The sequence below is a fragment of the Actinomadura barringtoniae genome (genome assembly GCF_017573505.1).
Taxonomy (GTDB): domain Bacteria; phylum Actinomycetota; class Actinomycetes; order Streptosporangiales; family Streptosporangiaceae; genus Spirillospora; species Spirillospora barringtoniae.
Map to the genome: position 1 here is coordinate 1 of NZ_JAGEOJ010000005.1, position 57023 is coordinate 57023.

Here is a 57023-nt window from a genome sequence, read left to right on the forward strand (position 1 = left end):
GCCTTGGGAACCCCCACGGGGTAGGCGTACGTTATACGCGTACGCCATACACCTAAGGAGGGTCCATGGGCCTCACCACCGAACGCGACCTCACCGACTTCCTGACCGCGTATCCGCACGACGTGATCCACGCCGAAGAAGGACCGGGCGCGGTGCTGGACCGCTACTTCGTGCCCGACTTCGCATGGCACGCCGACGGCATCGCGCTCGACCGGCAGCGCGTCATCGACCACACCCGCGCCGCACGGAAGAAGGGCACGGCAGCCGAGGTCGAGGTCCACACCGCCCTGGTCTCGGGCGACCGGGTGGCCGCCCACTACACGCTGGTCGCGACGGACAAGAAGACCGTGACCGTCGAGATCTTCATGGTCGGCCACCTGGCCCCCGACGGCCGGCTCGCCCGCGTTCACCAGCTGGGCAAGTTCTCCTAGGCGTCGTCCTCGTCGTTCAGCATCCTGGCGTAGTTGGCCAGGGAGCGGTTGTAGCGGGGCAGGTGACGGGAGAGCGCGCCCAAGGCGAGCGAAAGCCCCTCCCGTTCCCTGCCCGCATCCGCCAACGCGAGCGCCAGGAACGCATCGACCGCATCGTCCAGCTCGTCCGACCCCGCCTCACGCTCCGCGCTGAGCAGCGCGATGCTCTCCTCGATCTGCCCGAGGTTGCGAACCGTGCTCGCCAACTGGATCGTGGCCCGCCGCCGCTTAGCCGCAGGCAGCCCACCGGCGAGGGCCACCCGATAAAGCGGCTCGGCCTGCCCCTCGGTTCCGATGGAGTCGTTCGCCGACGCCAGCTCGAACGCCGCCAGCGGGTCACCCTCCGGCCGCTCCGAGACCAGCGCCTCCATCTTCTTCAGGAAGTCCGCGGGCTCATGCCGGTCGAACACGTCCCAAAGGTCGTCGACCCGGCGCTGCCAGTTCTCATCACTCATGGCGCTCAAGATCCCATCACTCCCGGCCGGAGCGACGATGCCCACCTTCCAGCACCACTTCCCGCTGCTCCTCCTGGAAGCCCGCCCCGACCTGCTCTGCGAGCTGTTAGCCCTGGCCGGAGTCCCCGTACCGGCCCACACGCGTCAACGCGAGGCGTCCCCCGACTTCACGATCGTCTTCTCCAAGTCCGGTCCGACGACCTCAGAGAAGCTGTCGCTCCTGGAACGCCGAGCGGACGGCCACGTCCTGCTGATCGACGGTGACCGCGCGGTGATGTCGGCCGTGGTCGAGGTCCAGCGCACCGACGACGCCGGCAAGCCCGGTGCGATCCCCGTCTACCTCACGGTCGCCCGCGAACGCCACCACTGCCCCACGCTGGTCCTGGTGATCTGCCTCGACCGAGCCGCGGCCCGTCGACTCAAGGAGCCCATCCCCGTCGGCCCATTCAACAGCGTGCAGGCCATCGTTCTCGGGCCCGACGAACTGGACCTGCCCCAGTACCCGTACCACCGGGCCTCGCCAGAGCGAGTGCTGCTCGCCGTGGCCTGCAGCCCCGACCGCATTCACCAACCGGAGGTCCGCGAAACCGTGCACAAGGCGCTCGAGCCCTTGGATACGCAGCGTATCCGTCTATACACTGACTGGCTGGCCGCCCTGGCCTTTGAGGTGGGCGGCCATCCCCTGGAGGAGATCATGGGTCAAGAAGCCCAGGAGTGCTACAGCTCCTACTTCCGCCGCATCTACGGCCAGTACGAGGACAAGGGACACAAGGCGGGCCATGCTGAGGGCCGCACCGAGGGCGTCGCGGTCGGCCTTGCCGAGGCGGTCCTCCAGATCCTGCACCACCGCGATCTGGCCGTCACCAACGCCGACCGGGTTCGCATCCTCGACAGCGACGACCAGCAGGAGCTCAAGACCTGGCTGGACCGCGCACTGACGGTCGAACAGGTCGAGGATCTGTTCGCCTGACGCAGTCGGGCGGTGGGAATGCGGGGAGCCGACCCACGGCACAAGCAAAGCCTCGACCGCCGCCGCAGCGCACGTGACATCGCGACCGAGCAGTTCATTGGTGCTCGAACGGAACTGTCGCCCGACCACGTCGATGCTCTCGCCGACCATCGGCATCCGCTCGGAGTAGACCCTGAGCAGTGGCCCATGCCGTTCCGCGACCCAGCCTTTACTGGACTACTGGAGGGACTTCGATGAGACGCGCTCATTGGCGCAAGAGCAGCTACAGCGGAGGCGGAGGCGGCGACTGCGTAGAGATCGCGTCGTGGCGGAAGAGCAGCCACAGCGGCTCGGACGGCGGAGAGTGCATCGAGGTAGCGCCGCTCTCCCCGCACATCGCGGTGCGTGACTCCAAGGACCCGGACGGTCCGAAGCTGGTCTTCGACGCCGCCGACTGGCGTACGTTCACCCGCCGCATCAAGGCCGGCGCTCAGCCGCTCCCCACGGTCTGACGACCTCAGGCGAACAGCTCGTCGAGCGTCTCGGCGGTCATGGCCCGGTCAAGCCAGGCTTCCAGGACCGCAAGGTCGGTACATTCCATGATCCGATCCCGCGCCGCCTCGGGTACCTGAATATGACGCCGACCGAGTGCCCGCAGCACAGCACGGGCCAACACGGTCTGGGCCTCCGCGCGACCCTCAGCGCGACCTTCTGCGCGGCCCTCGGCGCGGATGGATGAGACGAACGGGCGAGCCTTGGCAGTCAACAGAGCCCTCCATTTCTGACGAGCACGGGTCCTACCGAGCGATCTCTCGGTGAACTCGGCGAGGTGACCGGCGGTCTCGACGTCGATGGTCCCCAACGCGGCGAACAGCGCTTCCAGTATCGCATCCGAGCTGCGAGACCTGCCGTGGATGAGGGCCGCCAGCACCGTGAACACGACGTTCTCGCACGCGGTGGCCAGGTCAGTGATCACTGGCGTGTTGTCCGGGCCGAGCACGAACGCACGAAAGGTGAGACAGGAGTGATCCGGTACACCGATCTCGATCGGCTCGCGAGCCCAGCGCGCCGTGCCCGCCCGCCTTGAGACAACGAGAAGGCTGACCTGGCACCCGTACTTGGTGTGCATGTAGGTCACATAGTGCGGCCAACTGCGACGCTTGTCCTCATCCCGCTTGTCCTGCGATTCGATGATCAAGATGTGTGAGCCCGGCTCACATTCGAGCACGAGCGCGGTGTCGACGCGTCTCTCGATCGGCTGATGGTCGGTCACGTCACTGTTGATGACCGAGACCTTCTCGACGGCCGGGAGTTCCACGCCGAGGACCCGCTGGATGGCGTACGCCGCCAGAGCACCATCTTTCTGGAAGATCTGGTGAAGTCCTTCATGCTGGGAGGTTGGCACGGACGGTGACATTACCCTATGTGACGACCTTGTCACCCCATTACCGAACGTGGGTCTGGACGCACATCGCCAGTCTTGGCCCAGCCTCAGTCAGCCGCACTGACCAACAGACTGCCCTCGCCGAGGCCGAGGACCCGGCTGGTATGGCCGTTCCCCACAGCGCGACGACCTCAGCCGAACAGAAGACCCTCGATCCGTTCAGGCAAAGACCCCGGCGCTGAGAGGTCAACCCGTTACGCTCCGCAGGGATCGGAGGACCACATGTTCATACCGGTCGTCGCCGCGCTCCCTCATGTCCGTGATCTGGAGCGGGTGATGGAACGGCATCTATACAGGACGAGGTCGGGGCGCAGGAACCCGAACGGCAAGACCGACGGCTGGTACGTGGGCGCCGACTTCTGCCGCTATTTCAAGCCGGTCGATCCCAACGCACCTGACCTGATCCAGCCAGGCGAACTCTGCAAGGGCCTGGCCTCAAAGCGCATGCCCGTGCATCCGCGATTGGGTCGATGGCGGCCCCAAGCGGCGTCTCGACCTGACCGGCCAGCGTGAGGTCATGGCCCAACGCATGCAGCAGTGGATCTGCGGCGCTCCAGCGAGTGTGCGCGAGGCAAGCCAGGAGGCGCTCGTCGGACTCGTCACCCTCGAAGGTGAGTTCTGGGGGGTGGACGATGAACCGTTCCTGCGCCATAGGAAGGCCTACCTCGATCAAGCGAACGCCTATCTGGACGCTCTGGATGACGACGCCTGGCTCGTCATCCTCTCGGTTCACTGGTAGCAGGCCGCGGAAGTCAATCGTCATCGCTCCGGCTGTCCGGGCCTCATCGTCAGTTTCGGGTTGGAGTTGTACGGGCCTTGCAGACTGACGGCATCACCGCCGTTGACCAGGCCCGGATCACAGTCCGCGTCGGCCGTGTTCACTACCAGGTCGCCCCCACCCAGGGTGAGGATCCCGGTGATGTTGCTGTACGACAGGTCGATCGTCCCCGCGCCACCGCCGGGCCCGCTGATGGTCGCATCGCATTCGTCGCTTCCATGCAGGGTTGCCTTGACGCCGGTGAACTCGCCTCTGACGCTGTCGCTCGTGGAGTCGTAGCTCGACATCCAGAACCCCCAGGGAACGCTGACGCTGATCGTGAAAGTGATGCCGGCCGGACCTTCGCAGCCGTTGAAGTCAGCACCGTTGATCACGAGGTCATTGCCGGCCTGGCCTCTCAGTACGGATGAGCAGCCGATATCCGAGCCGGTCAGCGCGTCCACCAACGACACTCGCGCGGCGCTGAACGTCACCGGCCCGACCGGCGTGATCTGGAGGTCTTGAGCGGCACTGGCGTTCAGCACGGGCAGGCAAGCGACCAGAGCCGGAACCGCGAGCAGCCCCTTCATCGTGGTCCGCATCGTTTCTCCCTTCGTGGACGGGCGATACGTCAGGGACTGGTGATCGTCTGGCGCGGGGTGATGGGCAGGCTTGTGGAGAAGGAGAACTTGTCGCCGGTGGCGATGGTGTCGGCGGAGCAGGCGAAGTTGGTGAACGTGGCCTGGAGGGTGTCGCCGTTGACGGAGAGGGAGCCGTCGGAGTTGGCGTGGCGGGCGGCGGCGGTGCCAGGGCCTCCGTCGGGAGCGGTGATGTCGGTCTTGCAGCCGTTGCTCGCCTCGGCGGTGAGCTGGACGTAGGTGAGCGCGCCGTTGGTGGTGCCCGCGTCGTAGCCCTCGGCATTGAAGACCCACTGGAAGTCGCTGGCGGGGGTGACCGTGTAGGTGCCGCCCGGGCCGGTGCAGCCTGTGAACGTCACCGTGGGGAAGGTGAGGAGCCACTGGCCCTGCTGGTTCGCACCAGACTCGGCGGAGCCGGTGACGTCCATGGACTGGCACGAGATGGTCCAGCCGCGGGTGACGTTCTTGATGTCGACCGAGGCGGCGGCGGTGAAGGAGCCTCCAGGGGAAACCGTCCAGGTCGGGTCCTGGGCGGTGGGTGACAGGGCTGTTATGGCGGCGGTCATCAAAGAGAGGGTCTTGAGCATCGGGAGCCCCTTCTCAGAGGGGCCGTGTCCTGGGACACGGCCCCCGTCGCGCTGGTTACGGCATCTTGGAGTAGGCCACGCTGCCGATGAACTCCTTGAAGATCATGGTGTTCTTGCCCGCGGCCGAGGGGGTGCCGGCCTGGGAGTTGATGATGGTGTCGAGCAGGCCGCCGTTGATCAGGCCACAGCCGTTCGCGCCCGGGGCCCTGAACGAGTTCTCGACGTGCGTGCCCTGGCGGACCGTCACCGGGCCCTGGGTGCCGACCACGCGGACCTTCTCACCGGTGATCGGGGTGTTGGGCGCGGGCGGGGCGGTGGTGCCGGTGATCAGGTTGAGGTTGATCGCGTCGGAGTTGCTGCCGATGTGGCAGTCCACCGGAAGCACCCTGCCCTGGAGGCGGACCTTCAGGGCGGTGTTGATGGAGAAGTTGGTGCCGGGCGGGGTCTCCCACTTGCCCGCGTATTCGGGCGTGGCATAGACGGCGGTGAGGAGCGGGTCTCCGAAGACGCCCTCGATCAGCATTGGCTCGGCGCGGAGCTTGCCGAACACTGTCTCGGGCCGCTGCGTGGTGTTGTTCCAGAGCGAGGCATAGGTGATCTTGATCGGCTTCTCGATCGCCTTGTCGACCTTGCCGAGCTGGAACTTTCCACCCACGACGACCACGTTGAAGCACTGGGATTGGTTGGGGTCGTAGTTCGCCGAGAGCGTCGGGCAGTCGGAGAAGTCGAACGTGGGGGTGTCGGGCGGCAGTTCCGCCGGCGCCGCCTGCGCGGCGGTCAGCGGCGCCAGCGCCAGCAGGGCGGCAACGCCGGGAATCGCCAGTCTGGTGACCTTCACATGCGATCCTTTCGTGGGGTGGATATCAGGGGATGGATATTTCCTGGTTGGGCGGGAAAGCGAATCCCTTGTCGAACGCGACCGCGTAGCGCCCGATGGGGAAGCCGGGAACCTTTTGACAGCCGGCCGTGGTACCGAACGTCACATACAGCGCCGCATTGGGGAGGACGTTGAGCATGCGCTGCTCAGTGTTGTAGGCCGTGCTCATCAAACCCGGAACTTCAATTGTCCCCGCCGGGGTCGTGTTGTTGTTCTGGCCGAATCGGAGGCGGCATTTGAGACCGTCGAAGTCACCGTCGACACTGAACAGAATGCCTTGGATCGATGAGGTGAGAGTTCCATCCGCTGCCTTTGACGTAAAGCTCAGACTCCAGCCAGAGTCGGTATCGGCAGTGACCGCCACCGGCGACTCGAACGTGCCGTGCCGGTAGCGACAACCGGAGGCTGCGACCTTGGAGATGTCCGCGAACGGATAGCGGCCGAGCCAGTGCCCTGTTGGCAGTTTCATGTTCAGGCTCATCGAGTCGCATCGGATCTCAGCCCCCGCGCCCTTGATCAAAATGCCTTGGGCGGTCACCTGCACCGGGCCGCCGGGCTTCACGGTGACGGTGATCGGCTCGCGCGGTATGTCGCAGCTTCCCGGCCGCACCGTTGAGAACTGGCACCACGGCGCCGCCTCGAGCTGGACCGCATTATCGCTACCCGAGATACTCGCGGTCAGAAGCGGGCTTAGATCCTCTCCAATCCCACAACCGGAGAAGGCCGGCAGGCCGACGTTGGCTGTGACCGTGCTGCCCTGGGTCAGGTCGACGCGCTGTCCCAGCTTTCCGGTGAGCGTATAGATGTTGAGTTGCGTCGGGGAGGTGCCGCAATGCGAACCGAGTTGGACGGGGGTTCCGTTCACCGAAGTCTCTCCGGCTCGGACCGAAACAAATGCCGATCCCCAGGTTTCCTCGGGCCGTCCCTCAGGAAGCGGGGCACCGCCAATGCCTGACGCAATATCACTCCGCAGGTTACCGGTCAGGAGGGAGCCTTTATAAGGCGCTGGAGGCCTCACTTGCTCCATCGTCGCCGTCGCCATTGTCGGCATGAAGCCAAACCCCAGGAGCGTTGCCTTGGAAGGCGTCGTATCCGTGATGAAATAGCCCTGTTGCTGCTGGTAGTTCTCTTTGCGGTTCTGGGGGCTGATATTGACGACTCCCCGCCGCAGGAGAGTCTCCGCACCGATCGGATTGGCGCCGCCAAGTTTTTTTACGTTCGCAAATCCACTGGCCCGAATACAGAACGGGATTCCCCCTCTGACGTTGGCCTGCGGGTCGTTCATTGGGATATTGGGCGGCGGATGCTTCTTTTGGTCGAAGATCTCGTGCAGACGAGCGTCGTCATTGAAGTCGTACCGGGGATCCGTGCTCGTTGCGGGGATCTCCTTGCACTCCCAGCTGCGCTCGGGAGCGGCCGCTCCGGGCTTCGAGGTATCGCCCGGGACCAAGGGCGCCACTGCCTTCTTGGTGCCGCTGCCGCGCACGCCGACCGAACCGACGATCGTCTCGCCCGCAGCCACGCAACGCACCTGGTCGGCTGACACGCCACCGGCTCGCTGCAGGGTGAGCTGCTCTCCGACCAGAGTGAGGGGGCCTGGGGAAGACGGGGTGATGGCCGGTAGCCGGCCCGAGCCCGCGAGGGGCACCTTCTGGCGTGCGCCGTCCGAAGCGTTCGCCCCATTCAGTGCGAACGAGGGCCACGCAATGGCCATGGCCTGGCCGTCCTGGAGCGCGGTGATACCCAGCCGTGCCGTCATGGTCAGGTCGGGTGAAGGGGCGCCGGGCCCCGATGACCCATCTGCACCCGGCGCGGAGGACGATCGGCCGCCCCCCGCCGCTGAGCCTGCGAGGTCTGCTGCCATCTCCGCGGGAAGGACCACGCTCATGCGCAGCCGGCCCAACGAGATGGCCCTGCCGACCGTGCCACGGGTGGGCATGGAGGCCGACAGCCGAAGGCGTATTTCGTGCGTCGCCGAGGATGTGGTGCAGACGTACGGCAGATCCGCCTTGATGTCCGCGATCGCGGGCGGAACGGCGACGACCAGGCCGGTGCCGATGGCTAGTCCGGCCAGGGCCGCAGTCCAGGCGACGTTCCGCCATGTCCACATCGTTCGGGTCTCCTTTGGCGTCGGGTACGGCCGTGTCCCCTCGGGCATCCGTGAGGACACGGCCGGCTGGTCAGACGGCCCAGGTCACGGGCTGGTGATGGTCAGCTTGGGGGTGATCTCGAACTTGCCATCGAGCTCGATCGTGTCGCCCTGGTTGATCAGGTTCGGGTCGCAGAACTCGTTGACGTCCGCGATCGTCAGGTTGCTGGTGGTGACGCCGAGCAGCGCCGGGTCTCCCGCGGTCGCGGGGTTGGTGTAGGTCCCCTCGATCTGCCCGAAGCCGCCGCCGGGCCCGGTGATGTGCGCGACGCAGTCGTCGCTGCCCGTGAGGGTGGCCTTGACATTGGAGAGGTTGCCGCTGGTGACGCCGGTGGCCGAGTTGTACGAGACGGCGTTGAACGCCCAGGGCAGGCCCTGAAGGTCGAGCTTCAGGGTGATGCCCGACGGGCCGAGGCAGGCACCGTCAGGCGTGCTCGAGTCCGTCAGCGACACGCTGGTGAGGGAGCCGAGACCGGCACCGGACAGGCCGGAGCCGTTCTTGACCGTGCCCGTGGCGCTACCGGTGTCACAGCTGGCGGCGGCGCCGGTCTGGACGTCGCGCGCGACGACGGGGAGCTGGTAGTTGGTGCCGCTGATGCTGGTCCCGCCGCTGACGGTGAACGTCACGTCGTCGGCGCGGGCGGAGGTGGTCGTCAGGCTGACGGCGGCGGCCATGACGGCGGCGGCGGCGAGGGTGTTCCTGGTGAGCTTTCGCATGTCAGTTCTTGTTCCCTTTCATGGGGGTGGCATTTTTCTCAATAAGGGATGGCTGACCGTACATGGAATGCGACAGAGAGGTGATTTCCCTTCCCCTCGGAGATACTGTCCAGTAGGAACGTAATTCGCCGATCTGCCCAGCTCAAGGGGGTCAGGGTGGAAATCAAGAAGTTATCTGATAAATGTTTTGAAAATGTGTCGAGAGTTAGTTTTTGATCTTGCCTAATACTCACTCCGAGCGGAAAGTATCGATGTCCTCGATCTTCCACTTGCCGGCGACGTGGATGGCGGTCACGGCGAATACGGCGGCCGAGTAGCTCGTCTGGTTCTTGTCGGTGCGGGTGTTGCGCTGATCGGCGAAGACCAGGAGGCGGGCGCGCGAGGAGGTGAGGCTCTTGACGGCCGAATCGGTGACCGTGGTCGTGAGGATCTGCTTCTGCTGCGGCGCCTGCTGCCGTACGAGCGCGAACATCTGGGCGTACTGCTGCACGGCCTTGCCCGTGAGGACGTCGGCCGCCGCCTTCTCGGTCTTTGCGGTGTCGGCGTAGTTGTAGGAGAAGACCGTGTTCACCGCGCTGGTGACCTGGCCCTTCACCTCGCTCGTCGCGCCGTTGTCGCTGAGGGCCGCGTTCCGGGCCGAGGAGCTTGAGGTGAGGGTGTCGGCGTGGGCAGCCGACCAGGCTGCCGTACCGCCGAGGGCGACGGTCGCGGCGGCCAGGGCGCCTAGGAGCTGGGTGCGTCGGTTCATGAGCCGGAGGTTCCCGTCGGTGCCTGCCCCAGGGCGGACAGCTTCCAGCCCGAGGACGTCTTGGTGAGCTGGCCGGCCAGGCGGCTGATGCGGTTGGTCGACTTGCCGTCCGCGCCTGTGACCGTGATGCGTACAGCGGCCATGACGGCGGCCTTGCCCGCGCGCGTGTCCAGCTCGGTCAGGCCGGATTCGAGGATGCGGGCCGTGGTCGTGGTCTTGTTCTTGGCGACCTCGCGCTCCAGGTCGGCACGGCCCTTCACGATCTGGTCGTAGAGCTCGGACGTGGTGGAGTCCTGCCACAGCCCGAGCCCCGCGGTCACGTTGCGGTAGTCGAGCGTGTTGAGGTTCGCGATCGCCTGGTCGGCGGTACGCAGGACGTCGTCGCGCGTCCGGCCGTACGCGATGGAGTCATCGTGCGAGGTGGAGTAGGCCGACCAGCCGAACCAGCCTGCGACCAGTGCGGCGACCACCGCGAGAGCGATGGCCGCGATCAGCACGTGGTCCCGGCCCTTGGCCGGCGCGGGAGCGGGATCGGGCGGGGTCTTGGGCTTCTCCTCGGCCTCGGCCGGTTCCTTCTTCTCGGCCACCGCGTCCGTCTTGGTCACCTCGTACACCCCTTCATGCCACGGTCAGTTCGCTGATCCGCCAGGCGCGGTCGTGGCGCGCGGTCACGACGAGCTGGGCGGTGGCGGTCTTGCCGGACGGATCTCCCGAACGCGTTGCCTTCTGGTCCAGGAAGACCAGGACCACGGCGGTGTCGCCGGTTCGCTTGACCGTTCCGGCGCGGACGACGCTGGTGGTCAGCGTGAGCTTCTGCTGAGGAGCGAGCCGTACGACCTCGCCGAACAGGCCTCGGTAGTCGCTCGCGGCCCGGCCCGTCAGGACGGCGTCGGCGGCTCGCTGGGTGGCGGCCGGGTCGGCGTAGGAGTACGACAGGACCTTGGTCAGCGCGGACGACACCGCGCTGATCGCCGGATCGGACGGCTGCTTGGCGGGCGCTCCGGCCGGGACCGCGATCAGCGAGGTGACCCGCCAGTCGCCGGCCGGTGTACGGACCATCCCGGCCTGATACCGCTTGCGCTGCTCGCTGCCGTCCAACGCCGCCGCGCTGGTCACGCGAACGCGGACCGCGACCAGCACCGTGGCCTTGCCCGCGTGCAGATCCATGTCGGTGACGGCTAGGCCTGTGACCTGCCCGGACGCCGTCGTTCCCGCCTTGACGAACTTCGCGCGGGCGAACGGGCGGTCGCGCTGGAGCTGGTCGTGCAGCGTTCCGGTGGACGCCTCCAGCCAGCGCGACAGCGAGACGTCCACCTGGCCCGAGTCCATCGAGTTGAGCGCCGCGACCTGGCGGGCGGCCGTGCGGGCGACGAGGTCTCGTTCGGACGCGGCGTCGTTCTTGTGGTCTGAGGGCCACAGGAACCACACCGCCGTCGCCAGGATCGCGGCGGCGAGAGTGATGATCAAGGCCCGGAGCCTCATGAGACGACTCCGCTGAGGCCGAGCATCTTCAGTACGTGGATCAGCTCGTTCCGACCGGCATCACCGGGCTGAACGGCGTCGGGCACGCCACGATGCGGGGCGTTGGCCGAGCCGCGCACGTTCATGCCGCTGCCCGGGCGTTCGGCACAGTGCGCGTTGGTGTTGAGCGGCGGTGCGGGGGTGAGGTTCTCGCCCTTGCGGTACTGCGTGCCGCCGTAGCCGCGCGTGCAGGGCTGCGGGTTGAAGAACGTGTTGACCAGCCCGAGCCGCAGAGATCCGTCCGCGACGATCGACGAACCCATCGCGGCGACCCTGGGCAGGTTGGACAGCAGGTCCTCGATCCCGTCCAGCCGCATGTTGGTCAGCCGGGACGTGGTCAGCAGGTTGGCGAGCAACTGCCCGAAGCCCGGGTCGAGGTTGCGGACCAGGCGGTCCACCTCGCGTGCGGCCGACGGTGTGACGTCGATCAGGCGGCGGAAGTCCGCGTCAGAGTCGCGCAGCCCACGGGCGAACAGCCGGGAGTTGCTCGCGAACGCCTTGAGCGAGGCGGCCTCCTCGTTCTGCGTCCGCAGCACGTCGGTGCCGGTGTAGAGCAGGGCCCGGGTCGTCGGGAAGTTCTGGTCGGAGGTCTGGACGAAGCGTCCACCCGTGTCCAGGAGCTTCTGCAGGTGCGGGCCCTGCCCGGCGAACGCAAGGCCCAGCTCGTTGATGACCGTCTGCAGGTCGGTCAGCGGAACGGACGCGGTCAGGTCGTTGATGCTCTTGAGCGTCTCGGCTACCGGCGTGGGAGTCGTCGTGACGGTGCTCGGGAGCGAGACGCCGTTCGCCAGGAACGGGCCTGTCGCCGAGTCCGGCCGCAGGTCCACGTACTGCTCGCCGACCGCCGAACGATTGGCGACGATCGCCTTCAGGTCCCGGGGGATCTTCGGCGCCGACTTCTTGATGCGCAGGTCGGCGACCACACCGTCATGGGTGAGGGTCAGCTTGCCGACCTTGCCGACGACGATGCCCCGGTACGAGACGGCCGAGCCCTCGAAGAGGCCGCCGGTCGTGCTCAGCCCCAGCTTGACCGTGTAGTAGTCCCGCAGCCCGACATAGCGCCCGAGGTCGGCGTAGCCGGTCCCGATGTAGCCGATCACCAGGACGGAGATGACCAGGAACGCGAGGATCTTGATCCGGGTGGCGACGGTCAGCATGTCAGCTGCCCCCTTCGATCGGCGGGAGCGGCAGGGCGGGCTGGGTCTGCCGGTCGGACGGCGCCTTCCGCGGGCCCTTCTCCGGCGCGTTCGCGGGCGACGGCGACGGCGTCGACTGCGAAGGTGAGGGCGTCGGCGAGGGCGTTCCGTCGTCCGTCGGGCAAGGCTGCGGATTCGGTCCCTGCGGTGGGGACGGCGACGCGGCGAGCGCCCGCATCTGCGCCTGCTTCTTCTGGTCCTTCACTTCGACCGGCGGGATCACGCAGTCGTACCCGGGTGCGGCGATCACGGTCAGGTAGCCGTTCAGGTAGTCGCCCTTGATGCCCTTGCTCACCTCGTCGGTGAACGGGTAGGTGATGAGCACCTGCAGCGACTTCGGCAGATCCCGGCCGGCGTCGGACAGCTTGCGCAGGATCACCGACAGGTCGCGCAGGTCGGCGGCCGTGTTGTCCTTGCTCTGCGCGATGACCTTGGTCGCGACCTTCGACAGCTCGTCCAGGCTCGTCAGCATCTTCACCAGCCGGCCGCGCTGCTCCTCCAGCACCTTCAGACCGGGCGAGAGGTCGTCCAGGACGGTCGCGACCTGGCCTTTGCGGGACGCCACGGTCGACGACAGCCGGTTCAGGCCGTCCAGCGCGTCCACGATGGTCTGCCGGTTGGTGTTGAGCGTGCTGGTCAACGTGTTGAGCCGCTCCAACGCCGACCGGACCTCGGTCTCCCGGCCGCCGAGCGCCTTCTCCAGCTCCCGGTTGATGGTGCGGATCTGCTGGAGACCGCCGCCCGACAGCAGCATCGACAGCGCCCCGAACACCTCCTCGGTGTCGGCGTTCCGCGTCGCACGCGACATCGGGATCACCGCGCCGTTCGCCAAGGGCTGCGGCGAAGGCGAGGAAGTAGGAGCGGCCAGGCGGATGTACTTCTCCCCGAGCAGGCTCGACTGCTCCAGGTTGGCCGTGGCGTTCGCCGGGAGCCGCACCTTGCCGTTCACCACCAGCGTGACCTCGGCGTACCAGGCGTTCTTGGGCAGCGAGACCTTCTTCACCCGCCCGACCGGCACGTCGTTCACCCGCACCGACGCCTGCGGCACGAGGTTGATGGCGTCCGGGAACTGCACCTTCACCGTGTACGGGTGGTCGCCCACGTCCGCCCCGCCCGGCAGCGGGATGTCCTCCACCGACATCGAGCAACCCGCCGAGAGCACCACCACCGACAACGCCGCCGACCACCCGGCGGCCATCCGGGACCAGCGCATCAACGTCCTCCCTCCCCCGCGTACACCGATCCGGCGGGCGGCAGCGGCAGCGCCGGAACCGTCCCGGCCTTGGCGGGCGGAACGGCGGCGAGCCGGTCGTAGTTGAGCTGGTCGCACTGGGTCTTCAGCACGCCGGTGGCCGCCGCGCACACCGGGCTCGGGTCGGCGCCAGAGGCGTCCACGCCAGGCTGGGACGTGCTGCCGAACGCCTTGGTGATCTCCAGGAGGTTGCCGCGGCTCATCAGCGTGCGGGTCTTCGGGTCGTAGGCGTTCAGCGCGTTCTGCAGGAGCAGCGGCGCGTTGTCGAGCGTCTCGGCGAGCGCCGCCCGCTGGTCGACGAGGATCTTGGTGATGTCGGCGAGCTTGTCGATGTTGCCGGTCAGCCGGTCGCGGTTCTCGCGGATGAAGTCGCGGACCTTGACCAGCGCCGTGCCGAGCAGCCGCAGCGCCGCGTCCAGGTCGTCGCGGTCGTCGGCGAGGAAGCCGCTGACGTCGGCGAGCTGCCGTTCGGCCTGCCGGATCTGCCCCTCGTTCGACTTCAGCATCGTGCTGAAGCGGTTGAGGTTGGCGAACGTGGCGTACAGGTCGTCGCTGGAGTCGGCGAGCGTCTGCGACGCCTTGCCGAGGTCCGCGATCGTGGTGTTGATCGCGCGCCCGTTGCCGTTCAGGTTGGCGGCGCCGGTATGGATCACGTCCGACAGGGCGCCGCGCGCGTTCGCGCCGTTCGGCCCGAGGTCGTTCGCGAACCGCCGGACGCTGTCGTAGAGCTGGTCGAGCTCCATCGGCGTCGCGGTCCGGGTGAGGTCGATGTCGGCGCCGTCGGTCATCTTCGCGCCGCCGGTGTAGGCCGGGGCGAGCTGCACGTAGCGGTCCGACACCAGGTTCGGCGCGATGATCACCGCGCGGGCGGCGGCCGGGACGTCCACCGACTTCTTCACCGACATGACGACCTCGACGGTCGAACCCGCCGGCTCGATGGAGTCGATGGAGCCGACCTTCACGCCGAGGATCCGCACGTCCGAGCCCGGATACACGCCGATCGCGGTCGCGAAGTGCGCGGTGACCTTGCGGCCCGGCTCGTGGGTCGCGGCCGGGATCACGACGGCCGCCACCGCCAGCACGACGATCACCAGGAACGCCTCGACGACGCGCACCCGGCGGTCGCGCATCGGCGACAACAGCGAGGGCAGCTTCGTACGGCGCTTGTTCATCGGCGGAACAGGCGAGGTGGTCATGAGCCGCCTCCCGTCAGGTGCGGCGGCTTGCAGCCGGTGGCCGGGCCTTCCCAGCGGCTGATGACGCCGGCGTCCGGGTTGCTCTTGATGTAGTCCTTGGGGACCGTGCCGCACAGGTAGCCGTCGATCCAGCGGCCGTTGCCGGTCGCGTTGCCGATGAGGCGGGTGTACGGGGCGGACACCTTGATGGCCTGTTCCAGGCTCTTCTGGTGGCGCATCAACGTGTCGGTGACACGGTCGAGGGCGTCCAGCATCGGGCCGAGCTGCCCCCTGTTGTCGTCGACGAGGTCCGACAGCGCCCGCGCCATCCGCTGCGTGGCGACCAGCAGCTCGTGGATGGCGTCGCGGCGCCGCCGCAGCTCGGCCAGCAGCAGGTTGCCGTCCTTGAACAGCACCTCGAACTGGGAGTTCTGGTCGGCGAGCGTTCCCGACAGCCGTTTGGTCCCGGCGAGCAGCGACTGCAGCTCGGCGTCGCGCGAGGCGATGGTCCGCGAGAGCTGCGACAGGCCGTTGAACGCCTTGCGCACGTCCGGCGGGGTGTCCTTGAACGTCTGCGAGATCGTCGTCAGGCTCTGCGCGAGGCGCGGGGTGTCGATGTCCTGGAAGGTCCGGCCGAGGTCCTCGAACGCGGTGGTCACGTCGTACGGCGCGACCGTCCGGTCCAGCCCGATCGCCTGCTTCGGGTCCTGCTTGGCGGCGCCCAGCGGATCGAGCGACAGGTACTTCGACCCGAGCAGCGTCTTGATCATGATCATGGCGGTGGAGCGGTCGCCGACCCAGGTGCCCTTGACGCGGAACGACACCTTGACCTTCGCGCCGTCCAGCGAGACGTCGGTGACCTTGCCGACCTTCACCCCGGCCACCCGCACCTCCTGGCCGGACTTCAGTCCGGCGGCCTCGCTGAAGTACGCGTGGTAGGTGACGCCGCCGCCGATGATCGGCAGGTCGTCCGCCCGGTAGGCGGTCATGCCGAAGAGCAGCAGCAACACCAGGCCGATCAGCGCGACCGGGATGGGGTTGCGCTCGCGCAGCGGCTTCCATCGCCGCCTGCGCTTCTTCAGCGGAGGCAGTTTCGCCGCGCCGGGCGTCGCGCCGGAGGGCGCACCGGAAGTGGCACCGGAGGTCGTCATCCGCGACACCGCTTCTCGCCGTCCTCGCTGATGGGCAGGCCGGTGGGCGGCGGCCGATGGTCGACGTCGTCGCCCGCGTAGTGCACGCCGATCAACGTGACCTCGCACTGGTAGAAGTTCGTCCACGACCCGTACGAGGCGAGCCGGCTGATCGTGGTGACCTTGTCCGGGAGGCGCTGCAGGAAGCGATCCACCAGCGGCTCGTCCCGGTTGAGGTTGGTGCTGAGCCGCCCGAGCTGCTGGATGCTCTGCTTGATCGGGTAGCGGTTGACCTGGAGCAGGTCCGCGACCGCGTTGGCCAGGTTGCCGATGCCCACCACGGCCTCGCCGATCGGCTGCCGATCGGCCGCGAGCCCCGAGGTCAGCCGCCGCAACGTCGTGACGAGATCGACGAGCTGCGCGTCGCGGTCGTTGATGGTGCCGACGACCGTGTTGAGGTTGGTGATGACCTGCCCGATGACCTGGTCACGTCCGGCCAGCGTCGTGGTCAGCTCGCCGACGGTCCGCAGCAGGCTCTCGACCGTGCCGCCCTCGCCCTGCAGCACCTTGACGATCGACTCCGAGAGGGTGTTCACGTCGTGTGGCGACAACGCCTGCATCAGCGGCTGGAAACCCTGGAACAGCTGGGTCAGGTTGAGCGGCCCGGTCGTCTGCTCGACCGGAATCGTTCCGCCGTGCCGCAGCGTCTGCCCCGGCGCCCCGGAACCCTGGGCCAGCGCGATGTAGCGGCCGCCGACCAGGTTCAGGTACTTCACCGCCGCCGTGGTCGACCTCGGCAGGTCACGGTCGCGGTCGACCGAGAACTTCACCAGCGCGAGCCGATGGTCGGTGACCTTGATCTTCTCGACGGTGCCGACCCGGACGCCCGCGATCCGCACGCCGTGGCCCGGGTGCAGCCCGGCGACGTCGGTGAACTTGGCGTAGTACGAGACCCGGTCGCCCGACTGGGTGTCGGTGATGCTGGCCGCCAGCAGCGCGGTCGCCAGCACCGTCACCACGATGAAGATGATCGAGTTGAACAGCGGGCCGCCGAGACCCTTCAGTCCCTGCCCGGTGAGCTTCACTTGACCGTCACCTCCGCGCCCCGGTAGAGCGGCCCGAGCAGCACGCTCGACCAGCCGGGCAGGTCCTGCGGCACCTCGTCGAGCGACGGCGCGAGAAGCTGGTTGACCAGGTCGTTCTCGGCGGTGGAGTTGTCCGGGCCGAGCCCGCCGACCGCGACCGCGCCCGGCACCCACACGTCCGGCTTCATCGGCTGCGGACTGCGCCCGCCGCCCGGCACGTACGGGACGCTGTAGCAGCGCGGCCCGCCGCCACCGGTGTAGCGCGGGGTGTCCACGCCTGGCCGGTAGCGCCCCTTGCTCTGCAGCGTCACGACGTTCGCGTGCACGCCGTGCTTGTCAGTGCCCTTGCCGAGGACCTTGTCCATCTTCGGAACGAAGTCGGCGAGCGTGCGGAACGTGCAGGGCGCGGCGGGCGAGTAGCGCCGGAACAGCGCCAGCGAGGGGCGGCCGGACGCCGCGACCGCGATCAGCAGGCCGGAGTTGCGCTTGATGAAGTCGATCATGTCGCCGGACAGCGTCGTCACCGAGGAGTAGACGTCGTCGAGATTGCGCTTCTGCTCGGCGATCGTGCGGCTGGTCACCGTGAAGTCGGTGAACGCCTGCAGTAGATCGGGCGAGGCGTCCGACAGGTTCTGCGAGAATTCGGCCAGCTCGGACAGGTTGCGGTTCAGCTGCGGCAGTTCGGGGTTGAGCTTCTTCAGGTACGCGTCCAGCTCCACCAGGTTGCGGCCGAGCTGGTCGCCGCGCCCCTCCAGCGCCGTCGCCATCGCGGTGAGCGTCGCCGACAGCTTGGACGGCTGCACGGCGTTCAGCAGCCGCATCGTGTTGTTGAGTACCTCCGACAGCTCGACCGCGTTGCGGCTGCGGTCCTCGCCGATGGTCGCGTTGTTCGCGATCGGCTGCCCGCTCGACCCGTTCGGCGGAACGAGCGCCACATAGCGCGCGCCGAAGACCGTCGTCGGCAGCAGCTGCGCCTGCACGTCCGCCGGAACGAGCTTGGCCTGCTCGGGGTTGAGCGCCAGCTCCATCCGGGTGCCGTCGCCGTCGGTGGAGATCTTGCGGACGAAGCCGACCACCACCCCGCGCACCTTCACGTCGGCCTGCTCGTGCATCTCGTGCCCGGCGGTGCCGGCGCGCAGCGTCACGACCGTGAAGTCGGAGAACTTCTTCTGGTAGATCGCCACCGACAGGTACATCAGCAGCGCGGGCACCAGCAGGAACGCGACGCCGAGCACGTACCGTTCGGCCGAGTGGTAGGTCGCCGACTTCACCATGAGAGCCCGCCCATCAGCCCGTCACCTTCACCGTGGTCGTGGCGCCCCAGATCGCCAGGCTGAGGAAGAAGTCGGTGACGCTGATCAGCACGATCGCGGTACGGACCGCGCGGCCGACCGCGACGCCCACCCCGGCCGGGCCGCCGGACGCGCGGTAGCCGTAGTAGCAGTGCGCGAGGATCACCATGACGCTGAAGATCAGCACCTTGACGAACGAGAGCACGACGTCCTGCGGCGACAGGAAGATGTCGAAGTAGTGGTCGTAGGTGCCCGCGGACTGCCCGTTCACCCAGAGCGTCACCATCCGCGAGGCGAGATAGGAGCTGAGCAGCCCGATCCCGTACAGCGGGACGATCGCCACCGTGCCGGCGAAGATCCGGGTGGTCACCAGGTAGGGCAGGGACGGGATGCCCATGCCCTCCAGCGCGTCGATCTCCTCGTTGATCCGCATCGCGCCGAGCTGCGCGGTGAACCCGGCGCCGACCGTGGCCGACAGCGCCAGGCCGCTGACCAGCGGGGCGATCTCGCGGGTGTTGAAGTAGGCCGACACGAAGCCGGTGAACGCCGACGACCCGATCTGGTCGAGCGCCGCGTACCCCTGCAGGCCGACGACGACGCCGGTCGAGACGGTGAGGCCGAACATGACGCCGACCGTCCCGCCGATCACCGCGAGCGCGCCGGAGCCGAACGCGACCTCGCTCAGCAGGCGGAAGATCTCCTTGATGTAGCGGCGCAGCGCGCGCGGCATCCACAGCAGCGCGCGGATGTAGAAGCCCAGCTGGTCGCCGGGCTGCTGCAACCATGAGACGAGCCGCAGCGGGCGCAGCCGGCGGACTCCTGGCAACAGGGCCACAGATCACGCTCCCTTCGGCGGGACGACCTCGAGGTAGATCGCGGTGAGGACGAGGTTGACGAAGAACAGCAGCAGGAACGTGATGACGACCGACTGGTTGACGGCGTCGCCCACGCCCTTCGGGCCGGGCGAGGGGTTCAGGCCGCGGTAGGCGGCGACGACCCCGGCGATGAAGCCGAAGATCAGCGCCTTGAGCTCGGCGACGTACAGGTCGGGGAGCTGCGCGAGCGCGGAGAACGAGGCCAGGTAGGCGCCCGGGGTGCCGTCCTGGAGCATGACGTTGAAGAAGTAGCCGCCCGCGACGCCGACCACCGAGACCAGCCCGTTCAGCAGCACCGCGACGGCCATGCAGGCCAGCACCCGCGGCACGACCAGGCGCTGCACGGGCGAGACGCCCATGACCTCCATCGCGTCCATCTCCTCGCGGATGGTCCGCGAGCCGAGGTCGGCGCAGATCGCCGAGCCGGCGGCGCCGGAGATGAGCAGCGCCACGATCAGCGGGCTGGCCTGCTGCACGACCGCGAGCACGCTGGCCCCGCCGGTCAGCGACTGCGCGCCGAGCTGCTTGGCCAGCGACCCGACCTGCAGCGAGATCACCGCGCCGAACGGGATGGAGACCAGCGCGGTCGGCAGGATGGCGACCGAGGCGATGAACCAGAACTGCTGGATGAGCTCGCGGACCTGGAACGGCCGCCGCGGGATCATCACCAGCACGGTCCCGGCGAGCGCGAACAGCCGCCCGACCTGCCGGAGCGCCGCGGCGCCCGGCACGCTCACCGGTGGTGGTGTCGTCATGCCCGCCCTCCTGCCTGGTCGGTCCTGCCGGTCCTGCCGGTTCCGTTGGTTCCGTTGGTTCCGTTGGCTCTGGGTTCGGCCGCGCTTCCGGAGGCGCGGTCGGTGAAGATGGCCTGCTGCGCGGCGTACGGCAGCGTCGGCAGCAGCTCGTCGACGCGGGCGGCGTGCCGGATCGCGCCCTGGCGGTGCGGCAGGCCAGGCGAGGGCCGCAGCTGCGGAACGATCTCGGGACGGCGCAGCGTCGTGGCGAGCGAGCCCTCGTAGGCCGACCCCTCGCCCGAGGCGATCCGCTGTGCGGCGGCCTGCTCGGCGGCCAGCGTCGCGGCGTCCTTCTCCTCGCTCATCCCGATCGGCCCCTCGCGGGCGCCGCGCAGGAACTGCTCGACCGCCGGCTCCTCGCTGGTCAGCAGCACCTCGCGCGGGCCGAAGCCGACCAGGTCGCGGCGGTAGAGCATGCCGATGTTGTCGGGCACCGTCGCGGCGATCTCCAGGTTGTGCGTGACGATCAGCATCGTGGCGTCGATGCGGGCGTTCAGATCGATCAGGAGCTGGGAGATGTAGGCGGTGCGGACCGGGTCCAGGCCCGAGTCGGGTTCGTCGCACAGGATGATCTGCGGGTCCATCACCAGCGCGCGGGCCAGGCCCGCGCGTTTGCGCATTCCACCGGAGATCTGGCCGGGCAACTTCTTCTCCTCACCCCCCAGTCCCACCATGTCCATGCGTTCCAGCACGATCCTGCGTATCTCGGGTTCTCGCTTTCGCGTGTGCTCGCGCAACGGAAAAGCGATGTTGTCGAACAGATTCATGGACCCGAAAAGCGCGCCGTCTTGGAACATCAGACCGAACAACTTGCGCTTGGCGTAGATCCGATGATCGGAGTCGTTGACCATGTCCACGCCATCGACCAGGACCCGGCCCTGCTCGGGTTTCAGCAGGCCAATGAGTGATTTCAGGAAGACCGTCTTGCCCGTGCCCGACGGTCCGAGCATGACGCTGACCTCTCCGGCGGGCAGCGTCAGCGACACATCGCGCCAGATCACCTGCCGGCCGAAAGACTTGGTCAGCCCTTCGACGACAACCTCAATTCCCACGGCTGAGGACGTTACGTGGCAGTACTAGCCGAGCTCAATAGGGCTGAGCTGGAAATCTCGGGCCTGGGCCGACATTCGTTCCCGGAATTGTTACAAGCTGAGTCCGGCGGCGCCTCGAACTCACCGGAAACGAGTACCCATCGGTAATGCGGCAGAATCCCATCGCGACCGCGGGCGCCGTTATCAGGTATTAGCAAGACCACGGGATTCGACTGTTCGCGCGATAGTACTCGCGGGTAGGGAAACAACATCCCCTTGTCAGCGCGCCTTTTGCGATTTAGGTTCCAGGATGCTCCATATCTCGACTCGGGCGCGAGCTCCCCCGCTCGGCGCGCCCCGGCCCCGGAGGTGTGCTCCCCCATGACGCAGACGCTCGAGCTCCCCGGACACGAGGGCGGCCCCATCCCGCCGCAGCTGGCCCGGCTCATGTGGGCCGAGGTCGACGGTGTCATCGAGGACACCGTCGCCGAGGTCCGCCGCACCATCCCCGACTACGACCGGCCGGAGAACTCGGCGTACGACCAGATCCTGCGCCTCGGCGCGGAGAAGCTGCTCCGGGCCTACATCGAGCACATCTCCGACCCGGACGCGTCGATGGCCGACCGGGACGAGACGTGCCGGGCGCTCGGCCACTTCGAGGCCGTGGAGGGGCGCAGCCTCGACCACCTCCAGGCCGCGTTCCGCACCGCGTTCCAGATCGCCTGGCGCCGCACGTCGGTGGTCGCCGAACGCGAGGAGATCCCGGCGCCGCTGGTGTCCAGCATGGTCGAGTCGATGCTGGTCTACATGGACGAGGCGATCACGCAGGCGCGGCGGGGCCACCGGCAGGCGCTCGAGCACGCCGACCTGCGCCGCCGCGAGCAGCGGCGCGACCTGCTGAACCTCATCCTGCAGCGCCCCGCCGTGGTGCCGGCGGCCGTCGAGGAGCTGGCCAAGGACGCCTCCTGGTGGCCGCTGCCCACCGAGATCACGATGGTGGCGCTGCACCCGGACGCGCCGCGCACGCTGTCGGCGCTCGACAACGACGTGCTGCTGGACATGGACGCGCCCGAGCCGTGCCTGCTGATCCCCGGCGAGCTCGACCGGAGCCGGATGACCATGCTGCACGCCGCGCTCGCCGAGGCGAGCTCGGTCCTCGGCCTCACGGTCTCGCTGGAGAACGCGACGCACTCGCTGCGCTGGGCGCGGCGCGTGCTGGAGCTCGCCGAGCAGGGCATCATCCGCGACGGGTCGCTCATCTCGTGCGAGGAGCACCTGATGACGATGTGGCTGCTGAACGACGTCCCGCTCATCGAGGAACTGGCCCGCCGCCACCTCGCGCCGCTCGCCGACATGACCGACGGCCACCGCCAGAAGCTCACCGAGACGCTCACCGAGTGGGTGACCACGCGCGGCAGCGCGGTGGAGATCGGCGAACGGATGAACGTTCATCCGCAGACCGTCCGCTACCGCCTGCGCCAGCTGGAGTCCTACCTCGGCGACCGGCTCTCCGATCCCGCCACCCGCTTCTCCTACGACGTCACGTTGCGCGCCGCCAGCCTCGACCGGCGGCGTGCGCTCGGCCGCCGCGGCACCCCCGGGAGCCGCTGATTCGGTCTTCCTGACACCCGCTTGTTGACGCGCCGGTTGTCGGCGGCGCACAGTGAACCGTCGGATCCGGGCCGTTTTTTACTCCGGCTTTAACAACAAGGCCACGCGTTCGGATCTACCTTCTAGGTGCTTCCACGCATCACCGCCCGGACGACGCGCAGGGGTCCCCCGCTCGGCGCCCGCCCGGACGGACCGTCCCGCCAACCGAATCGCAGCACGTCACACGGAGCGCACGAGGGCGACCCCGCCCGGACGCGGCCCGGCAGGCGTGCGCGTGCCGGAGGTGTCGACGATGACACGCATCGCCGAGCCCAGGGAGCTCGACCGGTTGATGTCCGGGGTGTCCCGCCAGCTGGTCCCGCTCTTCCGCCCCGAGATCCCCGCCGTGGCAGAGGAGATCTTCACCGCGGTCCGCCGCGCCATCCCCGACTACGACACGCCGCTGGACCGGCCGCGGACGCAGGCGCTGCGGTTCAGCGTGGAGCACGCGGTGCTCCAGTTCGTCACTCGGATGGCCGACCCGTCCCCCGCCGACGACTTCCACGAGGACACCTACCGCAGGCTCGGCCGGTACATGGCCGACGAGGGCCGGGGCCTGGACGACCTGCACACCGCGTACCGGATCGGCACCGACGTGGCCTGGCGCCGCGCGGTCTCGGTCGCCGCCCGCAACGGCGTCCCGCCCGACGTGGTGGCGACGTTCGGGGACGCGCTGTTCGCCTTCCGCGACCGGCTCACCGCGCTGTCGCGCGAGGGTCACCTGAACGTGCGGCCCGGCGAGGCCAGGTCGGGCTTGGAACGTGACGCTCACCGGCGGCTGCTCCTGCGCGCGCTGCTGCGCAGGCCCGCCGCGCCGCCGGACGAGATCGCCCGCCTGGAGGGCCCCGCCCAGTGGAAGGTGCCGGCCGAGGTCACGCCCGTGTCCCTGCCCCCGGGCCGGATCATCACCCTGCCGCCGGGCATGGCCGCGGCGCGCGGCACGATCGCGTCGGCCGCGTGGTCGCTGGACGAGGACGTCCTCGCCGACGTCGCCGGCGAGGACCCGTGCCTGATCGTGCCGGGCCCGGTGGGCGAGGGCCGTTCGCGTGCGCTCGGGGAAGCGCTTCCCGGCATCCCGCTCGCGCTCGGCACCACCATGCCGGTCGCGAACGCGGCGGACTCGATGCGGTGGGCCCGGCGGACGCGCGACCTGGTGGCCGCGGGCGTGATCGAGGCGGGCCCGGACGGCGTGACCCGCGCCGGGGACCACCTGTTCACCCTGTGGCTGCAGGCCGACGGCGCGCTCATGAGGCAGCTCGAGGAACGGCGGCTGGGCAGGCTGAACCGCGTCGAGGGCGGGCTGCGCCGGCGGCTCACCGAGACCCTGTCGTGCTGGCTGCGGACGCGCGGCACCGCCGAACGCGTCGGCCGGGACCTGGACGTTCATCCGCAGACGGTCCGCTACCGGCTGCGGCTGCTGCGCACGGCCGTCGGCATGGAGCTGGACGACCCCGAGGTGCGGTTCTCGGTGGAGGTCGCCCTGCGCGCGGCGGAACTGCGGGGCGCGGAGCTGCGGTCGACGGAACCGGAACCGGAACCGGCTGCGGCGGAACAGCGGGACCGTGCTTCCTGACGACCTCGACGAGCGGCGGCTGCGGCTGCTGAAACTCGTTCTCCGCGGGCCCGCGGTGCCGCGCCGCGCCGTCGCCGAGCTCGCCCGGACCGCGCAGTGGAACGTGCCCGAGACCGCGACGGTGCTCGCGGTCTCGGGCGGGTGCGAACGTTCGGCGCTCGACGGTGACGTGCTCGCCGACCTGACCGGCGAGCCGCACCTGCTCGTGCCCGGGCCGTTCACGCCCGCGCGCCGGTCGATGGTGGTCGCGGCGCTGGCCCGCGCGCGAGGCGGACAACTTGGGCGGGCCGCCGCGGGGCTCACCGTGCCGCTGGAGAACGCGCCCGATTCGCTCCGCTGGGCGCGCCAGCTGATCAAACTCGTGGAATCGCGGGCGCTCGAGGACGTCCCGCTGACGCTGGCGGACGACCATCTCGTCACGCTGCTGCTGCTCGCCGACCCGGCCCTGCTCGACCAGCTCGCGCGCGAGCACCTGGACGGGATGAAGACCTTCCGCGGCGAGCAGCGCCGCCGCCTGTTCGACACCCTGCGGGCCTGGCTGACCACGCGCGGCACCGCCGTCGAGATCGCCGATGAGCTGGACGTTCACCCGCAGACGGTGCGGTACAGGATGCGGCAGATCGACGGCGCGATCGGCGACCGGCTGGACGACGACCAGGCCCGGCTGGCGATCGAGGCGGCGCTGCGGGCGGCGCGGCTGCGCCGCCCGCAGGACGACCCCGAGTGACCAACGGTGACAGCCGCCACCCCGGAATAAGCACCGGATGATAAATCCCAAAATCAATTCCACGGGAAATGTGCACTTGCGCTCAACGTCCATTGTCAACCCTTGATTGCGCGCTTGTGTGCATGTTTACATCTCAATTCAAAGCCATTCAATAATTCGTGCGACCGGGTGGAGGTGCGTGGAGGTGCGCTCACGAGGGACGGGCGGCCCGCTGCTGGCGGGGCTCGGCGCGGCGGCGCTGCTCATGGTGAGCTCGGCCCCCGCGCTCGCGGCCGACCCCACCCCGGGGGCGACCGGCGGGACGAGCGCCGACGACCCCACGCCGACGCCCGACCCGACCACCCCGTCGCCCGATCCGACCCCCACCCCGGACCCGACCCCGACGCCGGATCCGCCGACCGAGTCGCCGGACCCGACGCCCACCCCCGACCCGCCGACCACCTCGCCCGACCCGACGGACGACCCGACGCCGCCCGGCTCGGGCGACCCGGACCCGGGCCACACCGGCAAGCCGACCCCGGGGCAGACCAAGCCCGGGCCCGGCTCACCGGGCGGCGGCCATCACGACCCGTCCGACCCGTCCTCAGCCGTGCTGTCGATCGGCGTATCGGTCTCCAGCATCTCCGTGCGGCCCGGCGGCTCGGTCACGGCCACGGTCCGAGTCGCCGCGGCGGGCGGGACGGCGAGCGGCGCCCTGCTGCGGATGTCGGGATCGTCGGCGTCGGTCAGCCCCGCCGCCCAGGGCCTCGGCAGCGTCGGCAGTTCCGGCCGGTCGGCGTCGGCCACCATCAACGTCTCCTCCGGCACCAGCCCCGGCACGATCTCCCTGACCGCGTCGGTGTCGGCGAGCGGCGCGCGGCCCGCGTCCAAGTCGTTCACGCTCATCGTCACGACGCGGTCCGGCGCCTATCCCCCGGGCATCGGGCCCGGCAGCCTGCCGCCCGGCCTGCCGGACGTGACCGGCGCCCCGTACAACCCGATCAGCAGCGGCGTCCCGCTGCCGCAGGTCGCCCTGCCGCCCGTCGCCTCGCCTCAGGTCGCGCCCGGCGCCGCCCCGGTCGCGGCGGTGACGGCGCTGCGCACGGACCGGCCGTTCGGCAACGATCTGGCGGCACTGCGCGCGGGCCTGCTCGCCGCGCTGGCGACCTCCAGCACGCTGCTGCTCCTCCGGCTGCGGCTGGCCCGCAGGCGCCCCACCCCTGCCCTGCGGGCCGGCCGCGTGCCCAAGGCGTTCCGCGGCAAGCCGCTCACCGCCGCCCGGCTGCGGACGCTGCCGCCGCAGCCCGCGCCGGGCGGCACGCGGACGTGGACGCTGCGCTGGACGCCGTTCCCGGTGAGGACCACGCGTGCCGTCCGGCCTTGACCATCGGACCCGGCCGGTCGAACGTGCTCGCATGAGCGACACGGCCGCGCGCGCCGGGCGGCGCAGACCCGTCACGGTCACCGCCGCCGTCGCGCTGCTCTGCCTGGCGTGGGCCGCGACGGCCGTGCTCGTGATCGCCGTCCTGGCGAGCGGCAGGCACCGCGCCGTGCTGCTGCGGCGCCTCGACGAGGCCATGCCCACCCGGGTGCACGCGGCGCCGCACTACCCGGGGCCGTTGACGCAGGCCGGGCTGTACGTGACGCTGCTGGTCGCGGGCGCGCTGCTGGTGTACGTCGTGCCGGCGCTGCTGCACCGCGAGCCCGGCGCCCGCGCGACCGTCTGGATCGGCGTGCCCCTGCTGACCGCCGAGCCGCTGCGCCGCGCGGTGACCGCGCTGACGCCCGCCGGCGACGGCCACGCGGACGTCACCGTGGTCGTCTGCACCATCGGCATCGCGGCCGCCGCCCTGCTCGCCGCCGCGCTCCTGGCGTTCCCCGCCGCCCGCACCCACCTCACCCGGCACCCCTGAACCCGCCGATCTTGCTCTCAGCGCCCTTACCTCACCCCGCAAAGGGCGCTGAGAGCAAGATCGGCGTATGGGCGGGCCGCGGGGGTGGTTGGGGGGTGGCTGGGGTTAGCGGGTGATGATGTAGTCCTCGGGCTTGGCCTTGCGGGTGCCGGCCCAGAACTCGAAGGTGTGGCCGGGCCACAGGGTGCGGTTGACCCCTGTTTCGTCGAGGTACCAGCTCTGGCAGCCGCCCTCGCTCCACACCGCGCGGCGCAGCCGCTTGTGCATGCGGTCGTTGAACCCGCGCAGCGCCTCGGGCTTCGGCTCGATGGCGTCGCCGCCGGTCTCCTGGAGCAGCCGCAGGCAGCTCAGCACGTGCTGGATCTGGCTCTCGATCATGAAGACGACCGAGTTGTGGCCGAGGCCGGTGTTCGGGCCGAGCAGGTAGAAGTAGTTGGGGAAGCCGGGGACGGTCGTGCCGCGGTAGGCCTCGATGCCGTGCTCCCAGACCTCCTGGATCTTCACGCCGCCGCGGCCGACGATCTGCTGCTCGGCGAGCGCGTCGGTCACCTTGAAGCCGGTGCCGTAGACGATGACGTCGACCTCGTACTCGCGGCCGTCGTTCGTCACGACCGAGTTCTCGCGCACCTCGGCGATGCCGCTGGTCTCCACGTCCACATTCGGGCGGGCGAGCGCCGGGTAGTAGTCGTTGGACAGCAGCACGCGCTTGCAGCCGATCGTGTAGTCCGGCGTCACCTTGGCGCGCAGCTCGGGGTCGGCGATCTGGCGCTTGATGTGCCAGCGCGCGAGCTTCTCCTGCGGCAGCGACAGGCGCGGGTCGATCGTGAAGCCGACCGCGCGGGCCTCCAGCGCCCAGTAGATGCCGTTGCGGAACGCGCGGGTCGCGCCGGGCACCTTCTCGAACGCCTTGCGCAGCGGCGCGGGGAACGTGCGGTCGGGCTTGGGCTGGATCCACGGCGGCGTCCGCTGGAAGAGCACCAGGTGGTCGACCTGCTTGGCGAGCTGCGGAACGAACTGGATCGCCGAGGCGCCGGTGCCGACGACCGCGACGCGCTTGCCGGCGAAGTCGTAGGAGTGGTCCCACTCGGCGGAGTGGAACGCGGTGCCCTGGAACTTCTCCATCCCGGGCAGCTCGGGGAACGAGGGGATGTGCAGCGCGCCGATGCCCGCGACGACGGCCTTCGGCCGGTAGACGGTGCCGTCGGCGAGCGTCACGTTCCAGCGGCGGGTCTCGTCGTCGTACTCCTGCGACTCGACCGTGCTGCCGAAGCGGATGTGCTCGCGCACCCGGTACTTGTCGGCGGTGCGCTCCAGGTAGGAGCGGATCTCCGGCTGCGGCGCGAACATCCGCGTCCAGCCCGGGTTCAGCTCGAACGAGAAGGAGTACATGTGGGACGGCACGTCACAGGCACAGCCGGGATAGGTGTTGTCGTGCCACGTGCCCCCGAGCGCCTGGCTCTTCTCCAGGATCACGAAGTCGTGGAAGCCGTTGCGCTTGAGCTGGATCGCCATCCCGAGCCCGGCGAAGCCGGAGCCGATGATGACGATGCCAGGAGCCGCCGCCTGCTCGCTCATGTCGTCCCTTCCGCTGTAACCTACTCAGAGTAAGTTACCGCCGGTAGGTTACTGACGGTAGGTCCAACAGATAGGGTTTCCGTGTGAGTGACGCCACACCGCGCCGACGCCGGATGTCCCGCGCCGAGCGCGAGCGGCAGATGCTCGAGGTCGCCGAGCAGGTCTTCGGGGAACGCGGCTACCGGAACACCTCGATGGACGAGATCGCCGAGCGCTGCGGCGTCTCCAAGCCGATGCTGTACGAGTACTTCGGCTCCAAGGACGGCCTGGTGATGGCGTCCATGGCCCGTTCGAAGGCCGAGCTGTACGACGCGACCCACAAGGCGATGGCCGGGGCGAGCGACCCCCGCGACATCCTGTGGCGCGGCATGCTCGCCTACTTCGAGTTCATCGACACGCACGAGGCCTCGTTCACCATGCTGGTCGCGCAGCCGCTGGACGTGCCCGCCGAGACCGCGGGGGCGGTCGAGGAGACCCGGCGGCAGCAGAGCGAGCTGATCGCGGGCGTCATCACCACGTTCGCGCCGCAGGCCCCCGCGCCCGCCGTGCTGGCGTTCACCGAGATCATCATCGGCGCGTGCGAGCGGCTGGCGGTCTCGCGCACCCGCAACCGCGAGCTCAGCGTCGAGGACGCCGCCCGCTACATGACCGAGTTCTGCTGGCAGGGACTCAGCCCGTACCTTGCCGAGGAAGCGCCTCCAGAGCACTGATCAGCAGGTCGAGGCCGAACTCGAAGTCGGACTCGGGATCGTGCCGGATCAGGTCCGGCGCGAGCGCGATCACGTGCGGGAAGTCGGCGGGGTCCAGGCTCGCCAGCACGTCGGCCGAGCGCGGGAAGTTGTCCAGGGCCTTGGCTTGGCCGATCTCGCGCATCTGGGCGCCGAGCGCGTACGCCATCAGCGCGCGCATGATGCGCACCGACGTCGGGCCGTCGAACCCGGCCGCGTCGGCGATCGAGAGCGCGCGCTCGGCGGGCCGCAGCTCCCCCGGGAAGTCGACCTTCTGGGTGAGCACGACCGTCATGCAGCGCGGGTAGTCGTGGGCGACCTTGCGGAACGCGCGGACCAGCGCGCGGCCGCGGTCCTGCCACGGCTCGTCCGGGTCGTCGGGCAGGTCCATGCCCGCCATCACGTGCTGCGCGACGCCCTGGAACAGGGCCGCCTTGTTCGGCACGTGGTTGTACAGCGACATCACGGCCACGCCGAGCTCGCCCGCCACTCCGCGCATGGACAGGGCGTCCACGCCGTCCCGCTCGATCAGGTCCACCGCCGCGTGCACGATGCGCTCCCTGGTCAGGACGGGCCGGGTCATCGGCGTGACCGACCTCACCCTGTCTCCCATGGGTCCAACCTCTCCCGGCCGTTGACGCGTGTAAGTGCACCGTGACACGGTACGTACATCGTACGTGAGACGTACATCGTACGTCGCCTCATCGCGGAGGATGGTGCCCGTGTCGACCCACGACCTTTACACCGCGCCCGTCGGGACGTCCACCTGGAACGTGCCGCTGGCCGGCGACGCCCGGTTCACGTGGGAGTACGACGACGGGCGCGACCGCCTGCTGGCCCTGTACCAGAAGGGTAAGGACAAGCAGTGGGACTCGGTGAAGAGGATCGACTGGGACCTCGAGGTCGACCCGTACAACGCGCTCGGCGTGCCGGACCAGTCACTGGCCATCTACGGCACCAAGTACTGGGACCAGCTGACCGAGAAGCAGCGCGGTGAGCTGAGGCAGCACCAGGTGTCGTGGCAGTTCTCCCAGTTCGTGCACGGCGAGCAGGGCGCGATGATCACCGCGGCACGGATCGTGGAGTCGGTGCCCGACATGGACTCCAAGTTCTACTCCGCCACCCAGACCATGGACGAGGCCCGCCACGTCGAGATCTTCTCCCGCTTCCTGCAGGAGAAGATGCAGATGGTCTACCCCATCAACACCAAGCTGCAGGACCTGCTGAACGAGACGCTGACCGACTCGCGCTGGGACATGCCCTACCTCGGCATGCAGGTCCTCATCGAGGGGCTCGCGCTCGCCGCGTTCGGCGTCATCCGCGACATCACCACCCAGCCGCTCCCGAAGCAGATCCTGGCGTACGTGATGCAGGACGAGGCGCGGCACGTCGCGTTCGGCCGCCTCGCGCTGCGCGACTACTACAAGCAGCTGTCGGCGGTCGAGCTCAAGGAGCGCGAGGACTTCGTCATCGAGGGCTGCTACCTCATGCGCGACCGCATCCGCGGCCGGGAGGTCTGGGAGAACTTCGGCATCGACCCGAAGGAGGTCGACGAGATGGTCGAGAACTCCCCGTACATGCGCATGTTCCAGAGCCTGCTGTTCAGCCGCATCGTGCCGTGCGTGAAGGACATCGGGCTGTGGAGCGAGCGCATCCAGCAGACCTACGACGACATGGGCGTGCTCGACATGTCCAAGGCCGACCTGGAGGCCCTCATGAGCCAGGACGAGGACATCGCCGAGAAGCTCGACGCCGAGCGCTTCGCGGTCGAGGAGACCGAGCGCAAGGCCGAGGTCGACGCGGTCATCGCGGCCGAGGCGGCACAGTGATCGCGGCGAGGCCGCGCAATGATCGCGGTCGAGGCGGGGACGTGAGTACCTTTTCCTAAGATCCCCGCGAGTCCCGGAGATCCCCGGAATCCCTTCCCCCGGAGGTGCCCATGCCCATCTCGCAGTTCGACGGAGCGCTCGCCGTCGTCACCGGGGCCGGCAGCGGCTTCGGCCGCGCCACCACGCTGGCCCTGGCCGAACGCGGTGCCCAGGTCGTCGCGGCCGACATCGACCTGGACTCGGCCGAACGCACGGCCGTGCTGGCCAAGTCGCTCGGCGCGGACGTCGTCCCCTACCGGGTGGACGTGGCGGACGCGACCGCCATGGAGGCGTTCGCCGCCGAGGTGCGGTCCGCGCACCGCGTGCCCGACATCGTGGTCAACAACGCCGGCATCGCCGTCGCCGGCCCGTTCCTGGACACCGGCCTGAAGGACTGGGAACGGATCGTCGGCGTCAACCTGTGGGGCGTCATCCACGGCTCGCGGCTGTTCGGCAAGCAGATGGCCGACCGCGTCGCGAACCTGCCCAACAAGCCCGACAAGCCCAACAAGGGCGGCCACATCGTCAACATCGCCTCGGCCGCGGGCTTCGCGCCCTCGCGCGAGCTGCCCGCGTACTGCACGACCAAGGCGGCCGTGGTGATGCTGAGCGAGTGCCTGCGCGCCGAGCTCGCCGCCTCGCGCATCGGCGTCACCGCCGTCTGCCCGGGCTTCGCCGGCACCAACATCGCCAAGAACGCCACGTACGTCGGCCTGAGCGACGAGGAGCAGGAGCGGCAGCGCGAGCGCGGCGACAGGGCCATCAAGGCGCGCCGCTACCCGCCGGAGAAGGTCGCCGAACGGATCGTCGACGCGATCGCCAAGAACAGGCCCCTCGTCCCCATCAACTTCGAAGGCCACCTGCTGCACGCGCTGTCGCGCGTGTCCCCCGCCTCGCTGCGCCTTCTCGCCCGGATACCAGCACCGCTTCGTTAGCGCGCCCCGCGCGCTCGGCCGTAAGGAGCCGGACCGATGACCACCTCCGTCGACGTCAACGATCGTCCCCGCACCTGGACCGCTCGGATCCGCTGCAAGGACGGGGACCACACGCTCGAGCTGACCGACCGCGAGGTGGTCGCCGAACGGCTCCTGCGCACCTCGCGCAAGCACTCGTTCAACCCCGACACCGACGTCGACTGGGATGCCGAGCAGGACCCCGACCGGTTCTATCTGCCGCCGCAGCTGGTGTCGCTGTACGAGACGCCGCTGTGGGACGGGCTGACGCACCGGCAGCGGGTCGAGCTCAGCAAGCGCGAGCTGTGCAGCATCGCCTCGTTCGGCATCTGGGCCGAGATCATGCTGATGCAGGCGCTGATGCAGCACGCGTACCGGCACAAGTACGACTCGGGGCATTTCGCGTACGCGCTGACCGAGATCGCCGACGAGTGCCGGCACTCGACGATGTTCGGGCGGATGGTGAAGACGTGCGGGCTGACCACCAACCGGCCGCACCCGCTGCACTACAACATCGGCAAGTTCGTGGGCGCGGTGTACGACCCGATGCCGATGTTCGCCGGGACGCTCGTGGTGGAGGAGTTCACCGACGCGTTCCAGCGGCTGACCTTCCCGGACGAGCAGATCCAGCCGCTGGTCCGGCAGGTCACCCGGATCCACGTGATCGAGGAGGCGCGGCACATCAAGTACGCGCGGGAGGAGCTGAAGCGGCTCGTCGCCGACGCCCCCGCGCTCCAGCGCAGGGCCGCCGCGTTCGGCCTCGCGCACGCCAGCCGGCTGATCGCGGGGCAGTTCATCCACCCGTCCTGCTACAGCGGCGTCGGCCTGGACCCGAAGCTCGCCCGGCAGGTGGCGGCGCGCAGCCCGCATCGCCGCGCGACCATGGCCTGGTCGTTCCGCAAGCTGACCGCGTTCTTCGACGAGGTCGGCTACCTGGACGGCCGCGCCCGCGACGTCTGGCTCAAGGGCGGCCTCCTCGAAGCCGCGGCCTAAACCACGCCGATCTTGCTCTGAGCGCCCTTCCGCACGCCGTGTGAGGGCGCTGAGAGCAAGATCGGCGTGCTTCTTGGCGCCGGGGACGGCGTGGTCTTAGGGGTTGAGGAGCTCGGCGGCGGGGCGTTCGACGATCTCGACGCCCGCCGGGTGGTCCAGGAGCGCGAGGCAGGCCGCGTAGCCGGTCCCGGGCGCGAGCGTGACCATCGTGATCCGGGCGACAAGCTCGGCTCGGCCGGACCAGTCCAGCAGGCGCGGAGCCTCGGTGGGAGGCGAGACGCGCAGGTCGGTGAGGGGCACGCGCAGCCCGTCGCCGGTCGCCTTGACCAAGGCCTCCTTGCGGGTCCAGTACGCGAGCATGGCGTCGGGGGTCAGCGGCTGGGCATCGCGCTCGTCCTGCGCCAGCAGATGCCCGGCGATGCCCTCGGTGGCGCGGCCGGCGGCCTCCACGTCCACGCCGAGCGGCCCGTACGGCGACACCGCGACCGCGACCCGGTCACCCGAGTGCGAGACCGACACGTGCGGCCCGCCCGCGATCACCGGGCGGCCATGCTGCTCGCCGCAATCGGCGCAGGAACGGTCGATGGCGACGTTCTCCGGAGCGAGCCCGCGCATTGCGCCGACCGCGATCCTGGTGATGGCCGCGCCCAGGGTGAACCGGTGCCTGTCGGGCTCGCGCAGATACCGTTCCCGGCGTCCCCGCTCGACCTCGTTGAGCAGGCCCGCATGGGCCTGACGCACGTCCGACAGCGCCGCCCACCAAACTGCAACCGGTTCCAACTTCGGCTCCATTCCGTCGGCCGCCGAACGTCACATTATGCACTGGCACGAATGTCGGCATTTTCGCAGTGGACCACCGGGAACGCACTACGGGCCGCAGGGTGATGGTCCACCCTGCGACCCGCCATCCGAGAATCACTCCTGAGCTGCGGTTCCTCAGACCCAGGACACTCCAACCGGTTGTGCGGTCACGCCGTCGACCTCCTCCTCGCCGCGTGACGACCGCACCGGTCATCGAGCCGGCATGGCCGGCCGGACCGGTGCGCCCTCCCCTTATACCGGAACACCCTAGGCTCGGTTGACTTGACTTATCGCAGGATCGGCCGATTTTGGTCAAATGGTTTCAACGGAAGGAGCCGAGCACTTCTCGGGCGGCCTGGTTCGCTTTGGCCAGACACGTTTGCTGACGCGAATCGGCGTCATTCTTACTCTCGGCTTCTTCGCTGTAACTGACCGTTATCAGGGTGTTCCGAACGCGCATCGTGATCTGCCCGACGACGGTCTTCTCGCCCTTGTCGACCTTGTACCAGCGGTAGGCCTCGTCGCCCAATCCGCTCTGTTTGGTGAGCGTCACCGTGCGTTCGGTGGCGGGCTTGCGTGCCTGGTCGAAACCGGCGGCGAAGTTGCGCTTGGCGTCGTCCAGCGGCTGCCCGATGCCGGGCGGGTAAAGGTAGGCCTCGACTCGCAGCCACCGGAAGCCGCCGCTTCCCGCGGTGTAGGTGCACGTGGTCAGCGTCTGGTTGGAGTTGTTGCGCTGCTGGGCGGCCGGGATCAGGTCGCGCACGGTGCCAGGCGAGACGGTCGCGCACGCGGGCGGCAGGGTCCCGATCAGCTTGGCGGCGGGCGGTGTCGGCCCGGGTCGCGTACTGGAGGACGGCGATCCCGAGGGCTCGCCGGTGGGCGACGGCCGGGATCCGTCGGGCGAGCCCGCGGACGTGTCGCCGGACGTGTCGCCGGGCGTCGCGGCGGACGTCGAGGCGGATCCGGCCTGGTGGTGGCCGCCGCCCTTCGGCACGAGCAGGAACACCACGGCGGCGGCGACGGCGAAGGAGACCAGCGCGGTCGCCAGTGCGATCACGCGCGGCCTGCGCGCCGGTGCGGGCGGCTCCGGCGCCGAATAGACGCGCTCGAAAGGCTCAGGTGGACGCGGACGTCCCACTCCCCGCTCCTCACTCCCCCGATCGGTGGCCCCTTCGCACGGTAATCGGAGCCCGGCCCCTCTGACCAGAGGCCCCGGTGGAAGCAAATGTCAGACCTGCCGGACACAATGGGAAACGTGCTGCTCGCGGAGATGGCCCGCACGTCCGGCGCGGTGGCCGGGACGTCGGGCCGCAAAGTCAAGGTCGAGCTGCTCGCGGAGTGCCTGCGAGCGGCCGGCCCGGCCGAGGCCGCCCTGGTCGTGGTCCACCTGTCCGGCGACCTCCCCCAGCGGCAGATCGGCGTGGGCTACGCCAGCCTCCGCGACGTGCCGCCGCCCGCCGCCGAGCCGTCCATCACCGTAACCGAGCTCGACGCCGCGTTCACCGAGATCGGCCAGGTCGCCGGCAAGGGCTCGGTCGCCCGCCGCCGCGAGCTGCTGTCCGCGCTGCTGGCCCGCGCCACCCGCCCCGAGCAGGACTTCCTCATCCGGCTGCTGTCCGGCGAGCTGCGCCAGGGCGCGCTGGACGGCGTGATGGCCGAGGCTATCGCCAAGGCCGCCGAGGTCCCGGCCGCCGAGGTGCGCCGGGCCGTCATGCTGCGCGGCGCGCTCGGCCCGGTCGCGACCGTCGCCCTGTCCGAAGGCGTGCCGGGGCTCAAGGCGTTCGGGCTGGAGATCGGCCGCCCCATCAAGCCGATGCTCGCCGCCTCCGCGCCCTCGGTCGAGGAGGCGCTGGACAAGCTGGACGAGGGCGCCGCGGTCGAGTGGAAGATGGACGGCATCCGCGCCCAGATCCACATCCGCGAGGGCGACGTCCGCGTCTTCACCCGCACGCTGGACGAGATCACCGACCGCCTCCCCGAGGTCGTCGCCGTCATGCGCGACCTGCCCCTCAAGGACGCCGTGTTCGACGGCGAGCTCGTCGCGCTGCGCCCGGACGGCAGGCCCCACCCGTTCCAGGTCACCGCCGCCCGCACCGCGACCCGCACGCAGAAGGACGACCCGGTCCCGCTGTCGGTCTTCCTCTTCGACGTTCTCCACCTCGATGGCGAGGACCTGCTCGACGCGCCGGGAGCCGACCGCAACGCCGCCCTCGCCCGCGTCGTACCCGAGGCGCTGCGCATGCCCCGCCTGCTGGTCACGGCCGACGAGCAGGCCGCCGCCGAGACCTTCTTCGCCGAGTCGGTCGAACGCGGCCACGAGGGCGTCGTCATCAAGTCCCTCGACACCCCTTACACCGCGGGCCGCCGCGGCGCGGGCTGGATCAAGGTCAAGCCGCGCCACACGCTCGACCTGGTGGTGCTCGCGGTCGAGTGGGGCCACGGCCGCCGCCGCGGCTACCTGTCCAACCTGCACCTGGGCGCCCGCGACCCGTCCAACGGCGAATTCGTCATGCTCGGCAAGACGTTCAAGGGCCTCACCGACAAGCTGCTCGCCTGGCAGACCGAGAAGCTGCGCGAGCTGGCGGTCGACGAGAACTCCTGGGTCGTCCACGTGCGCCCCGAGCTCGTCGTGGAGATCGCGTTCGACGGCGTCCAGACCAGCCCCCGCTACCCGGGCGGCATCGCGCTCCGCTTCGCCCGCGTGCTGCGCTACCGCCCCGACAAGTCAGCCGCCGAGGCCGACACCATCGACACCGTGAAGGCGATCGCCCCGGTCGTCGACTGATCCCCTTGTGATCATTTTGCCGTGTCGGACCGATGGCGCGTCCGGACCCGACGGGATGATGGCCACTCGGGGAACTCGGGGGTGGCGGTGCGCGGTCGGCTTGTGCGCAATGCGACGGTACGGCTCCCGGTCGCGCTGGCCGGGGTCGCCTTCGGCATGCTCACGATCGCCCAACCCGCCCTGGCGGACGCGCCTATCGACCGTCCCCGCGTTCCGGCCAGGGCCATCGCCAAGGACCCCGAACCCCCTGCCGCCCCCGGCCAGGCCGACGCCAGCGACGCACCGGACGACACCGACACCACGGTCGACGATGCCACGGACGCGCCGGACGACGCCACGGACGCCACCGACGACTCGGCGGACGACCCCACGCCGCCGGACGACGCGACCGACGAGCCGGCGGACGCCACGACCGACGAGCCGGCGGACGCGACCGACGGTCCCGACGCAAACCCGGACGACGAGGCTGACGTTCCCGATGACGCCGACTCCCCGGCGGCACCGGACGGCGAACCCAAGCCCAAGCCGAGCACGGGCGACAAGCCCGATCCGAAGTCGGCCTCCCCGGACGGCAAGCCGAAGCCGCCCGTCGATGTGAAGGTCGACGCGGGCGTGCAGTTCGGGCCGAACCCGAAGATCTACCTGTGTGCCTTCGTCGGCGTGGACGAGGTGACCGTGCAGGTCGGCGTCGCGCTGCTGAACGGCACCTGCGAGCCGTTCAAGAGGCCTCCGGCGCCGTTCGTGCCGACCAAGGTCAAGCCGCTGGTGAAGCCCGAGCCGCCCAAGAAGCCCCAGCCCCCGAAGGAACAGTCCGCGACGGACCAGGCGGGTCCCAAGTCCCCGCGCGGCGCGCATCACGGGCGCCCGGGTCACATCCGGCCCGCGCACGGGCATCCGGGGCACCCCGGCCGTCCAGGACATCCCGGCAGCCCAACGGCGCCCGCCGCGCCGGGCAACGGGAACGGCAACGGGCAGGGATCTGGCGGCGGCGCGGCCTCATCGCCCGGTGGGGGCGGTGGGGGCGGTGGGGGCGGTCAGGGAGGCGCGAGTGCCTCGTCCGGGCAGCAGAGCCCCTCCTCGCACGCTCAGGCGCAGCCGCGTACGCAGGCTCCGGCGCACAAGCCCGGCAGGACCAGGGCTCAGGCGGAGCCGCCGCACTTCATCGGGCGGCCGGTGAAGGCGTCCAGGGAACTGGTCCCCCACCACGTGAGGCCGTTCAAGCACATCCTCATCGTCACCGTGGTGTCGGTCGTGATCGCGGCCATGGCCGGGGCGATCTTCGCCGCCATCCGCTGACCCCGGCGTTCCTCAGTCTCCGGGGATGCCGGCCGCGGCCCGGTCGGCGTCGATCAGATCGGTGAACAGGGCGATCACGGCGGCCGCGAGGTCGGCCGGCGCCTCCTCCGGCGGCTCGGGCTCGTTCTCGAAGGCCCGCCGTACGGTCCGCGCCAGCAGTTCCGCTCGTTCCTCCAGAACGCCGTCGGAGACGTCGGGCTCGGCCTGGAGCGCCTGAAGGAAGCCCTCGAACGTCGCCTGGTAGGCGTAGGCCAGCTCGCCCACGGTCATGTCGTCGCGGAGCAGGCCACGGGCCGCGAGCAGTTCCAGGTAGCCGTGCGAGGTGCCTCCGTGGCGTTCGTCGCGGCCGTCGCGGGAGGCGGCCAGCTTGCCGAGCAGGTCGGGGTCGCCGAGCAGGAACCCGCGCAGCAGCGGGCGCTGCGCGATGGCCAGGAAGTACGTGCGCGCGAAGCGGTGCAGCAGAGCCACCCGGGGGTCCTGCCGCAGCGCCCGCCGCAGCTCCTCGATGGCGCTCAGCACCTCCCGGTCGAAGACCGCGCCGAACAGCTGCTCGCGGGTCTTCCAGTGCAGGTAGACGGTGCCCTTGCCGATGCCCGCCCGGGCGGCGACGTCGTCGATCGTGACCCGCCGGTAGCCGTGTTTGGCCAGCAGCTCGGCCGCCGAGTCGAGGATCCGCGTGGCCCGCTCGGCCCGCTGCCGCGGGTCGCGGACCCGGTCGGTGTTCGCGCTCATGGGACCACGTTATGACCAGATGTGAAATCCAGTCAACTTCAAATTGATAGTTGACCAGATTTCGAATTTGGTCATACAGTCATGCCATCGACCTCCCCGAGAGCGACAGGAGCAGGACATGACCACCATGAGCAGCGAGAACCCCACCGTGCTGATCTCCGGGGCCGGCGTCGGCGGCCCCACGCTCGCCTACTGGCTGGCCGAGCACGGCTTCCGGCCGACCGTCGTCGAGCGCTCGGCCGGGCTGCGTTCCAGCGGCAACCCGGTGGACGTGCGCGGCCCGGCGGTCGCGGTGGCCGAACGGATGGGGATCATGGACCGGCTGCGCGAGGCCGCCACCGAGGTGAGCGCGCTGAGCTTCGTCAACCGCTCCGGCCGCGAGGTCGGCCGGGTCGACATGCGGGCCCTGCAGCAGGCCAGCGGCAGCGGCGAGGCCGAGGTGACCCGCACCGACCTGGCGAAGATCCTCTACGAGGCGAGCCGGGACAAGGCCGAGTACCTCTTCGACGACACCATCACCTCGCTGCGCCAGGACGAGGACGGCGTGGACGTCACGTTCGAGAACGCCGCCCCGCGCCGGTTCGACCTTGTCATCGGCGCCGACGGGCTGCACTCCAACACCCGCCGCCTGGCCTTCGGGCCCGAGTCGGAGTTCGTTCAGCACGCGGGCCTGTACGTGGCAACGACGCAGTGGGACGACCTGGCGGGCAACGCCCAGGACGTGCTGCTGCACAACGTGCCCGGCCGGCTGGTGTCGGTCCACCCCGTGCACGGCAGGTCCGTGGCCGCCTTCATCTTCCGCAGCCCGGCGATCGAGGGCTTCGACCACCGCGACATGGAGCAGCACAAGCGGATCGTGGCCGAGGCCTACGCGGGCGGCGGCTGGCGCGTGCCCGAGTTGCTGGACCGCGTGCGCGACGCCGGCGACCTGTGGCTCGACTCGGTCAGCCGGGTCCGCCTCGACCGCTGGCACGACGGCCGGATCGCGCTGCTCGGGGACGCCGCCTCGTCGGTGTCGCTGTTCGGCGACGGCTCAACGCTGGCCATGGCGGGCGCGTACACCCTCGCCCGGGAACTGGCCGTCTCCCCCGCCGCCCCTCAGGCGGCTTTCACCCGGTACGAGGCCGAGCACCGCACCCTGGTCGACCCCAGGCAGGGCAACGTCGGGGCGGCGGCTGCGCTGATGGTTCCCAAGACCCGTGCCGCCATCGCCGCCCGGAACGCCGCGACGCGCCTGTGGCCCGTCGCGGCCGGGGCGACCCGCCTGCGCAAGCGCTTCGAGCGGGCCGCCTGATCGGCCGCCTGATCAGGGGATTCTGGCTATCTCGTTCAGCGCGTCGGAGAACGCGTCGGCCTTGACCGCGAGAGGACCGGTGAAGACGTGGTTGACGTCGAAGCACAGAAAGATGCTGATGCCGAGCAGCGCGGCCATGATGCCGAGGGCGACCAGCGGCATGCCCTTCGGGCGGGCGCCCACCAGGAACGGGAAGATGATCATGATGATGCCGGTCAGCACGGTGAAGAACAGCACGCCGCCCGGCAGGATCGGGCCGGTGTCGACGGCCCGCTGCCGCCGGGCGCTGTAGACCTCGCGGACGCGCTCCACCGCGTCGTCGCGGGCGGCGTTCACTTGGTCGTCGTCGATCTTGAGGTTGGCGAGCCGGATGCGCAGCTGGTCCAGGCGCTGCCAGGTGTTCGCGGTGAGCGGGTCGCCGCCGTCCTTCAGACGGGGGAACTCGGTGTTCACCGTGTGCTCGAGATAGGCCTTGATCTCGGTACGGACCGCCTGCTTGTCGGCCTGGGCGAGCATCCCCGAGTCCCAGTACGCCTCGACCAGCGCCTGGGCCTCGGCGGCGGTGTTCTTGCGCTCCTCGTCGGCGGCCGCCCAGGGGACGATCAGCGCGATGGCGAAGACCAGCAGGAACAGCGCCGAGAGCATCGCGCCGACGTGCGAGCCCGTCGCGCCGTCGGGCTCATCGTCGGTCTTGCCGTACTTCTTGAAGACGAAGGCCACCGCGGCCACCAGGGCGACCGCGACCAGCGCGGCGAGGATGGACTTGATGAGCACGAGCGCCTCCGTGTCGCTGAGCGTTCAACTGATCACGGGGGGTCGTGCCCTATTCAACCTTGGATCGGTCGCGCCGCGAGTCTGACACACCCTTGCGACGATGGAGCAGTTCGGGCGGGATGAGGTCATGCCGTCCCGCGATGAACTCCTGGAACCAGATCTTGGCGCGGATCAGCGGCCTGCGGAACCGGTCCTCGTGCCAGCGGGCCCGGCGGGCCTTGCGCGAGCCCGGCACGTACCGCCAGCGCGCCCAGGGCGAGCCGGGCCGGGCGATGCGGAACGCGCCGATGATCAGGATGAACGGGACGAACAGCCCGAGCAGGCCGGTCCAGATCTTGCCCTTCAGCAGCGTGACGACCGCCAGCACCAGGTTGATCACCAGCGAGGTGACGTAGATCCCGACGATGACCGTGCGGCCGAGCTCGCCGCCCGGGTCCTGGACCTCGATGTCGAAGCCCGTCGGCTTGGCGCCGAGCAGCAGCAGGCCGGTGATGGCGATCGCGACGAAGACCGCGTCGACCGAGGCGCGGCCCTTCTCGGTCCAGTAGACGTCCTTCAGGTGCAGGATCAGCGCGAACTCGTCCAGCACCAGGGCCGCGCCGACCCCGAAGATCCCCGCGGTCACCACGTACGGGAGCCCGGTCGAGTCGGGCACGGCGATCCCCGAGATCCCGCCGATCAGCATCAGGATCACGCCGAAGACGACATGGTGGATGTGCAGGTCCCCGGCCTTGACGTTCCGGAACCACCAGCGCACATTCGCCCTGATGAGCCTGACGTTCACGCGCGTGAAGACGAAGGTCACGATGAACGCGACGAAGAAGGTGAACAGCGGCAGCCGGCCGGTGTCCACGATCCGTTCTACGAAGACGTCGCGCATGTTCCCCCCATTACCCCCTCATCATGCCCTGTGACGTGCGGAGATATCGTTAAGTGACCATGATCGAGGGGGGAACTCCGATGAGCGGTGTCGTGGACCGGTGCGACCCGGGCGGCCGGGCGTGGATCTCCGAGGCGATCCGCAAGGTCGAGGCCGACAGCAACCGCAGCGCCGACACCCACCTGCACGTGTTCCCCCTGCCCCCGGAGTGGGGCATCGACCTCTACCTCAAGGACGAGTCGGTCCACCCCACCGGTTCACTGAAGCACCGGCTGGCCCGGTCCTTGTTCCTCTACGGGCTGGCGAACGGCTGGATCTGCGAGGGGACCACGATCATCGAGGCCTCCAGCGGCTCCACGGCGGTCAGCGAAGCCTACTTCGCCCGCCTGCTGGGCCTGCCGTTCGTCGCGGTGATGCCCGCCTCCACGAGCCCGGAGAAGGCCCGCCTGATCGAGTTCTACGGCGGCCGGTGCCATCTCGTGGACGAGCCGGCGGCGATCTACGACGAGTCGCGGCGGCTGGCGGCCGAGTGCGGCGGCCACTTCATGGACCAGTTCACCTACGCCGAGCGGGCGACCGACTGGCGCGGCAACAACAACATCGCCGAGTCGATCTTCGAGCAGCTGTCGCTGGAGCGCTTCCCCGAGCCGTCCTGGGTCGTGGTGGGCGCGGGCACCGGCGGCACCTCGGCCACGATCGGGCGGTACGCGCGGTACCGGCGGTTCCAGACCCGCGTCGCGGTGGTCGATCCGGAGGGCTCGGCGTTCTACGGCGCCTATGAGGACCACGATCCGGACCGTACGGCGAGCGGCTCGATGATCGAGGGCATCGGGCGGCCCCGGGTGGAGCCGTCGTTCCTGCCCACGGTGATCGACCGGATGGTGCGGGTGCCCGACGCGGCCTCGATCGCCGCGATGCGCTGGACCACCGAGGTCACCGGGCGCAGCGTGGGCGGCTCGACCGGCACCAACATGTGGGGCGCGGCCGAGTTGATCTCGGAGATGCGCGCCCGCGGTGAGCAGGGCAGCGTGGTCACGCTGATCTGCGACGGCGGCGAGCGCTACGCCCACACCTACGGCTCGGACGACTGGCTGGCCACCAAGGGCTTGAACGTCGGGCCCCACCTGGAGAGCCTGCGCGCGTTCCTCAAGACCGGCGAGATGCCCGTCCGGATGTGACCCGAGACGCCCGTTTGGACGTGACCCGAGATGCCCGTCCGGATGTGACCTGCGGGCGTCAGCCCGGGAACTGGATCGGGTTGACCAGGTCGGCGTAGACCAGGAGCCCGCCCATCACGATCAGCACCACGGCCATCGCGTACGTCAGCGGCAGCGCCTTGGCGACGTCCACGTAGCCGGGGTCGGGGCGCCGCAGGATCTTGGCGAAGCCCTTCTTCACGGCCTCCCACAGCGCGCCGAAGATGTGGCCGCCGTCCAGCGGCAGCAGCGGGATCAGGTTGAACAGGCCGAGCGCCAGGTTGACCGAGCCGAGCAGCCCGATGAACGTGGCGATCTTCTGGGTCTCGGTGAAGTTCTTGGAGGCCGCGATGTCGCCGCCCATCCGGCTGACGCCGACCACGCCGACCGGGCCCTCGGGGTCGCGCTTCTTGTCGGAGAAGGCGGCCTGCCAGACGCCGACCATCTTCTGCGGGAACTTGACCAGCGAGGCGGCCGTGCGGCCGGTCAGGTCGGTGATGGCCGAGACCACCGCGCCCGGCCCCTGGCGCTCGTACGCCTCGGTCGGGGTGATGCCGATGAACCCGACATTGACGGTCTTGTCGGGGTTGTCGAGGTCGGGCATCTGGTTGGAGATCACCGGGATCTGGACCGGGAGCTGCTTCCCGCCGCGCTGGACCACGGTCGGCACGGTCTTGCCGCCGGAGTCGCGGATCAGGCGCTGCAGCTGCGCGTAGTCGTTGATCTTCGTGCCGCCGAACGAGACGATCTTGTCGCCGGGCATCAGGCCCGCCTTGACGGCCGGCGTCGCCGGGGCCGTGGCCGGGCAGGTATCGCCCACCTGCTGGCCCGCCGCGACCACGCACTTGGCCACCGAGGCGATCTTCGGCTGGAGCGTCGGCGAGCCGATGCCCATGATCAGGATCGCGAAGAAGACCACCGCGAGGATCAGGTTCACCGCGGGCCCGCCGAACATGATGATCAGCTTCTGCCACCACTGCTTGGCGTAGAAGACGCGGTCGCCGTCGTTCGGGCCGACCTCCTCCAGCGCCTGGCCGCGGGCCGAGTCGATCAGCCCGCTGAACCGGCCGGTGCTGTAGGGCCGCAACTGCCCGGGGGCGTCGCCCTTGCGCGGCGGGAGCATCCCGATCATGCGGATGTAGCCGCCGACCGGGATCGCCTTCAGGCCGTACTCGGTCTCGCCCTTGCGCTTGGACCAGATGGTCGGGCCGAAGCCGACCATGAACTGGGTGGTGCGCACACCGAAGAGCTTGGCGAAGGAGAAGTGGCCTAGCTCGTGCAGCGCGATGGACACCATCAGCCCCAGGAAGAGGATCACCACTCCCGCCAGCCAGCCCATGCGTCAGGTCCCTTCCTCGCCTCACCGATCGCGCGCCCGCACCCCGCAGGACGTCAAGGGGTGATCCAGGGCAACCGCTTCAGCGTACGCTACGCCCGGCACCGTAATCCGTGCGTGAAATACCGCGCAGCGGTCATATCCGGGTGGCCGTGCGGCTCAGGCGAGGAAGCCCCGCAGGAGGGCAGCCGTGCCCTCCAGATGCTCGGCGACGGCGCGCCGCGCGGCCTCCGGGTCGCCGGCCAGGACGGCGTCGACGATCGCGGCATGCTGGATCGCCGCGTGCTCGATGTTGCGCTGGAGCACCGGGATGGCGTTCAGCAGGTCGGTGACGCGCAGCCGGGCGTCCGCGCAGGCCACCGAGAGCAGCTGAGACCCGGTCAGCTCGGCGATCGTGAGGTGGAAGAGGGTGTCCAGCCGGCGGTAGTCGGCGGCTCCGGCGGTGTTGACGGCGGTCAGGGCCCCTTCGAGGCGGGCCCGCTGCTCGGTGCTCAGCCCGGCGGAGGCCAGGTGCTGCGCGGCCCCGGTCTCGATCACCAGCCGGTAGGTGAGCGCGTCGTCCAGGCCCTCGGCCTGGTCCTCGGCGACGCGGGCGAGGTCGCCGCTGCCCGCGGGCGGCGGCGCGAAGGTGACGAACGTGCCGCCCGCCCGGCCGCGCCGCGACTCCACGTACCCCTCCTGCTGGAGGGCGCGGATCGCCTCGCGCAGCGTGACCCGGCTGACCCCCAGGCGGGGCGCCAGCTCCCGCTCGGGCGGCAGCCGCTCGCCGTTCGCGACGATGCCGAGCTTGATCACCTGGAGGAGCCGCTCGACGGTCTCCTCGAAGGCGTTGCCCGCCCGTACTGGTCGCAGGACGGCAGACTTCGCGAGCGAAGCGAGCGGAGGCTGCCCCGCCGTTGCCGGGGGGTCTGGGGGGTCGTCCCCCCCGGAGGAGCTAGATTCGGCGAGCCGCCTGGGCTCACTTACCTCAGTCAATGCGCCGTCCCTCCGTCGGGCAAAGCGTAGACGGCGGGCCGGGCGGGTGCGCGCTCGCACCCGCCCGGCCCGTCAAGCCCCGCGGTCAGTACGACCTCACGGTCAGGAGGAGCCGACCAGGTCCACGCCGGGGTCGTCGACCTGGCGCACCGGGCCGGTGAACCACTTGCGGGCCGACAGCGCCCACCAGCCGCCGACCAGGATCAGCACCGCGCCGACCGCGAGCGGCGCGTAGTTCACCGCCGTCCAGTCCCAGGCCTTGTTGCCGGGGACGCCTGCTGGCGCCAGCGGCATGATGAAGTAGATCGAGATCACGATGATCTCGATCACCGCGATCCAGCCGAGCACCTTGTACTTGCCGCCCAGCGTCCACGGGCCGGGCCGGAACCTGGCGCCCATCCGCAGCCGCAGGTAGATCGGGATGAGGAACGCCAGGTAGAGGCCGATCACCGCGATCGAGACCACCGCGTAGAACGCGACCGGGGTGCCGGTCGGGCTCTTGTAGAGGGCGGGCAGGGTGAGGACCAGCGCGGCGGTGCAGCCCATGATGATGGCGTTCACCGGGGTGCGGTTCTTGTTGACCTTGGACCACAGCTTCGCGCCGGGGATGCCGCGGTCGCGCGAGAACGCGTACGTCATCCGGGACATGCTCGTCACGCAGCTCATGCCGCAGTAGAACTGCCCGATCACCGAGATCGCGATGACGGTCTTGGCGAGGCCCGGGCTGAGCGCGGTGGTGAAGATCGCCGAGGCCGAGCCGAGCTCCTTGTTGATCTCGGTCACGTCGGTCGCGGCGAACAGGAAGGCCAGCAGCAGGATCCAGCCGCCGATGCCCGAGTAGGCGATCGACTTCCACAGTCCCTGCGCCGCCGTGCGGGCCGCGTCCTTGGTCTCCTCCGACACGTGCGCGCACGCGTCGAAGCCGGTGATCGTGTACTGGGTGAGCAGGAACCCGAGCGGCAGGACGTAGAACCAGTACATCCCGTCGGAGAAGCCCGAGTTGTTGATCCGCTCGGTGAACACGAACGACGCGCTCTGGTGCGAGTCCGGGCCGAAGACCAGGATCAGCACGATGGCCGCGACCCCGAACACGTGCCACCACACCGAGATGTTCTGCAGCACCGCGACCAGGTGGTGCCCGTAGATGTTGATCAGCGCGTGCAGCACGATGATCACCACGAACAGGCCGAACGTGAAGGTGAGCCCGCCGCCCCAGTCCTTGTCGAACATCCCGAGCAGGGTGTTCAGGAACGTCGCGCAGCCGTAGTCGACCGAGGCCGTGACCGCGATGAGGCCGATCAGGTTCAGCCAGCCGGTGAACCAGCCGTGGATCGGCTTGCCCATCGTCGCGGCCCACCAGTAGATGCCGCCCGCCGTCGGGTAGGCCGACACCAGCTCCGACATACAGAAGCCGATGATGAGGATGAAGCCGGCGATGATGGGCCAGCCCCAGGTGATGGCGATCGGCCCGCCGTTGTTCCAGGCCTGCCCGAACGTGGTGAAGCAGCCGGACAGGATCGAGATGATGGAGAACGAGATCGCGAAATTGGAGAAGCCGCTCCAGGAGCGTTCCAGTTCCTGCTTGTAACCGAGCTCGGCGAGCCGTTTGGCATCGTCGTCGAGGTGGGTGGCCATCGAGCCTCCTCGAAGGGGGTCGTCGGGGTTGGCGGGGCCTAGGGGGTTGGCGGGGGCCGGCGGGCCTGGTTGGTTGACAGGAGCTCGGGCCCGAGCGCGTCCAGGACGGCGTCGGGCGGATGGGCCGGTTCGGAGGTCAGGTGCGCGGCGACGCAGCGCATGCCGGCGGAACGCGCCGCCGCGATGCCGAACGGGGAGTCCTCGAAGACCACCACGTCGGCGGGCTCGAGAGGGGACTCGGTGGATGCCTTGAGCAGGTCGTAGGCGCGCAGGAAGCTCTCGGGGTCGGGCTTGCCCCGGCCGACGTCCTCGATCGAGACGATGGCCGCGAACGCGTCCGCGAGACCGGCGGCCGACAGCACGGCCTCGACCTCGGAACGGAGCGCGCCGGTCGCGACGGCCAGCGGGACGCGGCTCGCGGCCAGCGCCTCGATCAGCGCCGCCGTCCCGGACCGTACGGGCGGCGCGCCCGCGATCCGGTCGCGGTAGCGCCGCAGCCGTTCGGCGAGCAGCCGTTCCCTGGCGGCCGCGTCCGCCGCGTCCACCGCGTGAGCACGTTCCAGAAGGGCGTCGACGATCGCGGGATCGCTGCGTCCGGCCAGCTCGGAGAGGTAGTCGGCGAGCGTCAGCTCCACACCGAGCAGTTCGGCGGCGAGCTCGGCGTAGATCTCGTACTGCAGGACCTCGTCGTCGGTGATCGTGCCGTTGAAGTCGAAGATCGCGGCACGCACGCCGTTCAGCCCGGCCACTCTCACCGGCCCCGCTCTCACCGGCCCCTCCGCACGGTGTCGACGAGCGTGCCGAACTCCGGGTCGGCCAGGTCGCGCCGCGCCTGACCCCACTTGTCGGCGGCCTCGGCCGCGTAGTCGAAGTCGGCGTCGGCGGCGTGCTCGGCGAGCAGCCCGCTGTGGATCGAGAACCACAGCGTCCAGGCGTAGTTGGAGGCCAGCAGGTAGAGCCGCACCCTGGCGAGCAGCGCGTCGCTCATCTCGTCGCCGAAGTAGGCCGCGGCGAGCGCCGCCACCCGGTCCGGCCCGTAGTCGCCCTCGGCCGCGATGTCGCCGAGCTCGAACGCCGGGTCGTTCATCCCGGACAGCTGGTAGTCGATGATGCGGATGGACCTGCCGTCGTCCATGAAGTTCTCGGGCAGCAGGTCGTTGTGGCACGGCACGAGCCGCAGCGGCCGGCTCTCCACAGCCCTCTCGACCGCGGTGAGCGCCGGCAGGTGCTCGGCATAGCCGTCGGGGACGTCCAGCCCGTGCCGTACGCATCTGTCCAGTAGTTCCTCCGCCTTGCGGAAGACACTGAACCGGTTCCCGAAGGGTACTCCCGCATGCAGCCGGACGCACGCCTCCGCGATGCGTTGAATCGTGCCTATTTCGCGCACATCGTCCTGGCACAACGTCGCGCCGTCGATGTACTCCAGTTTGATCGCGGGCCGTTCGCCGTCCGCGTCCACGACCTCCAGCACGCGCGGCCCGACCCCTGTGCCGGCCGCGCGCACCGTGTTCTCGATCTCCTGCGCCATCGGGATGCCGAGCCCGGCCTCGCTGACCGCGGGGTCGAGCACGCGCAGGATGTGACTCGGGGCGCCGTCGTCGTCCACGCGGATGATCTGGTGGCTGAGGCCACCCTTCAACACGGTGTACGCGACTGCCATTGGACTGCCCTTAATCCATTGGAAACACCGAGGCCAGTCACCCGACCACACGGCGACGTTCGATGTTCCGGAAGTCTGCGACCGGCACAGTCGAGCGTCAAGAGGGCGTTAACGGATTTTTCTGGTCAACCTTTTCCCCTTTTGGTCAGACCAAATCTGTGTTAGAAAACCGCCCATGACCGACGAGACGGACGACTCACGCCGGAGCCGGGCGTGGGAGGGCGTGGTCGAGGCGATCCGGCAGGGCGGCTACCTGCCCGGCGACCGGCTGCCGCCCGAGCGCGAGCTCGCCGACCGGCTCAACGTGAGCCGGGCGACGCTCCGGCTCGCGCTGCACGACCTGGAACGCGGGGGCGTGGTCGTGCGACGGCCGGGGCGCGGCGGCGGCACGTTCGTCGCCGCGCCCAAGGTCGAACGCGACCTCGGCAGCTTCGCCGGGCTCGGCGAGTACATCCGCCGCCAGGGCCTGGTCGCCGGTGCGCGCGTGCTGTCGGTCAGCCTGAACGTCGCCGAGCCCGCGACCGCCGAGGCGCTGCGCATCGAGGCCGGCGAGGCGGTCATCGCCATCACGCGGGTGCGGCTGGCGGGCGGCGAGCCGATAGCGCTCGAACGGTCCCGCTTCCCGGCCCGCCGCTTCCCCGACCTGGCCGAGCAGGCGCTCGGCGGGTCCCTCTACGACCTGCTGCGTGACAAGTACGGCGAGACGCCCGAGCGCGCGGTCGAGCGGATGGAGCCGGTCGCCGCCGACGACGAGACGGCGGGCCTGCTCGACGTCGCGCCCGGCACCCCGCTGCTCGCGGTCGAACGCGTCGCCTACAACGCGGCGGGCGAGCCGATCGAGCACGCGCACGACCTCTTCCGCGGCGACCGCACCCGCGTCGTCGTCTGGACCACCCCCGAGCACTGAGCCCCCCAGCACTGAGCCCCCCGGCACTGAGCCCCCGAGCACTGAGCCCCCGGAACATCGAGGGAAGGAGCGACGACCGTGGCCAAGAGCCTCCCGGAACGCGCCCGCATCGTCATCATCGGCGGCGGCGTGGGCGGTACGAGTATCGCCTACCACCTGGCCGAGCTGGGCGAACGCGACGTCGTGCTGGTCGACCGCGCCGACCTGACCAGCGGCTCCACGTTCCACTCGGCGGGCCTGGTCGGGCAGTTGCGCGCCGACCCGACGCTGACGCGGATGAACATGTACTCCGTGGAGCTCTACCGCAGGCTCCAGGAGACCGAGACGCCGCCGGGCTTCGTGGAGTGCGGCGGCATCCGGCTGGCCGGGACGCCGGAACGGATGGAGGAGATCCGCCGCCAGATCGGCTGGGCGCAGACCTTCGGGCTGCCGCTGGAGGAGATCTCTGCGGACGAGGCCGAGTCGATGTTCCCGCTGATGAGCACGGACGGGGTGCTCGGCGGCGCGCATCTGGCGACCGACGGCTACGTCGACCCGTCCCAGCTCACCTACTCGCTCGCGGCTGGTGCACGGGCGGGCGGCGTCCAGACGTTCACCCACACGCGGGTGCTCGGGATCGACGTGCGCGAGGGCCGCGTCACCGGCGTGCGGACCGACCGCGGCGACATCGAGGCCGAGATCGTCGTCAACGCCGGCGGCATGTTCGCGGCGGAGATCGGGCGATTGGCCGGGGTACGGATCCCGATCGTTCCGATGTCGCACCAGTACCTGATCACCGAGCCGATGCGCGAACGCGCCGGCGGCGGTGGCGACCGGCTGCCGACCCTGCGCGACCCCGACAACCTCGTCTACTTCCGCGAGGAGGTGGACGGCCTGCTCATGGGCGGGTACGAGCGCGACTCGGCGTCCTGGTCGCTGGCCCACGACGGCGCTTATGACGCGATCCCGCCGGACTTCAACGGGCGGCTGCTCGCCGAGGACTGGGACCGGTTCGAAGAGATCACCGCCAACTCGCAGCTGCGCGTGCCCGCGATGGCCGAGGCCGGGATCCGCAAGCTCATCAACGGGCCCGAGGCGTTCACCCCCGACAACGAGTTCTGCCTCGGCGAGACCGAGGTGGCGGGGTTCTTCGTCGCGGCCGGGTTCTGCGCGCACGGCATCGCGGGCGCGGGCGGCATCGGCAAGGTCATGGCCGAGTGGATCGTGGCGGGCGAGCCGTCCATGGACCTGTGGCACATGGACGTGCGGCGGTTCGGCGCGCACTACCGTTCGCCCGGCTACACGCTCAAGCGCACGGTCGAGAACTACGAGACCTACTACGACATCCCTTACCCGGGCCGCGAGCGCACGGCGGGCCGCCCGCTGCGCGTCTCCCCCGCGTACGGATGGCACGAGGCGAACGGCGCGGTCTTCGGCGAGAAGTCCGGCTGGGAACGGGTGAACTACTACGAGCCGAACGCGGCGGCCGGGGACGGGTCGCTGCGGCCGCGCGGCTGGGCGGGGCGCAACTGGTCACCGGCGGTCGAGGTCGAGCACATGGCCACCCGGACGAGCGCGGGCCTGTTCGACGAGTCGTCGTTCGCCAAGATCGAGGTGACCGGGCCGGGGGCGGCGCGGCTGCTGGAGTGGCTGTGCGACAACGAGGTGGCGCGCGGGGTCGGGGACGTCACCTACACCCAGTGCCTCAACTCGCGCGGCGGCATCGAGTGCGACTTCACGGTGACGCGGACCGCGGGCGACGCGTTCCTCATCGTGACCGGGACCGCGTTCGGGGCGCACGACCTCGGCTGGATCCGCGGGCACGCGCCCCGCGACGGTTCGGTGCGGGTCGCCGACGTGACCGGGCAGTACGCGTGCTTCGCGCTGTGGGGCCCGCGGTCGCGCGAGATCCTGTCCGCACTGACGCCGGACGACCTGGGCAACGACGCGTTCCCGTACATGACCTCGCGGGAGATCACGGTCGGCGACGTGCCGGTGCGGGCGCTGCGCGTGACGTTCGCCGGCGAGCTGGGCTGGGAGCTGTACTGCTCCAGCGAGTACGGCGCGGCGCTGTGGCGGACGCTGGAGGCGACCGGCGCGACGCCCGGCGGCTACCGGGCGATCGACAGCCTGCGGCTGGAGAAGGGCTACCGGGTCTGGGGCGTCGACATCTCCCCCGACCACACGCCCTACGAGGCGGGCCTGGGCTTCTGCGTGAAGCTCGACAAGGCGGGCGGCTTCCTCGGGCGGGACGCTCTGGTAGCCGCCAAGGAGCGAGGGGTCACGCGCCGCCTGCGCTGCCTGATGCTGGACGACCCCCGCGCGATCTGCCTCGGCAACGAGCCCGTACGGGTCGCGGGCGCGGACGGCGAGGTGGTCGGGCGGGTGACGTCGGGCGGCTTCGGCTACGCGGTCCGCTCGTCGATCGCCTACGCCTACCTCCCGGCCGAGCACGCCGCGTTCGGCACCAAGGTCGAGGTGGAGATCTTCGGCGAACGGGTGACGGGCATCGTGGCGCGTGAGCCGCTGTACGACGCGAAGAGCCTCAAGGTCAGATCTTGACACTCGTGAACTGGCGGTAGATAAATGGGATCGAAACAGACCATTAGCCCCCGGGAGAGATCCGTGCCGAACCAAGGTCTGCTCACCCTGGAAGACCTCCGCGTCGAGGCGGCGGACGGCCGGATCGACACCGTCATCATCGCGATCACCGACATGCAGGGCCGCCTGCAGGGCAAGCGGCTGTCCGCCCGGTTCTTCCTGGAGGAGATCGCCGGGCACGGGTCCGAGGGCTGCAACTACCTCCTGGCCGTCGACGTCGACATGAACACCGTCGACGGCTACGAGATGTCGTCCTGGGACCGCGGCTACGGCGACTTCGTGATGCGCCCCGACATGAGCACGCTGCGCCGCATCCCCTGGCAGGAGGGCGCCGCGCTGGTCTTCGCCGACCTCGGCTGGGAGAACGGCGACGACGTGCTCGCCTCGCCCCGGCAGATCCTGCGCCGCCAGCTCGCGCGGCTGGCCGAACGCGGCTGGGGCGCCTACGTCGGCACCGAGCTGGAGTTCATCGTCTACCAGGACTCCTATGAGACCGCCTGGAGCAAGAACTACCGCGACCTGGTCCCGGCCAACCAGTACAACGTCGACTACTCGCTGCTCGGCGGCGCGCGCGTCGAGCCGCTGCTGCGCCGCGTCCGCAACGGGATGGCGGGCGCCGGGATGTACGTGGAGTCGGCCAAGGGCGAGTGCAACCTCGGCCAGCACGAGATCGCCTTCCGCTACGCCGAGGCCCTGGCCACCTGCGACAACCACGTGCTCTACAAGACCGGCTCCAAGGAGATCGCCTCCCAGGAGGGCATGTCCATCACGTTCATGGCCAAGCCGAACGAACGCGAGGGCAACTCCTGCCACATCCACATCTCGCTGCGCGCCGATGACGGAACGCCGGTGATGGCGGGCGACGGGCCGTTCGGGCTGTCCAAGGTGGGCGAGCACTTCATCGCCGGGCAGCAGGCGTGCCTGCGCGACTTCACGCTGATGTACGCGCCGAACATCAACTCCTACAAGCGCTATCAGCCCGGTTCGTTCGCGCCGACCGCCATCAAGTGGGGCGTCGACAATCGCACGTGCGCGCTGCGCCTGGTCGGGCACGGCCCGTCCCTGCGCATCGAGAACCGGGTGCCGGGCGGAGACGTCAACCCTTACCTGGCCGTGTCGGCGCTGATCGCCGCCGGTCTGCACGGCATCGAGAACGAGCTGCCGCTGGAGGAGCCCTACACGGGCAACGCGTACGCGACCGATGCCGAGACCGTCGTGCCCACGCTGCGCGACGCCGCCGTCGACTGGGCGGGCAGTGCCCTCGCCGAGCAGGCGTTCGGCAAGGAGGTCGTCGAGCACTACAGCAACTACGCGCGGGTGGAGCTGGACGCCTACGACCGCGCCATCACCGACTGGGAGCTGCGCCGCGGCTTCGAGCGTCTCTGAGCCCCGGGGAACCCTCATGCGCTTCGATGTGATCAACCCGGCGACCGAGGAGGTCGTCGAGACGGTGGCCCTCGCCTCGGCGGAGGAGACCGACGCGGCGGTGGAACGCGCCAAGCGCGCGTTCGCGTCGTGGCGCGCGGTCGCGCCGGGCGACCGGGCACGGCTGCTGCGCGCGTTCGCCGCCGAGGTGGACGCCCACCTGGAGGAGCTCGCCGCGCTGGAGGTGCTGAACGCCGGCCACCCGATCGGGCAGGCCCGCTGGGAGGCGGGCAACCTCCGCGACGTGCTGCAGTACTACGCGGCCGCGCCCGAACGGCACCTCGGCCGGCAGATCCCGGTGCCGGGCGGCCTGAACGTCACCTTCCACGAGCCGCTCGGCGTCGTCGGCGTCATCGTGCCGTGGAACTTCCCGATGCCGATCCTGGGCTGGGGCGTCGCCCCGGCGCTGGCGGCGGGCAACGCCGTCATCGTCAAGCCCGCCGAGCTCACCCCGCTGACCGCGCGCCGCGTCGGCGAGCTCGCGCTCGCCGCCGGGATACCCGAGGGCGTGCTGCAGATCCTGCCGGGCGAGGGCCCTGTCGCGGGGCGGCGGCTGGTCGACCACCCGGACGTACGGAAGATCGTGTTCACCGGGTCGACGCGGGTCGGCAAGGAGATCATGGCGGCCTGCGCGCCCGGCGTGACACGGCTGACGCTGGAGCTCGGCGGCAAGAGCGCCAACATCGTCTTCGCCGACGCCGATCTGGAGAAGGCCGCCGCGACCGCGCCGTACTCGGTCTTCGAGAACGCGGGCCAGGACTGCTGCGCGCGCTCGCGCATCCTCGTGCAGCGGCCGGTCTACGACCGGTTCATGGAGCTGCTGGAGCCCGCGGTGAAGGGCGTCGTCGTCGGCGACCCGCGCGAGGACACGACCGAGGTCGGACCGCTGATCAGCGCGACCCAGCACGCCCGCGTCGCCTCGTACGTGCCCGCGGAGGCGATCGCCTTCCAGGGCTCCGCGCCGGACGGGCCGGGCTTCTGGTTCACTCCGACCGTGCTCGCCGGGCCCGGCGCCACAGCACTGCCGGCCTGGCGGGACGAGGTCTTCGGCCCGGTGGTGACGGTCGCGCCGTTCGACGACGAGGCCGACGCGATCCGGATCGCCAACGACACCGCCTACGGGCTGTCCGGCTCGATCTGGACCCGCGACATCGGCCGGGCGCTGCGCACCGCACGCGGCGTCGAGGCCGGCAACCTCTCGGTGAACTCGCACTCCTCGGTCCGCTACTGGACCCCGTTCGGCGGGTTCAAGCAGTCCGGGCTCGGCCGCGAGCTCGGCCCCGACGCGCTGGACGCGTTCACCGAGCTCAAGAACGTCTTCATCGCCACCGAGTAGGAGCACACATATGCAGCGTTTGCAGGACCGGGTCGCGGTCGTGACCGGCGGCGCCGGCGGCATCGGGCTGGCCACCGCGCGGCGGTTCGCCCAGGAGGGCGCCAAGGTCGTGGTGGCCGACCTGGACGAGACCGGCGGGCAGGCCGCCGCGCAGGAGGTCGGCGGCCTGTTCGTGAAGGTGGACGTGACGTCGGAGGCCGAGGTCCAGGCGCTGTTCCGCACCGCCAAGGAGACCTACGGCAGCGTCGACATCGCGTTCAACAACGCGGGCATCTCGCCGCCCGACGACGACTCGATCCTGGAGACCGGCCTGGACGCCTGGAAGCGCGTCCAGGAGGTCAACCTCACCAGCGTCTACCTGTGCTGCAAATACGCGCTCCCCTACATGCGCGAGCAGGGCAAGGGCTCCATCATCAACACCGCCTCGTTCGTCGCGGTGATGGGCGCGGCCACCTCGCAGATCTCCTACACCGCGTCCAAGGGCGGGGTGCTGGCGATGTCGCGCGAGCTGGGCGTGCAGTTCGCGCGCGAGGGCATCCGCGTGAACGCGCTCTGTCCCGGGCCGGTGGACACGCCCCTTCTCCGGGAGCTGTTCGCCAAGGACCCCGAACGGGCCGCGCGGCGCCTGGTCCACGTGCCGGTGGGGCGCTTCGCCGAGGCCTCCGAGATCGCCGCCGCCGTGGCGTTCCTGGCCTCAGACGACGCCTCGTTCATCACCGCGTCCGAGTTCCTGGTGGACGGCGGCATCTCCGGCGCCTACGTCACCCCGCTGTAATGGCGGCCATGCGACCTTCCACAACATCGCGTCCGGTCATCGGCATCACCTGTTACGTCGAGCCCGCCCGTTTCACCGTGTGGGACATGAAGGCGGCGCTGCTCCCGTTCTCCTACATCGACCAGGTCGAGCGGGCGGGCGGCCAGCCGGTCATCCTGCCGCCGGTCGGCGACCCCGCCTGCACGCTCGACCGGCTGGACGGGCTGATCCTGGCGGGCGGCGGGGACATGAACCCGGCCGCCTACGGCGAGGCGCCGCACGAGAGCGTCACCCACGTCCGCGACTTCCGCGACGACGCGGAGCTGTCGCTGGTGCGGGCCGCGCTGGACCGGGACCTGCCGTTCCTCGGGATCTGCCGCGGCCTGGAGGTGCTGAACGTCGCGCTCGGCGGCTCGCTCCTCCAGCACCTCCCCGACAAGGTCGGCACGACGGTGCACTCCCCCGCGCCCGGCGAGTACGGCCTGCATCCCGTCCGGGTCGAGCCGGGCACGCGGGTCGCAGCCGCCACGGGCGTCACGGCCACCGGCGTCACCGAGGCCCAGGTCGCTCACTACCACCATCAGTCCATCGACCGGCTCGGCGAGGGAATGGTGGCCACGGCCTGGGCGCCCGACGGTGTCATCGAGGCCGCCGAGCTCCCCGGCCGTCCCTTCGCGCTGGGCGTCCAATGGCATCCCGAGGTCGGCGACGACCCCACCCTGTTCACATCCTTCATCGGCGCCGCGCAACACCTGGCTTGAGGCAGGCGGGCACGGCAATAATCGGAGAATGCCTGGTTCGCGCGAGCGGGCGAAGATCGACATAGTCGCCCTGGTGGCCTCCGCGGGTGGCATGGGCGCCCTGACGGCCGTCCTGCGGAACCTTCCCGTGGGCCTGCCCGTGCCCGTCGTGATCCAGCAGCATCTGGGCGGCAAGGCGACCGTTCTGCCTACGCTGCTCGGACGCCACACCAGCCGCGAGATCGGCTGGGCGATCGACGGCGCGCTCCTCAAGCCGGGCGAGGTGGTGATCTGCCCGGCGGGGATGCGCACGGAGGTGCTGCCGGACGCGACCTGCTCGCTGACCCCGGTGGGCCCGCCGGGCACCCGGGCGCACTCGCACGATCTCCTGCTGTCCTCGCTCGCCGACTCCTTCGGGCCGCGGGCCCTGGCCGTCGTCCTCAGCGGGTCGGGCAATGACGGGGCCGCGGGGACGGCCCGGCTGACCGCGGCCGGTGGGCTCGTGATCGCGCAGAGCGCGAACACCGCCGAGCACGACTCGATGCCGCGCGCCGCGGCGGAGGCCGGGGCCGCCCTGGTCCTGGACCTGCACGAGATCGGCGCCGCCATCGCGGGGATCGTGGACGGCGAGCCGGTCCCGCTGTCCCAGGCCGAGGCCCAGGCGATCGACGAGGCGTTCGGCGGGCCGTCGGTCATGGAACGCGCCGCCCGCGGCCTCGACTGGGCGAACACGCCGCTCGGCCCGGTCGGCTCCTGGGAGCCCGCGCTGCGGACGATGGTGCGCACGGTCATGGCCTCGCCCCGGCAGACCAGCCT

The 57023-nt window shown here is 69.9% G+C and carries 56 protein-coding genes (1 of these 56 running past the window's edge); 25 read left to right on the forward strand and 31 right to left on the reverse strand.

From position 1 onward, the window contains the following. Positions 1–65: 65 nt before the first annotated feature. Positions 66–431: a nuclear transport factor 2 family protein gene (locus J4573_RS12720; protein ID WP_208255632.1), complete on the forward strand. Its 366-nt coding sequence runs from the start codon at positions 66–68 to the stop codon at positions 429–431. Here J4573_RS12720 and J4573_RS12725 read toward each other — a convergent pair. Beyond that, complete coding sequence (locus tag J4573_RS12725; protein WP_208255633.1) at positions 428–925, reverse strand: tetratricopeptide repeat protein; 498 nt, start codon at positions 923–925, stop codon at positions 428–430. The genes J4573_RS12720 and J4573_RS12725 overlap by 4 nt on opposite strands. Before the next feature lie 37 nt (positions 926–962). Between J4573_RS12725 and J4573_RS12730 the strand changes: the two genes are divergently transcribed. Beyond that, complete coding sequence (locus J4573_RS12730; RefSeq protein WP_208255634.1) at positions 963–1895, forward strand: RpnC/YadD family protein; 933 nt, start codon at positions 963–965, stop codon at positions 1893–1895. 233 nt (positions 1896–2128) lie between these two features. Beyond that, positions 2129–2386 (forward strand): DUF397 domain-containing protein, encoded by a 258-nt coding sequence (locus tag J4573_RS12735; RefSeq protein ID WP_208255635.1) that lies wholly within the window; start codon positions 2129–2131, stop codon positions 2384–2386. Between the two features lie 5 nt (positions 2387–2391). Here the strand turns inward: J4573_RS12735 and J4573_RS12740 are convergent, their stop codons facing one another. Further along, a complete protein-coding gene (locus tag J4573_RS12740; protein ID WP_208255636.1) occupies positions 2392–3279 on the reverse strand; it encodes a hypothetical protein in 888 nt (295 codons plus the stop codon). 556 nt (positions 3280–3835) lie between these two features. Here J4573_RS12740 and J4573_RS12745 point away from each other — a divergent pair. Continuing rightward, entirely contained in the window at positions 3836–4057 is a 222-nt protein-coding gene (locus J4573_RS12745) for a hypothetical protein (RefSeq protein WP_208255637.1), read from the forward strand. A gap of 20 nt (positions 4058–4077) precedes the next feature. Here J4573_RS12745 and J4573_RS12750 read toward each other — a convergent pair whose 3' ends face one another. The 17 genes from J4573_RS12750 to J4573_RS12830 form a co-directional block, all read right to left on the reverse strand. Then, complete coding sequence (locus J4573_RS12750) at positions 4078–4677, reverse strand: hypothetical protein (RefSeq protein WP_208255638.1); 600 nt, start codon at positions 4675–4677, stop codon at positions 4078–4080. Positions 4678–4706: 29 nt separating this feature from the next. Further along, positions 4707–5300, reverse strand: coding sequence for a hypothetical protein (locus tag J4573_RS12755; protein WP_208255639.1), 594 nt, complete (start codon positions 5298–5300; stop codon positions 4707–4709). Between the two features lie 55 nt (positions 5301–5355). Then, on the reverse strand, positions 5356–6138 hold the full coding sequence (locus tag J4573_RS12760) for a hypothetical protein (RefSeq protein WP_307796606.1): 783 nt from the start codon (positions 6136–6138) through the stop codon (positions 5356–5358). A gap of 25 nt (positions 6139–6163) precedes the next feature. Next, the gene (locus J4573_RS12765) at positions 6164–8287 is read right to left on the reverse strand and encodes a hypothetical protein (protein ID WP_208255640.1); all 2124 of its coding nucleotides are present in this window, start codon (positions 8285–8287) and stop codon (positions 6164–6166) included. Positions 8288–8371: 84 nt separating this feature from the next. Continuing rightward, on the reverse strand, positions 8372–9043 hold the full coding sequence (locus J4573_RS12770) for a hypothetical protein (protein WP_208255641.1): 672 nt from the start codon (positions 9041–9043) through the stop codon (positions 8372–8374). Between the two features lie 229 nt (positions 9044–9272). Next, the gene (locus J4573_RS12775; protein WP_208255642.1) at positions 9273–9791 is read right to left on the reverse strand and encodes a hypothetical protein; all 519 of its coding nucleotides are present in this window, start codon (positions 9789–9791) and stop codon (positions 9273–9275) included. Continuing rightward, on the reverse strand, positions 9788–10396 hold the full coding sequence (locus J4573_RS12780; protein WP_208255643.1) for an Rv1363c family protein: 609 nt from the start codon (positions 10394–10396) through the stop codon (positions 9788–9790). The genes J4573_RS12775 and J4573_RS12780 overlap by 4 nt, the downstream gene beginning before the upstream one ends. 13 nt (positions 10397–10409) lie before the next feature. Next, the gene (locus J4573_RS12785; RefSeq protein ID WP_208255644.1) at positions 10410–11258 is read right to left on the reverse strand and encodes a hypothetical protein; all 849 of its coding nucleotides are present in this window, start codon (positions 11256–11258) and stop codon (positions 10410–10412) included. A gap of 11 nt (positions 11259–11269) precedes the next feature. Continuing rightward, positions 11270–12469 (reverse strand): MlaD family protein, encoded by a 1200-nt coding sequence (locus tag J4573_RS12790; protein WP_208255645.1) that lies wholly within the window; start codon positions 12467–12469, stop codon positions 11270–11272. A 1-nt stretch (position 12470) separates the two neighbouring features. Beyond that, positions 12471–13721, reverse strand: a complete 1251-nt coding sequence (locus tag J4573_RS12795) for an MCE family protein (protein WP_243772943.1) — start codon at positions 13719–13721, stop codon at positions 12471–12473. After that, a complete protein-coding gene (locus tag J4573_RS12800; protein ID WP_243772944.1) occupies positions 13721–14956 on the reverse strand; it encodes an MCE family protein in 1236 nt (411 codons plus the stop codon). The genes J4573_RS12795 and J4573_RS12800 overlap by 1 nt, the downstream gene beginning before the upstream one ends. Beyond that, complete coding sequence (locus tag J4573_RS12805; RefSeq protein WP_208255646.1) at positions 14953–16086, reverse strand: MCE family protein; 1134 nt, start codon at positions 16084–16086, stop codon at positions 14953–14955. The genes J4573_RS12800 and J4573_RS12805 overlap by 4 nt, the downstream gene beginning before the upstream one ends. Next, positions 16083–17150, reverse strand: coding sequence for an MCE family protein (locus J4573_RS12810; RefSeq protein WP_208255647.1), 1068 nt, complete (start codon positions 17148–17150; stop codon positions 16083–16085). Before J4573_RS12810 ends, J4573_RS12805 begins: the two co-directional genes overlap by 4 nt. Further along, positions 17147–18424, reverse strand: coding sequence for an MCE family protein (locus J4573_RS12815; protein ID WP_208255648.1), 1278 nt, complete (start codon positions 18422–18424; stop codon positions 17147–17149). The genes J4573_RS12810 and J4573_RS12815 overlap by 4 nt, the downstream gene beginning before the upstream one ends. A gap of 13 nt (positions 18425–18437) precedes the next feature. Continuing rightward, complete coding sequence (locus J4573_RS12820) at positions 18438–19277, reverse strand: MlaE family ABC transporter permease (RefSeq protein WP_307796607.1); 840 nt, start codon at positions 19275–19277, stop codon at positions 18438–18440. Positions 19278–19280: 3 nt separating this feature from the next. Next, positions 19281–20072 carry an MlaE family ABC transporter permease gene (locus tag J4573_RS12825; RefSeq protein WP_208255649.1) on the reverse strand — a complete coding sequence of 264 codons (792 nt, stop codon included), beginning with the start codon at positions 20070–20072 and terminating at the stop codon, positions 19281–19283. After that, a complete protein-coding gene (locus tag J4573_RS12830; protein WP_208255650.1) occupies positions 20069–21163 on the reverse strand; it encodes an ABC transporter ATP-binding protein in 1095 nt (364 codons plus the stop codon). Before J4573_RS12830 ends, J4573_RS12825 begins: the two co-directional genes overlap by 4 nt. 360 nt (positions 21164–21523) lie before the next feature. Between J4573_RS12830 and J4573_RS12835 the strand changes: the two genes are divergently transcribed. From J4573_RS12835 to J4573_RS12855, 5 genes are all read left to right on the forward strand, one after another. Further along, a complete protein-coding gene (locus tag J4573_RS12835) occupies positions 21524–22753 on the forward strand; it encodes a PucR family transcriptional regulator (protein ID WP_208255651.1) in 1230 nt (409 codons plus the stop codon). 292 nt (positions 22754–23045) lie between these two features. Then, positions 23046–24365 carry a PucR family transcriptional regulator gene (locus J4573_RS12840; protein WP_208255652.1) on the forward strand — a complete coding sequence of 440 codons (1320 nt, stop codon included), beginning with the start codon at positions 23046–23048 and terminating at the stop codon, positions 24363–24365. Then, positions 24355–25092 (forward strand): PucR family transcriptional regulator, encoded by a 738-nt coding sequence (locus tag J4573_RS56050; protein WP_208255653.1) that lies wholly within the window; start codon positions 24355–24357, stop codon positions 25090–25092. The genes J4573_RS12840 and J4573_RS56050 overlap by 11 nt, the downstream gene beginning before the upstream one ends. Before the next feature lie 184 nt (positions 25093–25276). Further along, on the forward strand, positions 25277–26455 hold the full coding sequence (locus J4573_RS12850) for a hypothetical protein (RefSeq protein WP_208255654.1): 1179 nt from the start codon (positions 25277–25279) through the stop codon (positions 26453–26455). Positions 26456–26486: 31 nt separating this feature from the next. Continuing rightward, on the forward strand, positions 26487–26984 hold the full coding sequence (locus J4573_RS12855) for a hypothetical protein (RefSeq protein WP_208255655.1): 498 nt from the start codon (positions 26487–26489) through the stop codon (positions 26982–26984). A gap of 105 nt (positions 26985–27089) precedes the next feature. On the opposite strand, the gene J4573_RS12860 is transcribed toward J4573_RS12855, so the two are convergent. Further along, positions 27090–28559 carry a flavin-containing monooxygenase gene (locus J4573_RS12860; RefSeq protein WP_208255656.1) on the reverse strand — a complete coding sequence of 490 codons (1470 nt, stop codon included), beginning with the start codon at positions 28557–28559 and terminating at the stop codon, positions 27090–27092. A gap of 83 nt (positions 28560–28642) precedes the next feature. On the opposite strand from J4573_RS12860, the gene J4573_RS12865 reads away from it, so the two are divergent. Then, on the forward strand, positions 28643–29269 hold the full coding sequence (locus J4573_RS12865) for a TetR/AcrR family transcriptional regulator (protein ID WP_307796608.1): 627 nt from the start codon (positions 28643–28645) through the stop codon (positions 29267–29269). Here the strand turns inward: J4573_RS12865 and J4573_RS12870 are convergent. Next, the gene (locus J4573_RS12870) at positions 29229–29900 is read right to left on the reverse strand and encodes a TetR/AcrR family transcriptional regulator (protein ID WP_208255657.1); all 672 of its coding nucleotides are present in this window, start codon (positions 29898–29900) and stop codon (positions 29229–29231) included. The two genes, J4573_RS12865 and J4573_RS12870, sit on opposite strands and share 41 nt — an antisense overlap. A 109-nt stretch (positions 29901–30009) precedes the next feature. Between J4573_RS12870 and J4573_RS12875 the strand changes: the two genes are divergently transcribed. From J4573_RS12875 to J4573_RS12885, 3 genes are all read left to right on the forward strand, one after another. After that, positions 30010–31116, forward strand: a complete 1107-nt coding sequence (locus J4573_RS12875) for a ferritin-like domain-containing protein (RefSeq protein WP_208255658.1) — start codon at positions 30010–30012, stop codon at positions 31114–31116. Positions 31117–31226: 110 nt separating this feature from the next. Beyond that, on the forward strand, positions 31227–32090 hold the full coding sequence (locus J4573_RS12880) for an SDR family NAD(P)-dependent oxidoreductase (RefSeq protein ID WP_208255659.1): 864 nt from the start codon (positions 31227–31229) through the stop codon (positions 32088–32090). Between the two features lie 36 nt (positions 32091–32126). Continuing rightward, positions 32127–33101 (forward strand): AurF N-oxygenase family protein, encoded by a 975-nt coding sequence (locus J4573_RS12885; protein ID WP_208255660.1) that lies wholly within the window; start codon positions 32127–32129, stop codon positions 33099–33101. 96 nt (positions 33102–33197) lie between these two features. Here the strand turns inward: J4573_RS12885 and J4573_RS12890 are convergent, their stop codons facing one another. Further along, positions 33198–33881, reverse strand: a complete 684-nt coding sequence (locus tag J4573_RS12890; RefSeq protein ID WP_208255661.1) for a 4'-phosphopantetheinyl transferase family protein — start codon at positions 33879–33881, stop codon at positions 33198–33200. Between the two features lie 343 nt (positions 33882–34224). Further along, entirely contained in the window at positions 34225–34665 is a 441-nt protein-coding gene (locus J4573_RS12895; protein ID WP_208255662.1) for a hypothetical protein, read from the reverse strand. A 1-nt stretch (position 34666) separates the two neighbouring features. Here J4573_RS12895 and J4573_RS12900 point away from each other — a divergent pair, with 1 nt between their 5' ends. From J4573_RS12900 to J4573_RS12910, 3 genes are all read left to right on the forward strand, one after another. Further along, a complete protein-coding gene (locus tag J4573_RS12900; RefSeq protein ID WP_208255663.1) occupies positions 34667–35002 on the forward strand; it encodes a hypothetical protein in 336 nt (111 codons plus the stop codon). Between the two features lie 146 nt (positions 35003–35148). After that, entirely contained in the window at positions 35149–36687 is a 1539-nt protein-coding gene (locus J4573_RS12905; protein ID WP_243772979.1) for an ATP-dependent DNA ligase, read from the forward strand. Between the two features lie 102 nt (positions 36688–36789). Continuing rightward, positions 36790–37983 carry a hypothetical protein gene (locus tag J4573_RS12910; RefSeq protein ID WP_208255665.1) on the forward strand — a complete coding sequence of 398 codons (1194 nt, stop codon included), beginning with the start codon at positions 36790–36792 and terminating at the stop codon, positions 37981–37983. A 12-nt stretch (positions 37984–37995) separates the two neighbouring features. Here the strand turns inward: J4573_RS12910 and J4573_RS55265 are convergent, their stop codons facing one another. Next, positions 37996–38715, reverse strand: coding sequence for a TetR/AcrR family transcriptional regulator (locus tag J4573_RS55265; protein ID WP_208255666.1), 720 nt, complete (start codon positions 38713–38715; stop codon positions 37996–37998). 118 nt (positions 38716–38833) lie between these two features. On the opposite strand from J4573_RS55265, the gene J4573_RS12920 reads away from it, so the two are divergent. Beyond that, positions 38834–40009, forward strand: a complete 1176-nt coding sequence (locus J4573_RS12920) for an FAD-dependent monooxygenase (protein ID WP_208255667.1) — start codon at positions 38834–38836, stop codon at positions 40007–40009. Positions 40010–40021: 12 nt separating this feature from the next. Here J4573_RS12920 and J4573_RS12925 read toward each other — a convergent pair whose 3' ends face one another. Further along, a complete protein-coding gene (locus tag J4573_RS12925; RefSeq protein WP_208255668.1) occupies positions 40022–40783 on the reverse strand; it encodes a bestrophin-like domain in 762 nt (253 codons plus the stop codon). Between the two features lie 49 nt (positions 40784–40832). Continuing rightward, positions 40833–41663, reverse strand: a complete 831-nt coding sequence (locus tag J4573_RS12930; RefSeq protein ID WP_243772945.1) for a hypothetical protein — start codon at positions 41661–41663, stop codon at positions 40833–40835. Between the two features lie 80 nt (positions 41664–41743). On the opposite strand from J4573_RS12930, the gene cds1 reads away from it, so the two are divergent. Beyond that, positions 41744–42841, forward strand: a complete 1098-nt coding sequence (gene cds1, locus J4573_RS12935) for an L-cysteine desulfhydrase Cds1 (protein WP_208255669.1) — start codon at positions 41744–41746, stop codon at positions 42839–42841. Positions 42842–42899: 58 nt separating this feature from the next. On the opposite strand, the gene J4573_RS12940 is transcribed toward cds1, so the two are convergent. The 5 genes from J4573_RS12940 to J4573_RS12960 all read right to left on the reverse strand — a co-directional run bounded on the left by J4573_RS12940 (position 42900) and on the right by J4573_RS12960 (position 48465). Beyond that, a complete protein-coding gene (locus J4573_RS12940; protein WP_208255670.1) occupies positions 42900–44198 on the reverse strand; it encodes a M50 family metallopeptidase in 1299 nt (432 codons plus the stop codon). A gap of 156 nt (positions 44199–44354) precedes the next feature. Next, a complete protein-coding gene (locus J4573_RS12945; protein WP_243772981.1) occupies positions 44355–45047 on the reverse strand; it encodes a FadR/GntR family transcriptional regulator in 693 nt (230 codons plus the stop codon). Between the two features lie 225 nt (positions 45048–45272). After that, the gene (locus J4573_RS12950) at positions 45273–46805 is read right to left on the reverse strand and encodes an amino acid permease (protein WP_208255672.1); all 1533 of its coding nucleotides are present in this window, start codon (positions 46803–46805) and stop codon (positions 45273–45275) included. A 38-nt stretch (positions 46806–46843) separates the two neighbouring features. Then, positions 46844–47575, reverse strand: a complete 732-nt coding sequence (locus tag J4573_RS12955; protein ID WP_208255673.1) for an HAD family hydrolase — start codon at positions 47573–47575, stop codon at positions 46844–46846. Next, positions 47572–48465 carry a choline/ethanolamine kinase family protein gene (locus J4573_RS12960; RefSeq protein ID WP_208255674.1) on the reverse strand — a complete coding sequence of 298 codons (894 nt, stop codon included), beginning with the start codon at positions 48463–48465 and terminating at the stop codon, positions 47572–47574. Before J4573_RS12960 ends, J4573_RS12955 begins: the two co-directional genes overlap by 4 nt. A gap of 175 nt (positions 48466–48640) precedes the next feature. Between J4573_RS12960 and J4573_RS12965 the strand changes: the two genes are divergently transcribed. The 7 genes from J4573_RS12965 to J4573_RS12995 all read left to right on the forward strand — a co-directional run. Then, positions 48641–49372 (forward strand): GntR family transcriptional regulator, encoded by a 732-nt coding sequence (locus tag J4573_RS12965; RefSeq protein ID WP_208255675.1) that lies wholly within the window; start codon positions 48641–48643, stop codon positions 49370–49372. Positions 49373–49450: 78 nt separating this feature from the next. Further along, a complete protein-coding gene (locus tag J4573_RS56055; RefSeq protein ID WP_208255676.1) occupies positions 49451–51913 on the forward strand; it encodes a GcvT family protein in 2463 nt (820 codons plus the stop codon). Positions 51914–51976: 63 nt separating this feature from the next. After that, positions 51977–53338, forward strand: a complete 1362-nt coding sequence (locus tag J4573_RS12975) for a glutamine synthetase family protein (protein ID WP_307796609.1) — start codon at positions 51977–51979, stop codon at positions 53336–53338. A 16-nt stretch (positions 53339–53354) separates the two neighbouring features. Continuing rightward, positions 53355–54713, forward strand: coding sequence for an aldehyde dehydrogenase family protein (locus J4573_RS12980; RefSeq protein WP_208255678.1), 1359 nt, complete (start codon positions 53355–53357; stop codon positions 54711–54713). Positions 54714–54723: 10 nt separating this feature from the next. Then, entirely contained in the window at positions 54724–55488 is a 765-nt protein-coding gene (locus tag J4573_RS12985; protein ID WP_208255679.1) for a 3-oxoacyl-ACP reductase, read from the forward strand. A gap of 8 nt (positions 55489–55496) precedes the next feature. Further along, positions 55497–56228 (forward strand): gamma-glutamyl-gamma-aminobutyrate hydrolase family protein, encoded by a 732-nt coding sequence (locus J4573_RS12990; protein WP_307796610.1) that lies wholly within the window; start codon positions 55497–55499, stop codon positions 56226–56228. A 28-nt stretch (positions 56229–56256) separates the two neighbouring features. Then, positions 56257–57023 carry the 5' end (the start) of a chemotaxis protein CheB gene (locus J4573_RS12995; RefSeq protein WP_208255681.1) on the forward strand. The gene runs 2434 nt beyond the window's last position, so the window shows 767 of its 3201 coding nt (coding positions 1–767); it begins with the start codon at positions 56257–56259; its stop codon lies off the right edge, out of view.

Bases quoted from the DNA above. Each gene is read 5' to 3' on its own strand.
- J4573_RS12720 (WP_208255632.1), top strand. From the start codon at position 66: ATGGGCCTCACCACCGAACGCGACCTCACCGACTTCCTGACCGCGTAT.
- J4573_RS12725 (WP_208255633.1), bottom strand. From the start codon at position 925: ATGAGTGATGAGAACTGGCAGCGCCGGGTCGACGACCTTTGGGACGTG.
- J4573_RS12730 (WP_208255634.1), top strand. From the start codon at position 963: ATGCCCACCTTCCAGCACCACTTCCCGCTGCTCCTCCTGGAAGCCCGC.
- J4573_RS12735 (WP_208255635.1), top strand. From the start codon at position 2,129: ATGAGACGCGCTCATTGGCGCAAGAGCAGCTACAGCGGAGGCGGAGGC.
- J4573_RS12745 (WP_208255637.1), top strand. From the start codon at position 3,836: ATGGCCCAACGCATGCAGCAGTGGATCTGCGGCGCTCCAGCGAGTGTG.
- J4573_RS12750 (WP_208255638.1), bottom strand. From the start codon at position 4,677: ATGCGGACCACGATGAAGGGGCTGCTCGCGGTTCCGGCTCTGGTCGCT.
- J4573_RS12755 (WP_208255639.1), bottom strand. From the start codon at position 5,300: ATGCTCAAGACCCTCTCTTTGATGACCGCCGCCATAACAGCCCTGTCA.
- J4573_RS12765 (WP_208255640.1), bottom strand. From the start codon at position 8,287: ATGTGGACATGGCGGAACGTCGCCTGGACTGCGGCCCTGGCCGGACTA.
- J4573_RS12770 (WP_208255641.1), bottom strand. From the start codon at position 9,043: ATGCGAAAGCTCACCAGGAACACCCTCGCCGCCGCCGCCGTCATGGCC.
- J4573_RS12775 (WP_208255642.1), bottom strand. From the start codon at position 9,791: ATGAACCGACGCACCCAGCTCCTAGGCGCCCTGGCCGCCGCGACCGTC.
- J4573_RS12790 (WP_208255645.1), bottom strand. From the start codon at position 12,469: ATGCTGACCGTCGCCACCCGGATCAAGATCCTCGCGTTCCTGGTCATC.
- J4573_RS12795 (WP_243772943.1), bottom strand. From the start codon at position 13,721: ATGCGCTGGTCCCGGATGGCCGCCGGGTGGTCGGCGGCGTTGTCGGTG.
- J4573_RS12800 (WP_243772944.1), bottom strand. From the start codon at position 14,956: ATGACCACCTCGCCTGTTCCGCCGATGAACAAGCGCCGTACGAAGCTG.
- J4573_RS12805 (WP_208255646.1), bottom strand. From the start codon at position 16,086: ATGACGACCTCCGGTGCCACTTCCGGTGCGCCCTCCGGCGCGACGCCC.
- J4573_RS12815 (WP_208255648.1), bottom strand. From the start codon at position 18,424: ATGGTGAAGTCGGCGACCTACCACTCGGCCGAACGGTACGTGCTCGGC.
- J4573_RS12825 (WP_208255649.1), bottom strand. From the start codon at position 20,072: ATGACGACACCACCACCGGTGAGCGTGCCGGGCGCCGCGGCGCTCCGG.
- J4573_RS12835 (WP_208255651.1), top strand. From the start codon at position 21,524: ATGACGCAGACGCTCGAGCTCCCCGGACACGAGGGCGGCCCCATCCCG.
- J4573_RS12840 (WP_208255652.1), top strand. From the start codon at position 23,046: ATGACACGCATCGCCGAGCCCAGGGAGCTCGACCGGTTGATGTCCGGG.
- J4573_RS12855 (WP_208255655.1), top strand. From the start codon at position 26,487: ATGAGCGACACGGCCGCGCGCGCCGGGCGGCGCAGACCCGTCACGGTC.
- J4573_RS12860 (WP_208255656.1), bottom strand. From the start codon at position 28,559: ATGAGCGAGCAGGCGGCGGCTCCTGGCATCGTCATCATCGGCTCCGGC.
- J4573_RS12870 (WP_208255657.1), bottom strand. From the start codon at position 29,900: ATGGGAGACAGGGTGAGGTCGGTCACGCCGATGACCCGGCCCGTCCTG.
- J4573_RS12880 (WP_208255659.1), top strand. From the start codon at position 31,227: ATGCCCATCTCGCAGTTCGACGGAGCGCTCGCCGTCGTCACCGGGGCC.
- J4573_RS12885 (WP_208255660.1), top strand. From the start codon at position 32,127: ATGACCACCTCCGTCGACGTCAACGATCGTCCCCGCACCTGGACCGCT.
- J4573_RS12905 (WP_243772979.1), top strand. From the start codon at position 35,149: ATGGGAAACGTGCTGCTCGCGGAGATGGCCCGCACGTCCGGCGCGGTG.
- J4573_RS55265 (WP_208255666.1), bottom strand. From the start codon at position 38,715: ATGAGCGCGAACACCGACCGGGTCCGCGACCCGCGGCAGCGGGCCGAG.
- J4573_RS12920 (WP_208255667.1), top strand. From the start codon at position 38,834: ATGACCACCATGAGCAGCGAGAACCCCACCGTGCTGATCTCCGGGGCC.
- J4573_RS12930 (WP_243772945.1), bottom strand. From the start codon at position 41,663: ATGCGCGACGTCTTCGTAGAACGGATCGTGGACACCGGCCGGCTGCCG.
- cds1 (WP_208255669.1), top strand. From the start codon at position 41,744: ATGAGCGGTGTCGTGGACCGGTGCGACCCGGGCGGCCGGGCGTGGATC.
- J4573_RS12940 (WP_208255670.1), bottom strand. From the start codon at position 44,198: ATGGGCTGGCTGGCGGGAGTGGTGATCCTCTTCCTGGGGCTGATGGTG.
- J4573_RS12950 (WP_208255672.1), bottom strand. From the start codon at position 46,805: ATGGCCACCCACCTCGACGACGATGCCAAACGGCTCGCCGAGCTCGGT.
- J4573_RS12960 (WP_208255674.1), bottom strand. From the start codon at position 48,465: ATGGCAGTCGCGTACACCGTGTTGAAGGGTGGCCTCAGCCACCAGATC.
- J4573_RS12965 (WP_208255675.1), top strand. From the start codon at position 48,641: ATGACCGACGAGACGGACGACTCACGCCGGAGCCGGGCGTGGGAGGGC.
- J4573_RS12980 (WP_208255678.1), top strand. From the start codon at position 53,355: ATGCGCTTCGATGTGATCAACCCGGCGACCGAGGAGGTCGTCGAGACG.
- J4573_RS12985 (WP_208255679.1), top strand. From the start codon at position 54,724: ATGCAGCGTTTGCAGGACCGGGTCGCGGTCGTGACCGGCGGCGCCGGC.
- J4573_RS12990 (WP_307796610.1), top strand. From the start codon at position 55,497: ATGCGACCTTCCACAACATCGCGTCCGGTCATCGGCATCACCTGTTAC.